The 57,671-nt window shown below is 37.9% G+C and carries 54 protein-coding genes (2 of these 54 cut by a window edge); 46 read left to right on the forward strand and 8 right to left on the reverse strand.

From position 1 onward, the window contains the following. Nucleotides 1-1,090 carry the 3' portion of an alkaline phosphatase gene (locus tag ACZ2V4_RS00280; protein WP_490514337.1) on the forward strand. The gene continues 308 nt to the left of window position 1, outside the view, so 1,090 of the gene's 1,398 nt are visible here — the last part of the coding sequence; its start codon lies beyond the left edge, outside the window; it ends in the stop codon at nt 1,088-1,090. 45 nt (nt 1,091-1,135) lie between these two features. Here the strand turns inward: ACZ2V4_RS00280 and ACZ2V4_RS00285 are convergent, their stop codons facing one another. Continuing rightward, the gene (locus ACZ2V4_RS00285; protein WP_490514338.1) at nt 1,136-1,861 is read right to left on the reverse strand and encodes a transglycosylase family protein; all 726 of its coding nucleotides are present in this window, start codon (nt 1,859-1,861) and stop codon (nt 1,136-1,138) included. 532 nt (nt 1,862-2,393) lie between these two features. On the opposite strand from ACZ2V4_RS00285, the gene ACZ2V4_RS00290 reads away from it, so the two are divergent. Continuing rightward, nucleotides 2,394-4,433: an AAA family ATPase gene (locus ACZ2V4_RS00290; RefSeq protein ID WP_490514339.1), complete on the forward strand. Its 2,040-nt coding sequence runs from the start codon at nt 2,394-2,396 to the stop codon at nt 4,431-4,433. Nucleotides 4,434-4,528: 95 nt separating this feature from the next. Here ACZ2V4_RS00290 and ACZ2V4_RS00295 read toward each other — a convergent pair whose 3' ends face one another. After that, entirely contained in the window at nt 4,529-6,211 is a 1,683-nt protein-coding gene (locus ACZ2V4_RS00295) for an Rqc2 family fibronectin-binding protein (RefSeq protein ID WP_490514340.1), read from the reverse strand. A 133-nt stretch (nt 6,212-6,344) separates the two neighbouring features. Between ACZ2V4_RS00295 and gmk the strand changes: the two genes are divergently transcribed. From gmk to ACZ2V4_RS00355, 12 genes are all read left to right on the forward strand, one after another. Continuing rightward, complete coding sequence (gene gmk / locus ACZ2V4_RS00300) at nt 6,345-6,965, forward strand: guanylate kinase (RefSeq protein ID WP_101141978.1); 621 nt, start codon at nt 6,345-6,347, stop codon at nt 6,963-6,965. Continuing rightward, the gene (gene rpoZ / locus ACZ2V4_RS00305; RefSeq protein ID WP_099483212.1) at nt 6,965-7,174 is read left to right on the forward strand and encodes a DNA-directed RNA polymerase subunit omega; all 210 of its coding nucleotides are present in this window, start codon (nt 6,965-6,967) and stop codon (nt 7,172-7,174) included. Before gmk ends, rpoZ begins: the two co-directional genes overlap by 1 nt. A 55-nt stretch (nt 7,175-7,229) precedes the next feature. Then, on the forward strand, nt 7,230-8,408 hold the full coding sequence (gene coaBC, locus ACZ2V4_RS00310; RefSeq protein ID WP_219494572.1) for a bifunctional phosphopantothenoylcysteine decarboxylase/phosphopantothenate--cysteine ligase CoaBC: 1,179 nt from the start codon (nt 7,230-7,232) through the stop codon (nt 8,406-8,408). Next, complete coding sequence (gene priA / locus ACZ2V4_RS00315; RefSeq protein WP_420494352.1) at nt 8,405-10,786, forward strand: primosomal protein N'; 2,382 nt, start codon at nt 8,405-8,407, stop codon at nt 10,784-10,786. Before coaBC ends, priA begins: the two co-directional genes overlap by 4 nt. 152 nt (nt 10,787-10,938) lie before the next feature. Continuing rightward, a complete protein-coding gene (gene def, locus ACZ2V4_RS00320) occupies nt 10,939-11,421 on the forward strand; it encodes a peptide deformylase (protein WP_419895538.1) in 483 nt (160 codons plus the stop codon). Next, complete coding sequence (gene fmt / locus ACZ2V4_RS00325) at nt 11,414-12,346, forward strand: methionyl-tRNA formyltransferase (RefSeq protein ID WP_490514341.1); 933 nt, start codon at nt 11,414-11,416, stop codon at nt 12,344-12,346. Before def ends, fmt begins: the two co-directional genes overlap by 8 nt. After that, nucleotides 12,336-13,640, forward strand: a complete 1,305-nt coding sequence (gene rsmB / locus ACZ2V4_RS00330) for a 16S rRNA (cytosine(967)-C(5))-methyltransferase RsmB (RefSeq protein ID WP_490514342.1) — start codon at nt 12,336-12,338, stop codon at nt 13,638-13,640. The genes fmt and rsmB overlap by 11 nt, the downstream gene beginning before the upstream one ends. Beyond that, nucleotides 13,640-14,731 carry a dual-specificity RNA methyltransferase RlmN gene (gene rlmN, locus ACZ2V4_RS00335; RefSeq protein WP_490514343.1) on the forward strand — a complete coding sequence of 364 codons (1,092 nt, stop codon included), beginning with the start codon at nt 13,640-13,642 and terminating at the stop codon, nt 14,729-14,731. Before rsmB ends, rlmN begins: the two co-directional genes overlap by 1 nt. A gap of 4 nt (nt 14,732-14,735) precedes the next feature. After that, a complete protein-coding gene (locus ACZ2V4_RS00340) occupies nt 14,736-15,473 on the forward strand; it encodes a Stp1/IreP family PP2C-type Ser/Thr phosphatase (RefSeq protein ID WP_283721626.1) in 738 nt (245 codons plus the stop codon). Between the two features lies 1 nt (nt 15,474). Beyond that, nucleotides 15,475-17,445, forward strand: coding sequence for a Stk1 family PASTA domain-containing Ser/Thr kinase (gene pknB, locus ACZ2V4_RS00345; RefSeq protein WP_490514344.1), 1,971 nt, complete (start codon nt 15,475-15,477; stop codon nt 17,443-17,445). A gap of 71 nt (nt 17,446-17,516) precedes the next feature. Then, nucleotides 17,517-18,386, forward strand: a complete 870-nt coding sequence (locus tag ACZ2V4_RS00350; RefSeq protein ID WP_219494584.1) for a S41 family peptidase — start codon at nt 17,517-17,519, stop codon at nt 18,384-18,386. A gap of 48 nt (nt 18,387-18,434) precedes the next feature. Then, complete coding sequence (locus ACZ2V4_RS00355) at nt 18,435-19,712, forward strand: cytochrome P450 (RefSeq protein ID WP_219494586.1); 1,278 nt, start codon at nt 18,435-18,437, stop codon at nt 19,710-19,712. 28 nt (nt 19,713-19,740) lie between these two features. Here the strand turns inward: ACZ2V4_RS00355 and ACZ2V4_RS00360 are convergent, their stop codons facing one another. After that, entirely contained in the window at nt 19,741-20,040 is a 300-nt protein-coding gene (locus ACZ2V4_RS00360) for a rhodanese-like domain-containing protein (protein WP_490514345.1), read from the reverse strand. Nucleotides 20,041-20,109: 69 nt separating this feature from the next. Between ACZ2V4_RS00360 and ACZ2V4_RS00365 the strand changes: the two genes are divergently transcribed. From ACZ2V4_RS00365 to ACZ2V4_RS00380, 4 genes are all read left to right on the forward strand, one after another. Further along, complete coding sequence (locus ACZ2V4_RS00365) at nt 20,110-20,403, forward strand: hypothetical protein (RefSeq protein WP_490514346.1); 294 nt, start codon at nt 20,110-20,112, stop codon at nt 20,401-20,403. Between the two features lie 79 nt (nt 20,404-20,482). Beyond that, nucleotides 20,483-21,358: a ribosome small subunit-dependent GTPase A gene (gene rsgA / locus ACZ2V4_RS00370; RefSeq protein ID WP_219494590.1), complete on the forward strand. Its 876-nt coding sequence runs from the start codon at nt 20,483-20,485 to the stop codon at nt 21,356-21,358. Further along, complete coding sequence (rpe, locus tag ACZ2V4_RS00375) at nt 21,358-22,008, forward strand: ribulose-phosphate 3-epimerase (RefSeq protein WP_413475324.1); 651 nt, start codon at nt 21,358-21,360, stop codon at nt 22,006-22,008. Before rsgA ends, rpe begins: the two co-directional genes overlap by 1 nt. After that, the gene (locus ACZ2V4_RS00380; RefSeq protein WP_490514347.1) at nt 22,005-22,643 is read left to right on the forward strand and encodes a thiamine diphosphokinase; all 639 of its coding nucleotides are present in this window, start codon (nt 22,005-22,007) and stop codon (nt 22,641-22,643) included. The genes rpe and ACZ2V4_RS00380 overlap by 4 nt, the downstream gene beginning before the upstream one ends. A gap of 46 nt (nt 22,644-22,689) precedes the next feature. On the opposite strand, the gene rpmB is transcribed toward ACZ2V4_RS00380, so the two are convergent. After that, nucleotides 22,690-22,878, reverse strand: coding sequence for a 50S ribosomal protein L28 (gene rpmB / locus ACZ2V4_RS00385; protein WP_219494595.1), 189 nt, complete (start codon nt 22,876-22,878; stop codon nt 22,690-22,692). A gap of 253 nt (nt 22,879-23,131) precedes the next feature. Between rpmB and ACZ2V4_RS00390 the strand changes: the two genes are divergently transcribed. From ACZ2V4_RS00390 to rplS, 21 genes are all read left to right on the forward strand, one after another. Next, nucleotides 23,132-23,506, forward strand: a complete 375-nt coding sequence (locus tag ACZ2V4_RS00390) for an Asp23/Gls24 family envelope stress response protein (RefSeq protein ID WP_099483194.1) — start codon at nt 23,132-23,134, stop codon at nt 23,504-23,506. 10 nt (nt 23,507-23,516) lie between these two features. Beyond that, nucleotides 23,517-25,166 (forward strand): DAK2 domain-containing protein, encoded by a 1,650-nt coding sequence (locus tag ACZ2V4_RS00395; protein ID WP_420494446.1) that lies wholly within the window; start codon nt 23,517-23,519, stop codon nt 25,164-25,166. 67 nt (nt 25,167-25,233) lie between these two features. Next, complete coding sequence (sdaAB, locus tag ACZ2V4_RS00400) at nt 25,234-25,899, forward strand: L-serine ammonia-lyase, iron-sulfur-dependent subunit beta (RefSeq protein WP_490514348.1); 666 nt, start codon at nt 25,234-25,236, stop codon at nt 25,897-25,899. Nucleotides 25,900-25,911: 12 nt separating this feature from the next. After that, a complete protein-coding gene (sdaAA, locus tag ACZ2V4_RS00405; protein WP_420494358.1) occupies nt 25,912-26,802 on the forward strand; it encodes an L-serine ammonia-lyase, iron-sulfur-dependent, subunit alpha in 891 nt (296 codons plus the stop codon). Then, nucleotides 26,771-28,807, forward strand: a complete 2,037-nt coding sequence (gene recG / locus ACZ2V4_RS00410) for an ATP-dependent DNA helicase RecG (RefSeq protein WP_490514349.1) — start codon at nt 26,771-26,773, stop codon at nt 28,805-28,807. The genes sdaAA and recG overlap by 32 nt, the downstream gene beginning before the upstream one ends. Nucleotides 28,808-28,819: 12 nt before the next feature. Further along, nucleotides 28,820-29,449: a class A sortase gene (locus tag ACZ2V4_RS00415; RefSeq protein WP_219494605.1), complete on the forward strand. Its 630-nt coding sequence runs from the start codon at nt 28,820-28,822 to the stop codon at nt 29,447-29,449. 163 nt (nt 29,450-29,612) lie between these two features. Continuing rightward, the gene (gene fapR, locus ACZ2V4_RS00420; RefSeq protein ID WP_099483189.1) at nt 29,613-30,176 is read left to right on the forward strand and encodes a transcription factor FapR; all 564 of its coding nucleotides are present in this window, start codon (nt 29,613-29,615) and stop codon (nt 30,174-30,176) included. Between the two features lie 2 nt (nt 30,177-30,178). Then, nucleotides 30,179-31,159: a phosphate acyltransferase PlsX gene (gene plsX, locus ACZ2V4_RS00425; RefSeq protein WP_490514350.1), complete on the forward strand. Its 981-nt coding sequence runs from the start codon at nt 30,179-30,181 to the stop codon at nt 31,157-31,159. Then, nucleotides 31,152-32,048, forward strand: coding sequence for an ACP S-malonyltransferase (fabD, locus tag ACZ2V4_RS00430; RefSeq protein WP_219494608.1), 897 nt, complete (start codon nt 31,152-31,154; stop codon nt 32,046-32,048). The genes plsX and fabD overlap by 8 nt, the downstream gene beginning before the upstream one ends. 1 nt (nt 32,049) lies before the next feature. Then, the gene (gene fabG / locus ACZ2V4_RS00435) at nt 32,050-32,784 is read left to right on the forward strand and encodes a 3-oxoacyl-[acyl-carrier-protein] reductase (protein WP_219494609.1); all 735 of its coding nucleotides are present in this window, start codon (nt 32,050-32,052) and stop codon (nt 32,782-32,784) included. Nucleotides 32,785-32,814: 30 nt separating this feature from the next. Then, the gene (locus tag ACZ2V4_RS00440; protein WP_041635894.1) at nt 32,815-33,048 is read left to right on the forward strand and encodes an acyl carrier protein; all 234 of its coding nucleotides are present in this window, start codon (nt 32,815-32,817) and stop codon (nt 33,046-33,048) included. Between the two features lie 151 nt (nt 33,049-33,199). Then, nucleotides 33,200-33,928, forward strand: coding sequence for a ribonuclease III (gene rnc, locus ACZ2V4_RS00445; protein WP_099483185.1), 729 nt, complete (start codon nt 33,200-33,202; stop codon nt 33,926-33,928). Further along, the gene (smc, locus tag ACZ2V4_RS00450) at nt 33,928-37,506 is read left to right on the forward strand and encodes a chromosome segregation protein SMC (RefSeq protein ID WP_490514351.1); all 3,579 of its coding nucleotides are present in this window, start codon (nt 33,928-33,930) and stop codon (nt 37,504-37,506) included. The genes rnc and smc overlap by 1 nt, the downstream gene beginning before the upstream one ends. After that, the gene (gene ftsY / locus ACZ2V4_RS00455) at nt 37,503-38,753 is read left to right on the forward strand and encodes a signal recognition particle-docking protein FtsY (protein WP_219494615.1); all 1,251 of its coding nucleotides are present in this window, start codon (nt 37,503-37,505) and stop codon (nt 38,751-38,753) included. Before smc ends, ftsY begins: the two co-directional genes overlap by 4 nt. Then, the gene (locus ACZ2V4_RS00460) at nt 38,746-39,090 is read left to right on the forward strand and encodes a putative DNA-binding protein (protein WP_219494617.1); all 345 of its coding nucleotides are present in this window, start codon (nt 38,746-38,748) and stop codon (nt 39,088-39,090) included. Before ftsY ends, ACZ2V4_RS00460 begins: the two co-directional genes overlap by 8 nt. Nucleotides 39,091-39,101: 11 nt before the next feature. Continuing rightward, nucleotides 39,102-40,454, forward strand: a complete 1,353-nt coding sequence (ffh, locus tag ACZ2V4_RS00465; RefSeq protein ID WP_219494619.1) for a signal recognition particle protein — start codon at nt 39,102-39,104, stop codon at nt 40,452-40,454. A gap of 142 nt (nt 40,455-40,596) precedes the next feature. Further along, nucleotides 40,597-40,872, forward strand: coding sequence for a 30S ribosomal protein S16 (rpsP, locus tag ACZ2V4_RS00470; RefSeq protein ID WP_041635895.1), 276 nt, complete (start codon nt 40,597-40,599; stop codon nt 40,870-40,872). Between the two features lie 5 nt (nt 40,873-40,877). Further along, a complete protein-coding gene (locus ACZ2V4_RS00475; protein WP_490514352.1) occupies nt 40,878-41,105 on the forward strand; it encodes a KH domain-containing protein in 228 nt (75 codons plus the stop codon). 48 nt (nt 41,106-41,153) lie between these two features. Next, nucleotides 41,154-41,651, forward strand: a complete 498-nt coding sequence (gene rimM / locus ACZ2V4_RS00480) for a ribosome maturation factor RimM (RefSeq protein ID WP_219494623.1) — start codon at nt 41,154-41,156, stop codon at nt 41,649-41,651. Then, nucleotides 41,651-42,373, forward strand: coding sequence for a tRNA (guanosine(37)-N1)-methyltransferase TrmD (gene trmD, locus ACZ2V4_RS00485; RefSeq protein WP_490514353.1), 723 nt, complete (start codon nt 41,651-41,653; stop codon nt 42,371-42,373). Before rimM ends, trmD begins: the two co-directional genes overlap by 1 nt. Before the next feature lie 122 nt (nt 42,374-42,495). Next, the gene (gene rplS, locus ACZ2V4_RS00490; RefSeq protein ID WP_012656731.1) at nt 42,496-42,843 is read left to right on the forward strand and encodes a 50S ribosomal protein L19; all 348 of its coding nucleotides are present in this window, start codon (nt 42,496-42,498) and stop codon (nt 42,841-42,843) included. Between the two features lie 16 nt (nt 42,844-42,859). Here rplS and ACZ2V4_RS00495 read toward each other — a convergent pair whose 3' ends face one another. Genes ACZ2V4_RS00495 through ACZ2V4_RS00510 form a run of 4 tightly spaced genes read right to left on the reverse strand, consistent with a single transcriptional unit; the run spans nt 42,860 to nt 49,372 of the window. Further along, nucleotides 42,860-45,460: a YfhO family protein gene (locus tag ACZ2V4_RS00495; RefSeq protein ID WP_490514354.1), complete on the reverse strand. Its 2,601-nt coding sequence runs from the start codon at nt 45,458-45,460 to the stop codon at nt 42,860-42,862. Next, nucleotides 45,444-48,038: a YfhO family protein gene (locus ACZ2V4_RS00500; protein ID WP_490514355.1), complete on the reverse strand. Its 2,595-nt coding sequence runs from the start codon at nt 48,036-48,038 to the stop codon at nt 45,444-45,446. The genes ACZ2V4_RS00495 and ACZ2V4_RS00500 overlap by 17 nt, the downstream gene beginning before the upstream one ends. Before the next feature lie 3 nt (nt 48,039-48,041). Continuing rightward, nucleotides 48,042-48,419, reverse strand: a complete 378-nt coding sequence (locus tag ACZ2V4_RS00505) for a GtrA family protein (protein WP_490514356.1) — start codon at nt 48,417-48,419, stop codon at nt 48,042-48,044. Further along, complete coding sequence (locus ACZ2V4_RS00510; RefSeq protein ID WP_490514357.1) at nt 48,416-49,372, reverse strand: glycosyltransferase family 2 protein; 957 nt, start codon at nt 49,370-49,372, stop codon at nt 48,416-48,418. Before ACZ2V4_RS00510 ends, ACZ2V4_RS00505 begins: the two co-directional genes overlap by 4 nt. 122 nt (nt 49,373-49,494) lie before the next feature. Between ACZ2V4_RS00510 and ylqF the strand changes: the two genes are divergently transcribed. From ylqF to trmFO, 7 genes are all read left to right on the forward strand, one after another. Continuing rightward, entirely contained in the window at nt 49,495-50,367 is an 873-nt protein-coding gene (ylqF, locus tag ACZ2V4_RS00515; RefSeq protein ID WP_219494634.1) for a ribosome biogenesis GTPase YlqF, read from the forward strand. Further along, a complete protein-coding gene (gene rnhB, locus ACZ2V4_RS00520) occupies nt 50,357-51,142 on the forward strand; it encodes a ribonuclease HII (RefSeq protein WP_490514358.1) in 786 nt (261 codons plus the stop codon). The genes ylqF and rnhB overlap by 11 nt, the downstream gene beginning before the upstream one ends. A gap of 108 nt (nt 51,143-51,250) precedes the next feature. After that, the gene (gene sucC / locus ACZ2V4_RS00525) at nt 51,251-52,420 is read left to right on the forward strand and encodes an ADP-forming succinate--CoA ligase subunit beta (RefSeq protein WP_219494639.1); all 1,170 of its coding nucleotides are present in this window, start codon (nt 51,251-51,253) and stop codon (nt 52,418-52,420) included. Between the two features lie 15 nt (nt 52,421-52,435). Continuing rightward, nucleotides 52,436-53,344, forward strand: a complete 909-nt coding sequence (gene sucD, locus ACZ2V4_RS00530; protein ID WP_219494641.1) for a succinate--CoA ligase subunit alpha — start codon at nt 52,436-52,438, stop codon at nt 53,342-53,344. A 130-nt stretch (nt 53,345-53,474) separates the two neighbouring features. Beyond that, nucleotides 53,475-54,362, forward strand: coding sequence for a DNA-processing protein DprA (dprA, locus tag ACZ2V4_RS00535; RefSeq protein WP_420494366.1), 888 nt, complete (start codon nt 53,475-53,477; stop codon nt 54,360-54,362). Between the two features lie 85 nt (nt 54,363-54,447). Further along, nucleotides 54,448-56,517, forward strand: a complete 2,070-nt coding sequence (gene topA / locus ACZ2V4_RS00540; RefSeq protein WP_219494822.1) for a type I DNA topoisomerase — start codon at nt 54,448-54,450, stop codon at nt 56,515-56,517. 164 nt (nt 56,518-56,681) lie between these two features. Beyond that, nucleotides 56,682-57,671, forward strand: the 5' portion of a protein-coding gene (gene trmFO, locus ACZ2V4_RS00545) for an FADH(2)-oxidizing methylenetetrahydrofolate--tRNA-(uracil(54)-C(5))-methyltransferase TrmFO (RefSeq protein WP_490514359.1). Its footprint extends 312 nt past the window's final position; only the first 990 of its 1,302 coding nucleotides appear in the window; the start codon lies at nt 56,682-56,684; its stop codon lies off the right edge, out of view.

Consider the following 57,671-nt stretch of genomic DNA (forward strand, 5'->3'; position numbering starts at 1 on the left):
TCATGAGAATATTACAGATTCAGCATCTGCAGCGACAGCGATGAGCGCCGGTACTAAAACTTATAATAATGCAATCGCTGTTGATAAACAGAAGAAAGAAGTAAAGACTATTCTTGAGCAGGCGAAGGAAGTAGGTAAAGCTACGGGTTTAGTTGCGACAAGTGAGATTACACATGCGACTCCTGCAGCATTTGGGGCACACGACATTTCTAGAAAGAATATGCCGCAAATTGCTGATGATTATTATGATGAAATGATAAATGGACAGCACAAAGTAGATATACTGCTCGGTGGCGGTAAAGAATACTTTGAACGTAAGGATAGAAATTTAGTCAAAGCATTCCAAAAAGATGGATATCGCTATGTCACAGATAAAGCTTCTTTGACAAAAGCAGCGCAATCTAAGAATCAACAAATTCTAGGTCTGTTCTCACAAGGTGGGATGCCGAAGATGATAGATCGAAATGAAAGTATGCCGTCACTTAAAGATATGACCGAAACTGCCTTGACAAAATTAAGCGGTGATAAAGATGGGTTCTTCCTGATGGTTGAAGGATCTCAGATTGACTGGGCAGGACATGCAAATGATATTACAGGTGCGATGAGCGAAATGAAGGATTTTGACTTAGCTTTCCAGACAGCGATTAACTTTGCGAAGAAAGACTGTAATACGTTAGTCATTGCAACTGCCGATCACTCTACAGGTGGAATGTCGATGGGACAAGGTGGAGAATATAACTTCCTTGTTGATCCTATCAAACAGATGAAGCATACTCCTGAATATTTGAGTGCAGAGTTGCTGAAAAAAGATGCAAATATAGATAAAATAATCACAGAAAATATTGGATTTGCATTAGAAGCTGCTGAAATGAAAGCCATAAAAGAAGCTGTTGCTAAAAAAGATGATGAAAAGATTGAGGATGCAATTGAAGCGACAGTTAACAAACGTAGCTACACAGGATGGACAACGAATGGCCATACAGGAGAAGATGTAAACGTCTATGGATATGGTCCAGGTGCACAAACTTGGAGAGGTAATATGGATAATACAGATAACGCAAAACGAATTTTTGAATATCTTAAGAAATAAAAAATGAATGTGCCAAACGGCACATTCATTTTTTATTTCTTAAGATTAAGCTGTAACCCATTGAGATGGACCAGCTGTATTGTATAACTTAACAGCGGCTGCATCTTGGACTGCTTCAGGTGCTGATGCTGGAGATACGCCTCTCCACTCAGCTGGAGCTACTGAATCCCAAGTAGATTGTAAGAATTGGTATTTACCTGCTGCGCCAGATTCTGAGTTAATTGCACGGATATTACCGCCAGATTCACGTTGAGCAATTACTTGTAAATGTGAGTTAACACTTACTGGTGAAGTTGCTGATCGTGTTTGAGCTGGCGCTTTATATGTTGATTGTGCTTGATAGTTCTGCGCTTTAGGTGCTACATACGTTTGAGCAGGTGTCTGCGCTTTAGGTGCTACATATGTTTGAGCAGGTGTCTTTGCTACAGGAGCCTGTGCATGTACAGGCTCCTGTTTGAAGTTGTTATTTGTTACTGAGCTGAATGCTTCTGAATCTGCTGATCCAGTATGGTTATATTCCCAAGTCCAGTGCGCACCATTTGAATCAAAGGTAAAATGATAGCCATCCTTAGTGAATTCATAGTGATAAGCCCCTTCGTGTACAGGGTTTTCATTTAAAGCTGATGGGTTGTTTAATGCTAAGTTTGCTAATTCGGCTTTATTGATTTGATTTGTTTCTGCTGTTTCCGTAGATGCATCTGCTTGAGAAGCTGAAACACCAGTTACTCCTAATGCTAATGCTAATGTTGAAGTCATAATTGCTTTTTTCATTATATAAAATCCTCCAGTAATTTGTTTAATTAATATTATGAATCAAAGTAAGATTCATTTGGCTAAGTGACACTACATACACTAACACAATTAATATGTCTGTGCGTTACAGCTACATAACAATTCATTACAACGTTGAAATGTTCTCGTAATATTTGTTGAAATGTACTATGTCTGTAACAGCACATATTAAAACATAATCAATTCGATAATACAAATAAAAAGGGATATAAATTTAATAATTTAAATATGAATTGGAAATTAATTTTCAAAATAAACCTTAAGTAAAAGATTTTTATTTTTATATAAATCGCAGTAGCTTCTTTCATTTTTCTTCATGTTAATATATGTAATTAATTACAATTAAAAATATAATTATTTTTATTTAACACAATAAAAATATGAATTCAATTGATCAAAGATAATCAAAATTATATTTGACTATCTTTGACTATTGGTGTATAATGTAATTACAGAAGTGATAAGAAACTTCTGCTAGCACGATTAAAATTGAATATAGGAGTGATTTAATATGAATAATGGTATTTTTGATAATAATTTTGATGCGATTTTTAATAGAATGTTTAATGAAATGAATGAAGGGCAGGTCTCACGCAAGTTTTATATTAACGGACAGGAAGTATCGAGTGATGCGATTCAGCAACATCAACATCAACATCAACCTCATACTTCAAAACAAACGAGCGATAGTTTCTTAAATAAGATAGGAAGAAATTTGACAGAAGAAGCAAGAAACAACCAATTAGATCCCGTTATAGGTAGAGAATCCGAAGTTCGTCAAGCTGCTGAAGTATTAAGTCGTCGAATTAAGAACAATCCGATACTAGTCGGTGAAGCAGGTGTAGGTAAGACTGCAGTCGTTGAAGGTCTTGCCCAGGCAATTGTAAAAGGGGATGTACCAGCTTCGATTAAAGGTAAGGAAATCATTTCAATCGATGTGTCATCGCTTGAAGCGGGGACTCAGTATCGTGGTGCATTTGAAGAGAATGTACAGAAATTACTTGAAGAAGTGAAAGCGCAGGGAAATGTAGTATTATTCATCGATGAAATTCATCAGATTATTGGCAGTGGTGCAACTGGTGGAGATTCTGGAAGCAAAGGTTTGTCCGATATATTAAAACCAGCGCTTAGTCGTGGTGAGATATCTATTATCGGTGCAACGACGCAGGACGAGTATCGCAATAATATAATGAAAGATCCGGCACTTGCTCGTCGTTTTAATGAAGTCGTTGTGAATGAACCGTCGAAAGCAGATACAATTAAAATCTTAAAAGGGATTAAGGAAAATTATGAAAATCACCACAATGTTAAGATTGGTGATGATTTGATAGAAACAATCGTTGATTTATCCATCCAATATATGCCAAACCGTATGCTACCGGATAAAGCAATTGATTTGATGGATATTACGGCAGCACATGTTTCATCCCGTAATACGGTTGTAGACAAAGTAGAGACTGAAAAAGAAATTGAAACGCTCGAAGCTGATAAGATGCAGGCAGTCGAGCAGGAAGACTTTAATCGCGCACATGAATTGCAGATGAAGATTAAAGCTTTAAAAGATAAATTATCAGCCGGTGTGGAAAGTAATCATGTATCAAAAGAAGATGTGTCTGCTACTGTAGAACGCATGACAGGTGTGCCCGTTTCTCAGATGGATGATAATGAAATTGAGCGTCTAAAACATATGCAATCCAGACTTGAAGGTAAAGTCATCGGTCAGGATGAAGCAGTTCAAGCTGTTGCAAAGGCAATCAGACGTAATCGTGCAGGATTTGATGATGGTAATCGCCCAATCGGCAGCTTCTTGTTTGTAGGTCCAACAGGTGTCGGTAAGACAGAGCTTGCTAAACAACTATCACTAGAACTATTTGGTACGACTGAATCGATGATCCGTCTGGATATGAGTGAATATATGGATCAGACAGCTGTCTCTAAAATGATCGGTACAACTGCCGGTTACGTTGGATATGATGACAACTCGAATACATTAACTGAACGAGTACGTCGTAATCCATATTCGGTCATCTTATTAGATGAAATTGAAAAAGCAAACCCTCAGGTTCTCACATTGCTGCTACAAGTATTAGATGATGGCGCTCTGACTGATGGTCAGGGTAATACGGTAAACTTTAAGAATACGATAATAATAGCAACAAGTAATGCATCGTTTGGTGAAGACCGTGAACGCACATCCATTTATGAAGAGTTAAAAGGATACTTCAGACCTGAATTCTTAAACCGCTTCAATGCGATTGTTGAATTTAAGCATTTAGCTAAAGAAGATTTGAAACAAATTGTAGAACTATTGTTACATGATGTGCAGGAGGTAGTTGCACGTAAATCAATAGATATGGAAGTGACAGAACGTGCGAAAGACTGGTTAGTCGAGCATGGCTATGATCAGGCTTTAGGTGCAAGACCATTACGTCGATTGATCGAAAGTGAAGTACGTGATTCTATTACAGATTACTATTTAGATCATATTGATGTAAAACAGGTGACCATCGACCTGAATGAAACAGAAGATGGTTTAATGGTTAAAGAATAATTATTAGGATGAGCATGAGCAGGGACCAGATTACTTAGCAATCTGGTCCCTGCTCTTTTTTTGTAAAAAATGAAAAGGAAGTACCAAATTAACAGTTAATTTGGTACTTCCTTATTTAAATAGCTGTTTCTTAAATGTTCGACATAGTCTTCTTCAGGTGTAACCATGACAGTGCTCTGATCGGTATACGTTACGAATCCGGGTTTAGCACCGCTTGGTTTATGCACATGCTTGATTTCTGTATAATCAACTGGAATTTTAGAAGAACCTTGTGCTTTTGAGAAGTAGCCGGCAAGCATTGCAGCATCTTCAACTGTGCCATCTGTTGGATTGCTATCAAGAATTACGACATGACTGCCTGGAATATCTTTTGTATGAAACCATAGATAGTTGTTACGCCCTAATTTATGCGTAATGTATTCATTTTGAAGGTTATTGCGGCCGACCACAATTTCTTGGCCGTCACGCGATAAGTAATAATCGATAGAGGACTGCTGTTTTTTGGATTGTTTTGTTTTATGTTTTTTCTTGATCAAGTTTTGCTCTGCAAGCTCTGTACGGATATCATCGATATCGTCTACAGAAATATGATCCAGCTGCATCTGAATCGTCTCTATATATGCTATTTCATCCTGAGTCGCCTTTATCTGCTCAGAAGCATGTGCTTTACGTGTTTTTAGACGGTTATATTGTTTGTAATAATACTGTGCATTCTCTGCTGGTGATTTTCTTGGGTTCAGTGGAATTGTCACAGTTTCTTCATTATAATAGTTCTTCGTTGTGAATTCATCCATGCCTTGTTTGAGCTGATACATGTTGCTCGTTATAAGTTCTCCATAAAGATTCATCTTGTCCATCTGTTTTGTCTGTTCTAGTTCATCAACAAGTTTTGCGAGCTTCTTTTCATTTTTTTGAAGTAATGAATTTAAGTGACGTGAAAGATCGTTCGTCTGATTACGGACACGTTCACGCACTGCTCGGTCTTTATAATAGATATCTAGCATCTCGCTTAAATTATGATAAGTTTCGATACTTGTACTGTGCGCTACTGGTCGGAAATAGAAATCTTCTTTGCCATCAATGGAAAACGTTGAAGCATTTGTTTGTAACGTCTGCATGAATCGATTAAATGCGATATCGATATCATTATCCATCGATAGCATCTCCTTGACTGCGAGAGGACTGAATCCTTCAAGTAGTCTTAGTACTGCTTTATGAATAGCGAGCGTGTTGTCAAGCTTGTCACTGATTGTATCTACTGTGAATGGATTTGTCTTTTTGTCTGTTGGTGGAAACTCGTAGTTGAATCCAGGCATTAAAGTACGTGCGCTGTTTGTGTTGGGTGTTAAGTGTTTGAAGCTGTCTAATATTTTATTGCTATCATCTGTTAAGATGATGTTACTATGTTTCCCCATTATTTCCAGATAGAGATGTCGCTTAATACGATCACCAATTTCATCGGTATTATTGATAGTAAAATGAACAATACGGTCATTTCCAATCTGTTCGATACGTTCGACGATACCACCTTCAATATGTTTACGCAGCACACGTAAGAACATCGGAGGTTCAAATGGATTATCGAGCTGATTATTTGTGATTTGCATACGTGCAAAGTTTGGATGTATTGAGAGCATTAATTTTTGATTTTTGCGGTTCGCTCTTATCGTTAAGATGACCGTAAATTGATCGGGTTGTGTAATCTTATTGATTCGTGCTGTTTCTAAAAATGATATTTCTTTAATCATCTGATGCGTAAATAAGCCGTCAAAAGCCATGTCTTCACCTTCTTTTTATAATGTTTATAGTGTAACATGAAATAACAATTTCACAAGGCGAATGTTTCATCTATATTTTTATTCATTTATATGATAAATTTAATTTATATCATTTTTATGAAAGGTCGTAGACATGGATATAGAAAAAGGTTTATTAATTGTATTATCTGGTCCCTCTGGAGTTGGTAAGGGAACTGTGCGTCGTGCGATATTTGAGGATCCGGATACTGATTTCGAATACTCAATTTCAATGACGACTAGAAACAAACGGGAAGGCGAAGTAGATGGTGTAGATTATTTCTTTAAGTCACGTGAAGAATTTGAAACACTGATTGAGCAAGATGCATTTATCGAATATGCTGAATATGTCGGGAACTACTACGGGACCCCTGTACAGTATGTTAAGGATACTATGGAACGTGGTAAGGATGTATTTTTAGAGATTGAAGTTGAAGGAGCAAAGCAAGTCAGAAAGAAATTTCCTGAAGCACTATTCATCTTCTTAGCGCCACCAACACTTGAACATCTAGAGGAACGACTTATCGGTCGTGGCACTGAAAGTCAGGAAGTCATCAATCATAGAATAAGTGAAGCACGTAAAGAAGTGGAGATGATGAATCTCTATGATTACGTAGTGATCAATGATGAAGTGATGGATGCAAAGGAAAAGGTTCAGATGATTGTTGAAGCTGAACATTTAAAACGTGAACGTGTAGAAGCACGATTCAGAAAAATGATACTGGAGGCAAAATAATGTTAAACCCACCATTAGATAAATTAAAAGAAAAAGTGAATTCTAAATATTTAATCGTAACCCTTGCGGCGAAACGTGCACGTGAAATGCAGGATCATCCAGATGTAAAATTGAATGACCGATACCTATCGTATAAACCTGTTGGTCAGTCTTTAGAAGAGATTGCTGCAGGTAAGATTCATATTACAAGCGAACACCCTGAGGAATAGTATAAACTGACAAATGTAATGTTTGTCAGTTTTTTTATAGGAGGAATTTAGACTTATGAAGATTGTATTAGGCGTTACTGGTGGGATTGCGGTATATAAAGCGATAGATTTAACAAGTAAGCTCGTACAGAATGGTCATGAAGTGCGTGTCATTATGACGGAGAGTGCAGAGCAGTTTGTAACGCCACTTGCATTTCAGGCGTTAAGCAGAAATCCTGTATACACAGATATCTTCGTGGAACAGAACCCAGCTGAAATTCAGCATATTGCTCTTGGAGACTGGGCAGATATTATGATCATCGCACCATTAACTGCATCAACGCTCGGTAAGATTGCACATGGTATCAGTGACAATATGCTGACTGCAACTGTACTTGCGTTTACGAAGACGATTTATTTAGCACCTGCCATGAACAGTAATATGTACAATAACCCGGCAGTAACGGACAATATTCAAACGTTACTGAAGCGTGGATTCAAATTCATAGAACCGGGAGAAGGTTTCTTGGCGTGTGGCTATATAGCAAAAGGACGCATGAGCGAACCACTTGATATCATGAAGTTTATTGGTGAAGATAATATAGAAAAAGATTTGCAAGGCAAGAAAGTATTGGTCACAGCAGGACCTACAATTGAAACGATAGATCCAGTGCGCTATTTAACGAATCGTTCATCGGGTAAGATGGGCTATAGTTTAGCTGAAGCAGCAAGCCTGCGAGGTGCAGATGTAACATTAGTATCGACAGACGTAGGAATACCTGTGCCGAATGGTGTACGTCATATTAAGACTGAAAGTGCACAAGATATGTTCAATGCAGTAAAAGACAATATGGAACAAGATCTGATTATTAAAGCAGCAGCAGTAGCAGACTATACACCAGTAGAAACACATGACCAGAAATTAAAGAAACAAGAGGGAGATCTCACGATTACATTTAAACGTACAGAGGATATACTGAAATATATTGGTGAGCATAAGACGACACAACTTGTAGTTGGCTTTGCAGCTGAGACAGAGCATGTCGAAATGTATGCACGCGGAAAATTGAACAAGAAAAATGCAGATGTTATTGTTGCAAATAATGTAGGTGATAAATCTATCGGATTTAAATCGAATGACAACGCTGTAACGATGTATTTTAAAGATGGAACGCACATCGATATTCCAAAACAATCTAAGCTTAACATTGCACATGAAATATTATCACATGTAAAAGAGAAGGGATTTAAGTGATTGCAAAAGTTATCGTAGACGTTAATAGTAAACGTGTTGATAAGTTATTTGATTATTATATTCCGGAACATCTAAAAAGCGATATCGTACCTGGCCAGAGAGTTGTTGTGCCGTTTGGTCCACGAAAAATACAGGGTTATGTTATCACAGTGACGGATAATGCAGAATACGACAAGCTAAAGCCTGTCATTGCGATTCAGGACTTTATACCGGAACTTACGCCTGAATTAATAGATTTAAGTGAGTGGATGAGCTATTCTCACGTCTCAAAGCGTATTGCAGTGCTCGATGCGATGCTGCCAAACGCAGTAAAAGGGAAGTATAAGAAGATATTCCGTTTAATAGATGATGAACGTATGCCGCAAGAACTCATGCAATATTTTAAAGATGCAACCTTAACACTGGAACGCGCGCAGCAGCTTGAAATTGTTTCGCTGCTCAAGCCATATATTGAATGTGGTGACGTCGTTGAAGATATCGAAGTCTCTCAAAAATACAAGAAAAAAACATTCGTCGGTGTGAAGCTTAATCATTCGAATGTAGATGACATCATTTCACAGCTAAAATCTGAAACGCAGATACGTGCGATCGAACTCATAAATGATGCAGGAGAACTGACATTGATCGAACTGAAAGAAGAGGGCATATCAAACGCTGTAGTCAATAACTTAGTCCAAAAAAGATTTTTAGAAAAAATCAATATTGAAACGACGCGTGATCCATATGCGCATAAAGTGTTCTTTGAAGATAAGGAAAAAGCACTGCATGATGAACAGCAGAGTGCATATAATGCTGTTATGGCAACTATTAATAAAAATCAGTCAGAAACATTCCTGTTACACGGGATTACTGGAAGCGGTAAGACAGAGGTATATCTTCAGCTCATTAAAGAAGTGCTGGACAAAGGACAGGATGCCATCGTACTGGTACCTGAAATTGCGCTGACACCTCAGATGGTAGATCGATTCAAGTCCCGCTTCGGTGATGAAGTGGCCGTACTGCACTCAGGTCTTTCTAACGGTGAACGCTATGATGAGTGGCGCAAGATAAAGATGGGGGAGGCACGCGTATCTGTCGGTGCAAGGTCCAGTATATTCGCACCATTTAAAAATATCGGCATCATCATTATCGATGAAGAGCATGAAACAACATATAAGCAGGAAGACTATCCACGATACCATGCCCGCGAAATTGCAGAATGGCGTGCCAAGTATCACCATTGTCCGCTCGTGCTCGGAAGCGCCACACCATCACTTGAAAGTTATGCACGTGCAGAAAAAGGTGTATATACGAAACTCGAAATGTTAACACGTGCAAACAAATCCGCGATGCCTGAAATGATCGTCTCGAATATGCGGGAAGAACTGATGAATGGAAACAGATCAATGTTCTCTAACGTACTGCATGATAAGATTCAGGAGAAGATTGATAAAGGAGAACAAGTCGTGCTCTTCTTAAATAGAAGAGGACATGCACAGTTTATGCTATGCCGTGACTGCGGACACGTACCGATGTGTCCGAACTGCGACATTAGCTTAACGTATCATAAATATACGGATGAACTGAAATGCCATTATTGTGGACATAAGGAACCACCTGTTAATATATGTCCGAGCTGTGAAAGTGAACATATACGCGAGATGGGCGTCGGTACGCAGAAGGTTGAAGAGATCATCTATCAGACATTCCAAGATGCGAAAGTCATCCGTATGGATAACGATACGACACGCAAGAAAGGTGCGCATGAACGGCTGCTTGAACAGTTTAAAAACGGAGAAGCGAACATTTTACTCGGCACACAGATGATTGCAAAAGGACTGGATTTCCCGAACATTACACTCGTTGGCGTACTGAACGCCGATACGATGCTCAATTTACCGGACTTCAGAGCAAGCGAGAAAACATTCCAGCTTATAACACAAGTCGCTGGACGCGCTGGACGAAGTGAAAAGACAGGCGAGGTCGTCATTCAGACATATAATCCTGAACACTACGCAATACAACACGCAGTAAATTATGACTATAAAGCATTCTTTAAAGAGGAGATGGAATACAGAAGACTCGGCAAGTATCCGCCGTACTTCTATATGATCTATCTTAATATGCAGCATCATAATTTAAAGACCGTACTGACCGAAAGTAAGCATATACATGATATATTAGTGCAGCACCTATCACCAAAAGCATATGTACTCGGACCCGCACCGAGTCCAATTGCACGAATTAATAATCAGCATCGTTTCCAGATATTGATTAAGTTTAAATCAGAACCGGAGCTGTTAAAGGCACTTAACTATCTGGATGACCGTTACCATGAACTGTTTGTGAAAGATAAGTTCTCGCTGCATATAGATATAAACCCGTATATGATGATGTAATCATTCGTCATCTCTCTTAAAATATAGTAAAATAACACCGAGCACTCTCTTTAACTTTGTTTAAGGAGAGTTTTATCATTTATATCAATACGTGGTAATACAGTGCGTTTTCATGTAAAATAGAATGATTGAAGATATAAAGGAGAAGTTACGTGATTAAACAATTAATAGAAGAACAAAACCCATTGTTACATCGTGAAGTTAAGGATGTTACGCAGTTTGATGCGAGTCTAAAGGCATTGATCAAAGATTTAGAAGATACATTATTCCATCATGATGGCGTTGGGATTGCTGCACCTCAGATTGGTGTGGATTTAAAGGTTGCATTAGTAGATATGGAATCAGATGGTATATTGCAACTTGTGAACCCGAAGATTGTTTCTTATTCAGAAGAGACGGAAAGTGATGTAGAAGGATGTCTGTCAATTCCTGGTGTATTCGGTCTTGTCGATCGTTCGATTGAAATTGTAATCGAAGCAAACGATCTAGATGGTAATAAGATTGAAATGACTGCGTATGATGATATTGCGCGTATTATTCAGCATGAAGTAGATCACTTATACGGGAAGCTGTTCACAGAAAAGATGACGAAACAGTTAACTGAGGAAGAACTGGAGGAGATGTACGGTGAGTAAGATTATATTTATGGGTACGCCTGACTTTTCAGCACCAATTTTAAAGGCATTGCATGAAGCGCATGGTGTCAGTCTCGTCATAACACAGCCGGATAAGCCTGTTGGTCGTAAGCGTGTTTTAACACCGCCTCCTGTTAAAGCTATGGCAGAAAGTTTAGGCATTGAAGTGTACCAGCCGGAATCGATGAAAAGTGATGAAGCATTCGAGAAAGTGCGTGCGCTCAGTCCAGATTTAATCGTTACTGCTGCTTTCGGTCAGATTTTACCGGAGCGCGTTCTTGAGATTCCGCGTCTCGGCTGTATTAATGTACATGCGTCGCTGTTACCGAAGTATCGTGGCGGTGCACCGATTCATAAAGCGATTATTAATGGTGAGAAGTATTCGGGTGTGACGATCATGTATATGGTGAAACGTCTTGATGCAGGCGATATGATCGACAGCGTCAAAGTGCCGATTGAAATCGATGATACAGTCGGAACACTTCACGACAAGTTAAGCGATGCAGGAACGCAGCTATTACTTGAAGTAATGCCTAGCGTACTGGATGGCACGAATAGTCGTACATCCCAGAATGATAGTGAAGCGACATTTGCCTCTAACGTCAGTCGTGAAGAAGAATTTGTTACATTTGACCGCAGTGCACTTGAAGTGCATAACCATATTCGCGGGCTAAGTCCATGGCCTGTTGCATTTGCGAACTTTGATGGTAAGGTTATGAAGCTGTGGGCTTCAGAAATTGCTGAGGGCAGTGGTGTACCTGGAGAAATTATTCAGGCAGACAAGTCTGGTATAGTTATTGCGACGAATGATAGAGCAGTGCGTATTACATCATTACAGCCTGCTGGTAAGAAACGCATGGATGCTGCAAGTTTTGTTGCAGGTGCGAAGTCACAACTTGTTGGGATGAAGTTTAATGAAGCATAATGTGAGAAGTGTCGCACTTGAAATACTGGATGCAGTTTTAACAGAAGGTGCATATAGTAATCTACTGATTAATGAAGCAATAAAGAAAGGTTATGTTGAACCTGTTGACCGTGCGCTCTTAACGGAACTTGTATATGGCACGCTGCAGCGTAAACTGACGTTAGAATTTTATGCGGCGCCGTATATTAAGACGAATATTAAAGGGTGGATGAGAAGACTTATACTTATGAGTATTTATCAGTCTGTCTATTTAGATAAAGTGCCGGATCATGCCATCATCAATGAAGCGGTGGAGATAACGAAGCGCCGAGGCTCAGTGGGTGGTGCGAATACGGTAAATGCAATTTTGAGAAACTTTCAGCGTAATCCGTTACGTGATTTAAATGAAATAAAGGATGACCTAAAGCGTTTAAGTGTTGCAACAAGTACACCACTTTGGCTGATAAAGCACTGGAATACACACTTTGGATTTGACACAACGCGTGAGATGGCGGAAGAATTTCTAAATTATCCGGATACGACAGTTCGTGTGAACACGACGAAGATTACGCCAGAAGATGCAATAAAACGTCTGACTGAAGCGGGTTACACTGTTAAACAATCAGAAATTCTACCTGAATGTTTAACGATCGATGGACCGCCTATCGTGCAGCATGAATTATTTAAACATGGTTTCTTAAGTGTTCAGGATGCTTCAAGTATGCTTGTTGCGAATGTGCTGGATCCACAACCGGATGAAACAATACTTGATGCATGTAGCGCACCAGGTGGTAAAGCTTGTCATATTGCAGAGAAGATGAACAGAACAGGACATATTGATAGTCACGACGTTCATCCACATAAGATAGATCTAATCCAGTATAATATCACACGACTATCACTGCGTAATATTCATCCGAGCGTGCACGATGCAACAGTTCCGTTTGATAAACAGTATGATCGTGTATTAGTGGATGCACCGTGCTCGGGCTTTGGTGTAATGAAACGTAAACCAGAGATAAAGTATGAGAAGACACAGAAGGATATCGATACGCTTTGGCCACTGCAGCTTGAAATATTGAAAAATGCGGCTAACGCAGTGAAACCTGGTGGTGTTCTCGTATATTCCACTTGTACGATCGAACAGATGGAAAATGAAAACGTTGTGTATTCATTTATCAAACAAAATGAAGACTTTGAAATAGAAGCGATTGAACTGCCGGTTATCGGTAAGCGAAAATTATTGCAGGTGTTGCCGCAAGACTTTAATTCTGACGGCTTCTTCATTGCAAAACTAAGAAGGAAGTGTAAATAATGGCATTATTAGAAAAGAAAAATAAAAAGTTCATGCCGAACTTTGATAAACCCTCAATTTATTCATTACAACTCGGAGAATTAAAAGAATGGCTGGCAACGCATGGTCAGCAAAGTTTTAGAGCGAAACAGATTTACGACTGGTTATACGTAAAACGTGTTGACTCATTTGAAGAGATGTCAAATTTATCGAAAGAACTGCGTAAAGTGTTAGAGGATAACTTTACGATGACAACGTTAAAAACTGTTGTTAAGCAGGAGAGTAAAGATGGGACAATTAAATTTCTATTTGAATTACAGGATGGATATACGATTGAAACAGTGTTAATGCGTCATGATTATGGCAATTCAGTGTGTGTAACAACGCAAGTAGGCTGCCGTATCGGTTGTACGTTCTGTGCATCAACTCTAGGTGGTTTGAAACGAAATCTAGAAGCTGGCGAAATTGTTGCACAAGTACTAAATGTTCAAAAAGCATTAGACGAAGTAGAGGAACGAGTAAGCCATGTCGTTATTATGGGTATTGGTGAACCATTTGAAAACTATGAAGAGATGATGGATTTCTTAAAGGTTATTAATCATGATGATGGTCTTAATATCGGTGCGCGACATATTACAGTATCTACATCAGGCATCATCCCACGTATCTATGACTTTGCTGATGAAGAACTGCAGATCAACTTTGCACTTAGTTTACATGGACCAAATAACGATATTAGAAGTCGCTTAATGCCGATTAACCGCGCTTATGATCTAGAGAAGTTAATGGAGTCAATAGAATACTATGTCAATAAAACAGGACGCCGTATTACTTTTGAATATGGATTATTCGGTGGTGTGAACGATCAGGTTCATCACGCTAAAGAATTAGCCCAGCTGATTAAACACCTAAACTGCCATGTCAATTTGATCCCTGTAAATCATGTGCCTGAACGTGACTATGTTCGTACTCCGAAAGAAGATATCTTTAAGTTTGAAAAAGAATTAAAACGCAATGGAATCAATGCTACAATTAGACGTGAACATGGCTCTGATATTGACGCAGCTTGTGGTCAGTTAAGAGCGAAAGAGAGACAAGAAGAAACGAGGTAGAGATATGCATGCACGCTTTTTTACCGATATCGGTCCAGTAAGAGCAAGAAATGAAGACGCAGGTGGCGTTTATTATAATCATACAGGCCAGATGTTAATGGTGATTTGCGATGGTATGGGCGGACATAATGCAGGAAATGTTGCCAGTGCATTGGTCAACGATATGCTTAAATCACGTTTTGAAGAAGAAAATTTCATAGAGTTTGAATATGCAGAAAGCTGGCTTAGAAATAACATCGCTGAAATTAATCGTGAGCTCTATAAACAATCTCATTTGAATGACGATAACCAGGGTATGGGGACGACACTTGTCTGCGCATTGCTTTACGATAATCATGTGGTCATCGCGAATGTCGGAGATTCAAGAGCCTATCTTATAAATGAACGAGAGCTTAGACAAGCGACCAGTGACCATACGTTTGTCAACCATCTTCTTTTGGCTGGGGGTCTGACGAAGGAAGAGGCGAAACATCATCCTCAACGTAATGTAATTACAAAAGTTATGGGGAGTGATAAACATTTGCATCCTGATGTATTTGTATATGATTTTAATAGATATAATTATATTATGTTAACTTCTGATGGATTGACAGATTATGTTGAAGAAACACAGATACATGACATATTTAAATCTATTAATCTAATCGAAGATATCGGTAATCAGCTGATTGAGACTGCTATAAACAGCGCTGCTAAAGACAATATTTCGATTGTGATCGCTTCTTTAAAAGGGGGCATGTAACATGCTCGGTACGATCGTTAGTGAACGTTATAAGCTTCTAAAGTATATTGGCGGAGGCGGCATGAGTAGCGTGTATCTTGCTCAAGACATTATCCTGAATCAGAGGGTTGCGGTTAAGATAATTAATATTCCTCACGTTGATGTTGAACGTGCTGTTCAAAGATTTCAGAGGGAAGTTCAAAACGCTACGACATTGTCTCATCCAAATATTGTTAAAGTGCTTGATGTAGATGAAGATGAGCGACACTATTATTTAGTCATGGAATACGTAGAAAGTCCAACCCTCCATGAATATATACAGCAGCATGGCCCATTATCACCTGAAGAAGCTGTATTTTTTACTAAACAGATTTTGAGAGGGATTGAACATGCTCATTCATACCGTATTGTGCATCGTGATATTAAACCGCAAAATATATTGATGACAGACAATAAAGAGCTTAAGATTTCCGATTTTGGGATCGCACGTGCACTGAGTGAGACAGCGATGACTCAGACAAATCATATTATGGGGAGCGTCCATTATCTCTCTCCAGAACAAGCAAAAGGAATCAGGACCGATGAGTCAAGCGATATCTACTCCATAGGTATCGTGCTATTTGAAATGCTTACTGGGCATCCCCCCTTTGAAGGGGAGTCCGCAGTTGGTATCGCGATTAAACATATCCAGGAGACGATTCCTTCGATTCGTGAGGAAAATAGCGCTATACCCCAAAGCCTTGAAAATGTAGTCAATAAAGCAACGATGAAAGATAAGCTCAGAAGGTATCGAACGACTCAGGAGATGTATGAAGACGTAACAACTGCGCTTGATGCTAGCAGAACTAAAGAAGATAAAGTAGCAGAGATAGACGATAAGACAAAGATGATTCCTGTTGTTAAAGACAGTAGGACTGAGACCCCATCTGTTAAGGAAAGTTCGATTCATAAGGAGCAATACGTTGAGAAACCAGCAAATAAAAAGCGGTGGCTTTTATGGCTTGTTCCATTGATCCTTATGTTTACCTTAAGTACCGTTGTATATGCGGCTCTATTCAAAGTATATAAAGTAACGGTCCCTGAACTAAATGGAAAATCTTTAACACAGGCAACTCAAATTTTAGACGATAATAATTTGAGAAAAGGCGAGGTCAGCTACACGTTTACAAATGAAGACGAAAAAAATCAAGTTGTTGATACAAAGCCACTTGCCGGTAATAAGATAGATGCACATTCGAAAGTAGATTTAAAAATCTCAAAAGGGGCTAAAACTTTCACTATTGGTGACTACGTCGGGGAAAATATTAAGGATGTAAAGAAAGAACTGGAAAAACAGCAGCTTAAGCGCATTAAACTGAAAGAAACCTTTGACATGGCTTCCTCCGGAGAGATTCTGAAACAAAGTGTAACTGCTGGTACTAAAGTTATTCCTGAGGATACAGAGATAGTTCTGACAGTTTCTAAAGGTACAGAACAAGTATATGTTCCTGATTTTACGGGGCAGTCCTACGATATTGCAAAAAAGGAACTAGAAGCGCTCGGTTTTATTGTCAATGTGGCGCAAAGTACAACTTCTGAATCGATACCAAAGGGCAGAATTATTTCTCAGGATATACGTAATATAAATTATCAATACGGCTCAATCATCAATTTCGTTATATCTAAAGGTAAGGAAAGTTCTTCCGAGGACAAGGCATCATCAGAAAAACCAAAAGAAAAGAACGATACGAGCGCTTCCAATTATGACAAATCATATTTTGGAACATTTACGATTCCATACCGAGGAGAAGGTTCTAAGCAGAAAGTTGAAATCTTTATTCAGGATAAAGATAATGACATAGATAAAGTGTATGAATCATATAAGACGACAGAGAGCACGACAAAGAATTTTAATCTCACAATAGGTAAGGATAAAGAGGGAATCATCCTCGTAAAAGTTGATGGTAAGACGTATATGAATGAACACATCAATTATAATGAACTCGGTAATTAACTGGATGCAGGTGCATCCAGTTTTTTTCTTTTGCTTTTCAATGTATAATAACTATAAAAGGGGGAGTGTCTATGAAATATCATCATATTTTTAAAGCTGTATCAGAAAAAATTAGTGAGGTATTACATATACATGATGAAGCAACGAAAGAGCTCTATACGACGATTGTGAAGCAGCTAGCTCCTGGTAACGATTTTACCTTCGCTGAAATTATGAAAGAATATCTTGCAGAATATCAGCAGAAAAGTTTTAAGTTTTATCAACATCAACGTCATAGCGGATTCGTAGTAAATAGAATAGACGAGGGACTTGAAGTGATTGAAGTGAATGAGGATACACGATTTGTAACCGGGGATATTATTACACATTTAAGCGGTGATGCTGTTGATGTATTGAGTGACCGTTACCGCAAGCAGCTCTTTCATGATACGTTCCATAAACAAGAATGGGCACCCCTAATCATGAAGCAGCACGATGCAGAGATAAGGAGAGGAAGTGAGCATTATCACTTCACATTAAATAGCTATGCGTTACCTGAACCTCAAGTTCTTATCCGAGATACATATCAGCAGATTACTATCTATGCACCGGATCAACTTGTGAATATTCAAGAAACTATCATTAAAGATACTCCAATTATACTAGACTTAAGATACACAAAGGGGATACAGCAACTATATGATATCCAGCCGGAAATCATATTGATCAGCAGACATACTGAAGGAAGTGCTGAAGCCTTTGCCTCTAACAGTGATGCATTAAAAGTAGGTGAAGAGACTTTTGGTGCATTAAGTGAGTATGAAACACTTGAATTAGGACCATATACTTTTGAATATGGTATAACCGGTGAAAGAACAGCATATCCGGATGTAGAAATTGATAATGAAGCTGCACAAGATAAGATTTTAGAATATGCAGTGAATCATGTTAGAAACATCTAATTAAGGGTAGAGTTTACTATTGATTACATAAATATGGAGGGTATAACAATGAGTAAAAGAATTCCTAAAGATAGAGGTATTGATAATTCATTCAAGATTATGAAAGAAGGCTATGAATACGTTCCCGCACGTATGAAGAAATTCAATACGAATATTTTCGAAACGCATGTTTTAGGAGGTAAAGCTGCTGTTGTTATCAGCGGTAAAGACGCAGCTGAATTATTTTATGATAACGATAAGACAGAACGTAAAGGTACATTACCTAAACGTGTTGTAAAGACGTTGTTCGGTAAAGGTGCAATACATACTACAGCGGGTAAGACGCATATTGATCGTAAGGCGTTATTTATGTCTCTTATGACCGATGAAAACTTAGCCTACTTAAGAAAGCTTACGCGTATTTACTGGTTCCAGAACATTGAGCATATGCAATATAAACAAAAAGTAAATGTCTATGAAGAAGCAACTGAACTGCTTACTAAAGTTGGACTACGCTGGGCAGGTATTGCTGATAACCCTGATAATATCAAAAAGATGGCAGATGACATGAATAAGATGATTGATTCATTCAGTGCGATTGGTTCATTATATGGCGGCTATCGTGAAGCGAAAAAAGCACGTGCACGTGTCGAGCAATTTCTGGAGGATCAAATTAGAGCTGTGCGTAAAGGAAAGATTCATCCGGAAAAAGGAACTGCCTTATATGAATTTAGTCACTGGGAAGATATGAACGGTAAACCAATGGACGCAAGACTTTGCGCGGTTGACTTGATGAATGTCATACGTCCGCTTGTCGCAATCAATAAGTTTGTGAGCTTTGGTGTGCTAGCGTTGCACGAGTTTCCTGGAGAACGTGTTCGTGTTGCATTAAACGAAGAGGATTATGCATATAAATTCGTGCAGGAAGTAAGAAGATATTATCCGTTCGTTCCATTCCTGCCAGGTAAAGCGAAAGAAAATATTACATTTGATGGTTACAAGATTAAAAAAGATACGATGATGCTCCTGGATATCTATGGTACATTACATCGAGACGATTTATTCAGTGAACCTGAAAGATTTAATCCTTACCGCTTTGAGAACTGGGACGGAAGCCCATTTGATCTGATCCCTCAAGGCGGAGGAGATTATTACACAAATCACCGCTGTGCAGGTGAATGGATGACGATCATCATTATGGAGGAAACAATGAAATTCTTTGCAAATGAAATCTCTTATGATGTACCACCTCAAGACTTTACAGTGGATACGACAAAGTTTCCTGGTAAAGTGGCTTCTGGAATGGATATTGAAAATATAAGGGTGAATATCGACCGTACAAAATAAAATGACTGAGGCGCACGCCTCAGTCATTTTATTTTGTGATTTCACCTTGCCAGTCATCCATCCCTTGGTCGACTACTGTAATGTTTAAATTCTCATTATCGAGATATTCAGCAGCCTGAAGCGCACGTCCTCCACGCTTACAGATGATGATGTATTCATCTTCATCATTAAATGAATCGATTGAAGCAGGAATTGTATCCAGTGGGATATTCTTTGCACCTTTAATATGCCCTTCATTATATTCTTCTGGTGTTCTTACATCAATAATATGTGCTTCTGTACCAATCTGTAACGCATCTTGTAACGCATCTATTGTAATATGTTTCATATTATTTTCCTCCTTTTTTGTTTATCATACACTGTTTAGGCTAAAATTAAAAATATAACAAAAGAGGTGATGAAGATAATATTATTTACGAATCCATTGGACACGGTGCAGGAATTTATTGCAGATAAAGAAGCACAGTTACATCATATGATTGATATGCTCACGACGATGATTCTATTAGGTTTTGGATCTATTCTGGTTGTTTTAGGATTTACTTTATATTTGCTTTACAAAATATACAGACAGACGAGTAAGCATTATGTCGATCGAATTAAAGCTGAGGTTGAAAAAGAGCTCATTCAAAAGTATAACCTTGAGCTTAAAGAGGAATATAAATCATACTTACAAAAAAGAGTTGACTGACCACTTCGAATTCTAGAAGTGGTTTTATATATATTCACAGCTAAGAGAATGTTATAATTTAAGTGAATATTAAGAAGAGGTGATATGTATTAAAGGTCAGATTATAAAAGCATTAAGTGGTTTCTATTATGTGAAAAGTGAGGCGAAAATATATCAGTGCCGTGCGAGAGGTAATTTTAGAAAACGCGGTATTTCTCCGTTAGTAGGTGATTTTGTAGAATTTCAAGTTGAAAATGAGACGGACGGCTATATCTTGTCTATTGATGAAAGGAACAACAGTATGGTACGTCCACCTGTAGCAAACATTGATCGCGTAATCGTGGTTCTAAGTGCAAAAGAACCTGAATTCAGCTTGAATTTACTGGACAAGTTTCTCGTTAAAGTCGAATCTTATGGCATTGAACCTGTAATTCTTGTGACAAAGAAAGACCTGATTAATAAAGAAGAGGCATTATTTATTGAACGTGCACTAAACCAGTATGAATCTATCGGATATGAAACTTATTTTGTGACCAATTTGAATGAACAGTCATATGACGCACTCGTTCAAGGAATCACTGTGCTGGCAGGCCAATCAGGTGTGGGTAAGTCTTCGTTTATCAATAGCCTCATTCCTGATGCTAATTTAAATACCGGTGTAATCAGTAACGCTTTAAATCGTGGTAAACATACGACAAGGCATGTCGAACTAATACCACTACAAAATGGTTATATTGCAGATACACCAGGGTTTAGTTCTCTTGAACTTGATAACATCGATAAGTATGAACTTAAAAATATGTTCCCGGATTTTGTTAAGCTTTCGCCTCAATGTAAGTTTAGAGAATGCCTGCATCTTAATGAACCGAAATGCGCGATAAAGACAGCGCTGGCAACAGGTGAAATACTGCAATCAAGGTATGATCATTATTTACAGATGATGTCTGAAATTGAGAATAGAAAGGTGAGATATTAATGAAAGTAGCTCCAAGCTTGTTGTCCTGTAATTTTCTTGAATTGAAAGAGGAAATAGCTGACCTCCATGCAGCAGGTGCAGATTACCTTCATTTTGATGTGATGGATGGCCAATTTGTTCCGAACATTTCTTTTGCTTTTCCAGTATTACAGCAAATTAGAAGTATAACAGATTTGACGATTGATACACATTTGATGATACAAGATCCGGAACGGTATATTCAAGCATTTGCTGATGCAGGCAGTGATATTATCACTGTGCATGTAGAATCTACGAAGCATATTCATAGAGCGTTGCAGATGATTCGAAATGCTGGCAAGAAAGCAGGAATTACACTTAATCCAGGAACGCCGGTCGAATCGATTATCCCGGTTCTTGATATGGTTGATCTTGTTCTCGTTATGACAGTTAATCCAGGTTTCGGTGGTCAGTCATTTATCAAGAGTAGTGTTGATAAGATTCGTTCCTTAAATGAATATCGAAATAAGCATGGACTTTCATATGAAATAGAAGTTGATGGCGGTGTCAATGAAGATACAGCACTTTTATGTAAAGCAGCCGGTGCTGATGTGCTTGTAGCAGGTTCTTATTTCTTTAAGCATGATGATTATAAAGTACCAGTAAAGATATTGAAAGGAGAAGTAGGATGAATCTTCATATATTATGTACGCAGCTGGAAGTAGATGAATCGATATTTGAGATGTATGGAAGTGATGACTGGATAGGTGTGGATTATGGTGCGTTGATGCTGATTGATCATAACATTCGACCAATCGCAGCATTTGGAGATTTCGATTCTATTGATGAGACAGAGAAATTACGTCTAGAGTCTGTTATCGATATCGACCTTCTTCCTGCTGAAAAGAATGAAACAGACCTTGAAGTTGCAATGCAGTATGCGAAAGACTTAGAATACAACAAAGTATTTATTCATGGTGCGACGGGCGGAAGACTCGATCATTTTCTTGGAAACCTGCAGACATTATTACATCCAGAAATATTATTGTCGGCAAGCGAATTTCATATCGTTAATGCGTATAATACGATTCAGGTACTTACTGCAGGCACACATATTATTGAACATGAACCTGATAAAAAGTATATATCCTTTATTCCGGTGAATGACGGAGTAACTTTGACACTTGAAGGATTTAAATATGATGCTGATCGCCTGGAAGTGAATCTTGGAATTACAAGAACGATTTCAAATGAATTTGTTGAGCGTCGTGCGCAAGTTACGGTAGAACAAGGGATGGTTTATTGTATACAAAGTACAGAGCAATAAAAAAAGACCTTTCACACAAAGGTCTTTTTTGTATCTATATATTCAATTAAACGCGAGTCACTTTACCTGATTTTAATGCACGAGCTGAAACCCATACACGTTTAGGCTTACCATCTACTAAGATGCGGACTTTTTGTAAGTTAGCTCCGAAGCGACGTTTGCTGTAGTTCATTGCGTGAGAACGATTGTTACCTGTTACGGCTTTACGACCTGTAACATGACATACTTTAGCCATTGTTTTTGCCTCCTTTAATAGAATATAGAGATACACTTATCTTTTACATACCATAATAATTTAACATAATTCAATATGTAATGCAATAAATTTTTGTTTATCAGTTGTAACAATAGAGTAAAAATTACAGTAGTTACTTAAGATAATATTATATATAATATTATTTTTACCTTTAAACAATAGATTTCTTGTAATTATGAATATTTATTGATTATAATAATATGACGAGTGTATAAACAAGGGAGGCAATGAAATGACATTAGAAATAACAAATGAATTTGGTTCAATCGATATCTCTAGCGATGTTATCGCAACGATTGCAGGTGGAGCGGCAGTTGAATGTTATGGTATCATCGGTATGGCAAGTAAACATCAGGTTAGAGATGGTATTGCAGATATTTTAGGGCGTGACAACTATTCTAAAGGTGTTATCGTAACAAATAATAACGGTACTTTAGATGTTGATATGTATATTATTGTTGCATATGGCACAAAAATTTCTGAAATTGCAAGTAATGTACAATCGACAGTTAAATACACTTTAGAACAAACTTTAAACTTAACGGTTAATTCAGTAAACATATACATTCAAGGTGTACGTGTCATCAAACTGGATGATGAAGAATAGGGAGGATTTCATAATGAAAACAATTGACGGCAAGCTATTTGCTGAAATGATCATCACAGGAGCAAATAACTTATCTCAAAATGCAGACTATGTAGATTCACTGAACGTCTTTCCGGTACCAGATGGTGATACTGGAACGAATATGAATCTTTCGATGAGTTCAGGTGCGAAAGAAACTGAGGAGAATATTGAAGCACATATTGGAAACGTTGGAATTGCATTCTCAAAAGGTTTATTAATGGGAGCACGTGGGAATTCGGGCGTTATTCTATCACAGCTATTCAGAGGGTTTTCTAAGTATATCGAAGCGGAGAGTGCGATAGACGCCCAAAAATTTGCTAAAGCATTTCAAGCAGGTGTAAAAACAGCTTATAAGGCAGTAATGAAACCCGTTGAAGGTACCATTCTTACAGTTGCCCGTGAAGCTGGAGAAGCTGCTATGAAGGCTAGTGAATCAACGGATGACTGTATCGTAATTATGGAAGCGCTCGTTAAAGCTGGGAACGAATCATTAAAGCGTACACCAGACCTACTTCCAGTATTAAAAGAAGTTGGGGTAGTAGATAGCGGCGGTCAGGGTTTGATGTATGTCTATGAAGGATTCCTTGCTGTTTTAAAGGGTGAAACAATTGCAGCACCTGTTAAGCGAGATATTAATGACGACTTTATTAATGATGATCATGACTTCGGTGATGTGGTTAAAACTGAAGACATCGTACCAGGATTCTGTACTGAATTTATGGTTCGATTTAAAGATGGAATGAAACCATTTAATGAAGATGATTTCAGAGAAGATATGTCTAAGTTTGGTGACTCGCTCCTTGTGATTTCTGATGAAGAAATCGTTAAAACGCATGTTCACTCAGAAACACCTGGGGAAGCATTAACATATGGTAGTCAATATGGAGAAATTATCAAGATTAAGATAGAGAATATGCGTGAACAGCATCGCGAAGTGCTACGTAAGCGTGGTATTAAGGAAACTAAAAACGAGATTGAGAAAGTAGAAAAAGCGTTGATCACAATTTCTATGGGTGAGGGTATTACTGAGTTATTCAGGTCAATTGGTGCAACGCATGTTATCAGCGGTGGACAGACGATGAATCCATCTACTGAAGATATTGTAAAGATTATTGAAGCAAGTGGATGTAAAGAAGCGGTCGTTCTACCGAATAATAAGAACATAATTATGGCTGCAGAACAAGCAGCTCAAGTTGTGGATATTCCTGTAGCAGTAGTGCCGTCTAAGACAATACCACAAGGGTTAGGTGCGATGCTTGCATACAATCCGGAAGCATCTAGTGATGACAATAAGGCATCAATGACAGAAGCGATGCAGCATGTGAAGTCAGGTTCCGTTACATATGCTGTCAGAGATACGACTATTGATGGTGTTAATATTGAGAAAGATGCATTTATGGGTATTAATGAGAGTAAGATTACGGTATCGGATAAAGATCAGAACAAAGTATGTATTGAATTATTGAAATCAATGATTGATGAAGATGCAGAAATTGTTACGATCATTAAAGGAATCGATGCTGCAGATGAAAATGTTGCTGCCATTGAAAATTTCTTAAGTGAAAATTATGAAGATATTGAAATTGAAATACAAGATGGAAAACAGCCTATATATAGCTTTATGTTTTCTGTAGAATAAGTTAATCTATATGTATTAGAACTACACTTTAAAGTGTAGTTCTTTTTAATGGATAAGGGGGAGCTTTATGAAATATAGAAGTGTATTTGATATTATCGGCCCGGTGATGGTGGGTCCATCATCTTCACATACAGCAGGTGCAGTCAGAATCGGTTTAGTTGCCAGAGATTTATTTGGAAGGATGCCGGATGCTGTTGATATCTATTTATATGGTTCATTTATGGAAACATATAAAGGACATGGAACAGATGTGGCATTAGTTGCAGGTCTGTTAGGTTTTGATACGGATAACAGTCGTATTCCAAAAAGCGTTGAACTTGCGGAAGAAGCAGGATTACAGATAAATTTTATTGAGATGACAGAAGAAAGAAGTCACCCTAATACTGCCGTTCTCAACATGAGAAGTCATGATCAGCAGCTCTCTATCGAAGGCATTTCAATTGGAGGGGGTAAGATTGAAATAGTTGCATTAAATGGTTTTCCGATCGCAATTTCGGGGAATTATCCTGCGTTACTCGTATTTCATAAAGATACGTTCGGCACGATTGCGAAAGTTACAAGTATTCTTAGCGACCACAAAATTAATGTCGGTCAGATGCAGGTCTCACGTAAGGAAAAAGGCGACCTTGCTTTAATGACATGTGAACTAGATGATGAGATAACAGATGATGTACTAGGGCAGATTAGGCGTTGTGAGGGTATTCAGACTGTAACGTTGATGACAGAATCATAGAGGGGAGAAGTTATGTTTAAAAGCGTAGAAGAACTGATAAATATTTGTGAGACAGAAAATAAAAGCATAGCAGACGTTATGATTGCACAAGAGATGGCTGTAAGTAAGCTTGATTACGAAACAGTAATGTCGAATATGGAAAGAAATTTAATCGTAATGGAACAAGCTGTAGCGCGTGGTCTGGATGGTGTTACAAGTCCTACAGGTTTAACTGGAATGGATGCGGTGAAGTTACGAAATTATATTGCAAAGGGCAATACGTTGAGTGGCGCGACCTTGCTGGATGCAGTTTCAAAAGCGGTTGCGACAAATGAAGTGAACGCTGCCATGGGATTAATTTGTGCAACACCGACTGCTGGTAGTGCTGGAGTAGTACCAGGAACATTATTTGCTATGAAAGCAAGACTGAATCCATCGCGTGAACAGATGATTAAATTCTTGTTTACGACTGGAGCATTTGGATTTGTTGTGGCTAATAATGCCTCTATCTCCGGTGCTGCAGGGGGGTGTCAGGCAGAAGTAGGCAGCGCAGCAGCTATGGCAGCAGCAGCGATCGTAGAGATGGCTGGTGGCTCGCCACAGATGAGTGCACATGCATTCAGTATTTGTCTTAAAAATATGCTGGGTCTTGTATGTGATCCTGTAGCTGGACTTGTAGAAGTACCGTGTGTAAAAAGAAATGCAGCTGGTGCATCCAACGCTATTGTATCAGCAGATATGGCGCTTGCAGGTGTGGAGAGCAGAATTCCGACAGATGAAGTAATTGAAGCGATGTATAAGATAGGTTTAACAATGCCAAGTGCACTGCGTGAGACAGGTCGTGGAGGTCTTGCAGGCACTAAGACTGGCCAGGAAATGAAGGAAAGAATCTTTGGAAAATCAGCATCTTCTAATAACAGATAGTACATTGAAGGAGTTAAGAGGTGTCGGCCCGAAATCTTTAGAGAGTCTCAATTCACTCAATATACATTCTATTGAAGACCTCATATTATATCTGCCTTATAAATATGAAGATGAAACCGTCATTAATTTACATGAAGCCGAAGAGGGTGCAAAAATAACGGTGCAGGGTGAAATTTACTCTGCGCCTGTTTTGGCTCATTTTGGGCGCGGAAAATCTAAAGTATCATTCCATATGATGGTTGACAATGTCGCGGTGAAAATAGAATTCTTTAATCAGATGTATGTGAAGCGGATTGCAGAGATAGGCAAGACGGTCAAAGTCACCGGCAAATGGAACAGATCAAAGCAAGTGATTCAAGGCAGTAAAATATCAGAAGATGAACATTCAGGTGTGCAGCTTGTCCCGCAATATAGTCTGAAAGGTTTGATTAAGCGAGCACAGTTTAGAAAAATGATTGACAGCGCGTTTCAGACCGTGAAAATTCATCCCTTTTTGCCGGATCACTTAAAAGTGAAATATAAACTCTGGGATCTGGATCAATCGCTATATGAGTTACATATTCCTTCAAACCATAAACATTTGCAGCAGGCACGTAGAAGTTTTGCTTTTTGCGAATTATTACTCTTTCAGCTTAAGATGCGTATGCTTAATCAGCTTGAACAAAGTGGGGCGCCACATAGCAAGGTCGATTATGATATTACGAAGGTTAAGGCGTTTATTGATACGCTGCCCTTCGAACTGACAGATGCACAAAAACAAGTTGTCAATGAAATATTTCGGGATATGAAGCATGAATTTCGCATGAATAGGCTACTCCAAGGTGACGTAGGATCAGGGAAGACTATCGTTGCTGCAATTTGCATGTATGCATTAATGACTGCAGGTAGACAAAGTGCATTGATGGTGCCGACAGAAATACTGGCTGAACAGCATGCAGAAAGTTTATCTGAAATCTATGGTGAATCACTAAACATTGCGCTTCTTACAAGTTCAGTCAAAGGTAAAAAGCGGAGATTAATTTTAGAAGCGTTAGAACGTGGCGATATCGATATCATTGTAGGTACACATGCGCTTATCAGTGAACCCGTGCAATTTCATGATCTCGGTTTAGTTATCACCGATGAGCAGCATAGGTTTGGAGTAAATCAACGTAAATTATTACGTGAAAAAGGCAATGATGCAAATGTACTCTTTATGACGGCTACACCGATACCACGTACATTAGCAATCTCTGTATTTGGTGAACTTGACGTTTCAACGATTAAACAGATGCCAAAAGGACGTAAACCCATTATTACAGAATGGGCGAAACATGAGGAAATTGAAATTGTCCATGATAAGACTGCACGTGAAATACGAGCAGGCCGACAAGTCTATGTGATATGTCCGCTGATTGAAGCTTCAGAACATTTAGATGTAAAAAACGCAATTGAAATCTATGAAGCTTATCAAAGGCTATTTGGCACTGATAAAGTAGGACTACTCCATGGTAAGATGAAGACAGAAGAAAAAGATGAAGTGATGAATAAATTCCAAAACCATGAATTTGATGTTATAGTATCTACAACAGTCGTTGAAGTCGGTGTGAATGTTCCGAACGCTACGTTGATTGTCATCTATGATGCAGAACGCTTTGGTTTATCTACTTTGCATCAGTTAAGAGGTCGCGTCGGTCGAAGTTCTTATCAAAGCTATTGCATATTGGTCGGCAACCCAGAAAGCGAAACAGGCATAGAAAGGTTGCAGATTATGACGCAGACAACAGATGGCTTTGTACTCAGTGAAAAGGATCTGGAAATGAGAGGACCAGGTGACTTCTTCGGCATTAAGCAAAGTGGTCTACCGGACTTTAAGGTAGCAAATATTGTTGAGGATTATCGCATGCTGGAAGTTGCGCGTGACGAAGCAAGCGAGTTAATACTAAGTGGTGCAATCGCGCAACCTGAATTACACGCATTAAAGATGCGTCTAGATGCAGACCTTGCTGAACATCAACTTGACTAAGAGGAGATTGAAATGAGAGTTATCGTAAGATTGATTGGAGTTCTATGTATCGTAGCAGCGATTACGATGTTTTTCTGGCAGGATATTCGTGCGTATTTCACGCATTCAGTCAACGAAAAGATTATACAGTCATATGAGAAGAATGATGATAAAGTAAATGTTAATGGTTTTGAAAAATGGATCACTAAAACGGAACCTGAAAAATTAAAGCTTAAAGACAATATGATCGGCTACTTAAAAGTGCCGGCTGCGGATATAAACGAGCCATTATATAAAGGACCGGCAACCCAAGAAGCAATGAAAAATGGTGTCGTACTTGTAGATAAAGGTGAAAAGATAACAGAACAGAATGTTGCGATTGCGGGTCATCGTGTAGAAGGTGCAGGGATTCGTTTCAACTATCTGGACCGTGCAAAAGTTGGCGATACCGTTGAATTATTATCGAGAAGCGGCAAGAATATTTATAAGATTACAAAGATCTATGATGTGCAACCGACTGAAGTCGGTGTACTAGATGAAAAGCCTGGAAATCCACAGGAACTTACCTTGATTACGTGTAACGATTATAACCCAGATACTTTAATGTTTGAGAAGCGAATGATTGTCAAAGCGCAGATAATTGAAAGAAATGGTCAAAAGTAGCAGGTCAAAAGGTAAAATAGATACGCTTATAAAAATGAATCGTTTTGTGAAGGTCAAAGGAATAAGGCATACAAATGTCTTTTCCTTTTTTTGTTGCAGTGTGTTTATATTTTTGTTATATTTACTAGTATTAAGACCAACTACTAATAAGGGAAATGAATACATGAAAAAGTTGTCAAAGCACTTAAGACAGGAACAGTTACAGCAATTATTGGAAAACGACCCATTCATAACGGATGAAACATTAAGTCATGAATTTAATGTAAGCATACAGACCATTCGACTTGACCGTCTGGAACTTAATATACCCGAATTAAGAGAGCGTATTAAGAATGTAGCGGTTAAATCACACGACGAAATTAGAACGTTATCTATGGATGATATTATTGGAGAAGTTATCGATATTGAACTTGATCATATGGCATTATCTATTCTGGATATTAAGAAAGAGCATGTGTTCAGTCGAAATAACATTGCGAGAGGACATTATTTATTTGCACAGGCAAATTCACTGTGTGTTGCTCTAATCAATGATGAATTTGCACTGACTGTTTCAAGCAATATACATTTCCAGAAGCCTGTAATGCTTGGTGACCGAGTTATAACAAAGGCAGTGCTTATTGAGAAGAAGGACCAAAGAGCAAAGATCGAAGTCTTCAGCACAGTCAATCAAAGTCAAGTGTTCTATGGCGAGTTTGAGATGTATTACAATAATAAAGGAGCTTAAATATGATTAAGATAGCAGTAGATATGCATGGGGGAGACAATGCACCGGACATTGTTCTAGATGGAATTGAAATGTTCCTTAAGGAATTTAATGATGTAGAGATCCATCTGTACGGTGATGAAAAAGACAATCGACTTAATCATCCGCGACTAAAGATGCATCATACAACGCAAGTCATCACGATGGAAGATGAACCTGTGCGTGCGATTCGACGAAAGAAGGATGCTTCCATGGTGCGTGCAGCAGAGAGCGTGAAACTAAAGGAAACTGATGCTGTTGTTTCTGCTGGTAATACGGGTGCATTGATGGCTGTGGGATTATTTGTCATCGGAAGAATAAAGGGAATCGAACGTCCTGCACTTGCGCTGACATTACCAACAATTAATGATGAAGGATTTATGTTACTGGATATGGGTGCAAATGCTGATGCCAAGCCAGAACACCTCGTCCAATATGCTAAAATGGCATCGATTTATACGCAGAAAAATCGTGGTATCAGTAACCCGTCTGTAGGACTCGCAAATATTGGCACAGAAGATAAAAAAGGGAATCAACTCGCACGTGATACGTTTAACCTGCTAAAAGAAGAGACATCAATCAACTTTATCGGTAATGTTGAATCTAAAGCACTGCTAAACTATGCAGCAGATATCGTTGTTACTGATGGATTTACAGGAAATATGATTCTAAAGACCTTAGAAGGTACAGCGAACAATATCTTTAAGATGCTGAAAGAAACTTTGTTAGCTTCAACAAAAACAAAAATTGCAGCAGGGCTCATAAAAAAAGATTTGATGCAACTTAAAAATAAGATGGATTACTCAGAGTATGGAGGTGCCGTATTATTTGGAGTTGATGGAATTGTTATTAAAGCGCATGGTTCGAGTGATAAGAAAGCATTCTTCAATGCGCTTAAACAAGCACGACAATCAGCAACAGAAGATGTTATATCATTGTTAAAGCAAGAGGTGACACATGAGTAAGCGGGCGCTACTGTTTCCGGGACAAGGGTCACAGTTTATTGGTATGACCGACGATTTTAACGAGCGGGGGCAAGAGACGCTTAAACAATTGAATCGTCTGTTTGATGTCGACCTCGTCAATATTATGCGCCATGATGAAGCGGTTAATGACACGAAGTATACACAACCGGCAATTGTAATGCACAGCGTTGTATTGTTAGAGCAAATTCAACAGCCGTTTGACTATTGTCTAGGCCATAGTCTAGGAGAATACAGTGCATTAGTCGCATCTGGTGTATTAACTAAAGAGGACGCTGTTCAAATCGTCTACAAACGAGGTCAGTTAATGAGCGAAGCATATCCTCAAGGTGTGGGAAAGATGGCGGCAGTTATTGGAACAGATCGATGGGTTATAGAAGAGGCTTGTGAAGCTGTTAGCAATGATGGTCATCTATTAAACGTTGCAAATATTAATGGTCCAGGACAAATTGTTGTGTCTGGTCATACGCAATGTATAGAAGCACTCATTGACAGAAAACATGAACTCGGCTTAAAGAAAATTATTCCGCTCAATGTGAGTGGTCCATTTCATTCAGAGCTTATGAAAGTAATCGAAGAAGAATTCAGGGCGTATCTTGAGCAGTTTGATTTTCAAGAAGCACAAATTCCTGTTGTGCAAAATGTAAGTGCATCATCAGAAATTGATGCGAAACGCATCAAGGAGAATTTAGTAAAACAATTATATTCTCCAGTGGAATTTACAGATTCTATTCGTTATCTGATTGATCAAGGAGTCACTGAGTTTGTTGAAATCGGACCTAAAAAGGTGCTCACTGCACTCGTAAAAAAGATAGAACGTAATATTACTGTTAGAAATATTACTACTACAAATGAAATAAGTGAGGTTTAATATGAAAGCGGCTTTAGTTACGGGAAGTTCCAGAGGTATCGGCAGAAGTATTGCTTTAGCTCTGGCAGACGAAGGATTTAATATTATCGTCAATTATTCAGGAAATGAACAAAAAGCAAAGCAGGTTGTACAAGCAATTATTGATAAAGGTCAAAAAGCTGTTGCAATTAAAGCAGATGTCAGTAATCATGAAGAAGTTAAATCGATGATAGATCAGTCCGTTGCTACTTTTGGATCGTTAGATTGTATCGTCAACAATGCAGGGATCACTAGAGATAATTTAGCGATGCGTATGAAGAGAGAAGAATTTGCAGATGTCATCGATACGAATTTAACTGGCGTATTCAATGTCATCCAGGCTGCCTCAAGACAATTACTACGCCAACGTGCAGGAACTGTCATCAATGTCAGCAGTATCGTTGCAAGTATCGGAAATGCAGGACAAGTCAATTATGTTGCAGCTAAAGCAGGCGTTGAAGGAATGACGAAAACCTTTGCTCGAGAATTTGCCAGCCGTGGTATCCGTGTTAACGCAGTAGCCCCTGGATTTATTGAAAGTGATATGACCGACGTGCTGGATGAGACGCTTGTTCAAACGATGAAAAGTCAGATACCGTTAGGTGAGATGGGCCGACCTGAAGATGTTGCGTATATGGTAGCATTTCTAGCGAGTGATAAAGCACAGTATATTACAGGACAGACATTTCATGTTAACGGTGGTATGTATATGCAGTAATCACTATAATTATTTTAAGGAGGTGAAATTATGGAAAACTTCGACAAAGTAAAAGATATTATCGTAGATCGTCTTGGTGTAGATGCAGATAAAGTAACTGCAGAAGCTTCATTCAAAGACGATTTAGGTGCCGATTCTTTAGATATCGCTGAATTAGTTATGGAATTAGAAGATCAGTTTGGAACTGAGATTCCTGATGAAGATGCTGAAAAAATCAACACGGTTGGTGATGCAGTGAAATATATCGAATCATTAGAAAAATAATATAAGGCTATAAATACATAATCCGAACACACCATTTGCAGCTGTGTTCGGATTTAAGTTATTAATGATGATTATTTTAAAGTTTATTAAGCAATCACTTTTTTTTACAGCGTATATAACGTAAAATAAAAACATAGATAAGGAGGACGAAATGAATAAAAGACAGCTAATAATCGATAAATTTAAAGTAAAGTTAAACAAGGTGCTCACACACCTGGATATTATACCAAATGATGTTGAACTGTATGTACAGGCATTCTCACACTCGAGTTTCATTAATGATTTCAAGCTTGATAAAAATAAGGACAATGAACGCCTGGAATTTCTAGGAGATGCGGTGTTAGAATTGATGGTTTCACAATATTTATACCAGCAACATAGTGATCTGCCAGAAGGTAGGCTGACAAAGTTGCGCGCTGCAATTGTATGTGAACCTTCACTTGTGACATTTGCGAAGATGTTGAAGTTTGATCAGTTGATTTTGCTGGGCAAAGGCGAGGAAAAGACAGGTGGCAGAACACGTCCTTCTTTAATTGCAGATGTATTTGAGGCCTTCGTCGGGGCGTTATATCTTGACCAAGGACATGATGTAACAAAAAGATTCTTTAACAGCTATATTTTTCCTGCTATAACTGAAGATCTGCTGCATGGCCTTATTGACTATAAGACTTATTTACAGGAATATATTCATAAAACTAAAAACTTACAAGTTACCTATCGCCTCGTTAAAGAGGAAGGACCGGCACATTTCAAAGCGTTTACGTCTGAAGTTTATGTTGAAGATAAAGTGATTGGTACAGGCACAGGAAGAACGAAGAAAGAATCAGAGCAACAGGCAGCCCAAACTGCTCTAATGCTTCTGACAGCAGGAGAGTCATAATGATTTATTTACAGTCGGTAGAAGCAACTGGTTTCAAGTCGTTTGCAGATAAGACAACCGTGCTGTTTGATGAAGGTGTTACAGCGATTGTTGGACCAAACGGTTCGGGGAAAAGTAATATTACAGATGCTATCAAGTGGGTGCTTGGCGAACAATCAGCAAAATCCCTTCGCGGTGCAAAGATGGAAGATATCATCTTCTCAGGTGCACAGGATAGGAATGCAACTAACTTTGCACAAGTAACACTTACGATCAATAATATTGAGCGCAGCCTTGCTGTTGATTCTGATAAAGTACTGATTACTCGTAAACTCTTTCGCTCTGGTGAAAGTGAATATTTCTTGAATCATCAGAAAGTAAGACTTAAAGATATCACGGAGTTATTTCTAGATAGTGGTCTTGGTCGTGATGCTTTCAGTATTATTTCTCAGGGAAAGGTCGATCAGGTACTGAATGCTAAGCCGAGCGAACGTCGACAATTGATTGAAGAAGCGGCCGGTGTATTGAAGTATAAGAAACGTAAAGTGGAAACTGAACAGAAGCTTGAAGACACGATGAATAACCTCAGCCGTGTGCATGATATTATTTTTGATCTAAAGGATCGCGTAGAGCCCCTTAAAATTGAAGCGAGTATTGCTGAAGAATATATCGCATTATCTGAAGAAATGAAGGATGCAGATATTCAAGTGACGGTACATGATATCAAGGAGAGTAGTGCAGAATATGAACGTCTGCAGCAGGAGATTCAAAGTTTTGACGAACAGCTTAAATATAGGAAGGATAAGAGTGCACGTATTTCTAATAAGCTGGATGCACATAAATCGGAAAGAAATGAACAGCAGAAGCTTCTTGAAACGTATAAGTCTGATTTGTTACACATTACTGAGCGTATTGAACGTAATATCGGTCTGCTGAATGTGAATAAAGAGCGTCTCATTCACCAGGATGCGAACTTTGAGGAGAAACATCAGCTGCAAAAAACATTTGCCCAGACGCTGGAACATACAAAAAAAGAGTTATCAGCAACAGAAGCGAAAATACAAACTTTAAAACAGGAAAAATTATCAAAAAAACAAAAACTATCCCAGACAGAGCACGACCAATCTGCATTAGTCGATGATATCGAAGCGTTGATTGAAGAGACAAGAAGTGAATACTATGAACAGTTTACGATGAAGACGAAACTTGAAAATGATATACAGCATATGAATTCAAGGATCGAACAGTTTAATCGTAAGGAAGAAGCGCAAGTTGATGAATCGACAATGACACAGTATGAAGATTTGCTCTCAGAGCAGCAGTCGTTGAACGAACAGATTAATAGTATGGAACAGATGGTTGATAACAAACGACTATCCTATACAGAGCGTCAGCAACATATCACTAAGCAAAAACAGCTTTACTTTAGGGAAAGTGAAAACTTAAAACAAGCTGACCGTTTTATCTCCACACTAGAATCTAAAGTGAACCGATTAAAAATAATGCAGGAAGAATATCAAGGGTATTATCAAGGTGTCAGGTTACTGCTAAAAAATAAAGAGAAGCTCCATGGTATTCATCATACGGTACTTGATACCATAGCAGTAGAACCTCGCTATAATGATGCGCTGGATAGTGCTTTAGGTGGGGTCTTACAGCATATTATCGTAGAAGATGCACAAGCTGCACGTAAAGCGATAGAATTCTTGAAGTCAAAGCAAGCAGGACGTGCTACATTTTTACCGTTAAATGTCATCAAACCTAGAAACATCACGAGTGATATCTTAACTGGATTGACCCAATTCGAAGGGTATATCGGCACTTTAAATACGCTTATTACAGCAGATCATAAATACAAAAATATTATAGATAATATTGCAGGACATATTATCATCGCAACGACACTTGCTGAAGCCAACAAGATTGCAAAGTTTGTATCATACAGACATAAAGTTGTAACACTGGATGGACAAGTCGTTAATCCAGGAGGTTCAATGACAGGTGGAAGTAAACAAAAACCGACGCAAGCCTTGTCATCTCGAAATGAATTACAGCAATTGTCTAAGCAATTAAACGACTATGAATCACAAACTTTACAGCTAAGAGAAAAGGTAAGTCAGTTGAATGAATCAATTTCAGAGGCTGAATTCCAGCTTGAACAGGATAAACAGAGTGGAATTCAGCTGCGTGATGAATTACATCAGCTAAAGTTAACGCGTGAAGAAATTCATATAAAGCTAGAGCGTCTGCAGTCAAAGCTTGAGACTAGAACACAATATGATAAAGAGCGACAAGAAATCAATCAGCTGGAGAAAGATAAAGCGCTTATCTATGACAACATTCAGACAATCGAATCACGACTATCGGAACTAACAGACAAAATAAAGTTATATCAGAATAATGCACAGAATAAAAAATCTTTACTTGAAAATATGCAGCATGAAATGCACAGTATTAATAAATCGATAAATAAGCTAGAAGCAGATATTCATTATCATCAAAAGGTAAAAAGAGATCTGTTAGACAAAATAGAGACAACAGAAGGCGAACTTAAACATTTAAGTCAACTTGAGCATGCGATTGACCGAGAAAAGCTTCAAAAAGAAATCATTCAACTTGAAAAATATATTGGTGAAGACAAAGAAAAGAAAAGTTTCCTGCATCGACAAATTGAAAATATACAGCAGACTCTCGGTGAATATATCGAACAAGAAGCCGAACTTGAAATGCAGAACAAAGAACTTGTGCGTCAAATAAGTGGCATTGAAAATGGCATCGGTGAACTCAAAGTACAGCATTCGAGATTAGATGTAAAGCTTGAAAACTATCTCGAACATCTAAACTTTACTTATGAAATGACCTATGAGGCTGCAGAGGACTATATATTTGAACATCGCTTGACGGTCGATGATGCAAAGCAGTTAAACGAACTAAGAAGTCGTGTCAAACTGACAAAGATTGCCGTCGATGAACTAGGACCTGTGAATATGAATGCGATTGAACAATATGCAGCAGTGAGTGAGCGTTATGAATTCTTAATATCACAAGAAGCAGATCTACTTGAAGCCAAAGATAATCTAGAAATGATCATAAGAGATATGGATCATACAGTTGCTGAGCGCTTTAAGACTACATTTGAAGTGATATCAAATGCTTTTGAGCACATCTTCAAACAATTGTTCGGTGGTGGAGAAGGACGATTGATTCTGACTGAAGAAGATTATTTAACAAGCGGAATAGATATCTATGTTCAGCCACCAGGAAAGAAAAGACAGCACTTGTCATTGTTATCGGGCGGTGAACGTGCGATGACTGCGATAGTTCTGCTCTTTGCAATTTTAAATAGAAAGAAAGCACCATTTGTGATCCTGGATGAAGTGGAAGCAGCGCTTGATGAAGCAAATGTCAGTCGATTTGCGCACTATTTAACAACTTTAAAGGAAGATACCCAGTTTATTGTGATTACTCATCGTAAAGGGACGATGGAAGAAAGTGATAGACTTTATGGTGTTACGATGCAGAACTCAGGGATATCCAAACTAGTAAGTGTTAATCTTAAAGAAATTGACGATAAAAAATTTAAGGAGTTGACGAAATGAGTTTCTTTAAAAAATTAAAAAATAAATTTGTCGGAAATAATGAAGAAACAACGGATCCATTGAAAACATTAGCACCAGACGATACACTAGATCCGCAGCAGGAGGATCCAACTCATGATGTGCAGACAAGCGAAAGTGTAAGTCGCGCTGAAGTTATTGAACAGCCCAAGAAAACGGAAAAGAAATCTGACTGGGACTTCGACTTTGATGATGATGATTTAATTTCCATCGAAGAGTTTGAGGAGCTTGAAGCACAGCAGATTGGTGCGAAATTCCGTGAAGGTCTAGAGAAATCTCGTGAAAACTTCCAGAATAAACTTAACGATTTACTTGCGATGTACCGTACTGTTGATGAAGATTTCTTCGAAGCTTTAGAAGAAATGCTGATACAGGCAGATGTTGGATTTAATACGGTCATGGATTTAGTGGAATCTCTTCGTATGGAGGCGAAACGCCGCAATATTACAGAGACCGCTGACTTAAGAGAAGTTATCGTAGAGAAGATTGTAGAGATCTATGAACAAGAAGACGATAAACTACAGGAAATGAACATCCAGGAAGATGGACTGACTGTAATACTTATGGTTGGTGTTAACGGCGTCGGAAAAACAACGACAATAGGTAAACTTGCGCATCGCTACAAAGGACAAGGAAAAAAAGTGATGCTTGCTGCAGGAGATACCTTCCGTGCTGGCGCCATAGAACAGCTTCAAGTATGGGGTGACCGTGTCGGTGTTGAAGTAATTAAGCAAAGTGAGGGCTCAGACCCTGCAGCTGTTATGTACGATGCAATCGGGGCTGCGAAAAATCGTGGCGCGGATATTTTAATCTGTGACACAGCAGGGCGTCTTCAAAATAAAGCAAATTTAATGACAGAATTAGAGAAAGTTAAAAAAGTATTATCTCGTGCTGTACCAGGTGCTCCGCATGAAGTGCTGCTTGCATTGGATGCGACAACAGGACAAAATGCGCTCGTACAGGCAAAAGCATTTAAAGAAGTGACAGATGTATCGGGAATTGTTCTGACGAAGCTAGATGGTACCGCAAAAGGTGGTATCGTACTTGCAATTCGAAACGAACTGCACATCCCTGTTAAATTTGTCGGACTCGGTGAAAAGTTAGATGACTTACAGCCGTTCGATGCAGAAAGTTATGTATACGGATTATTTGCTGATATGATTGAAGCTTCTACTGAAGAAGAGAATAAGGCGGCAGAAGTAATGAAGGATAATTCAGACGATGAATGATCTGCTAAAGACGATGCGCATGAACTATCTGTTTGACTTTTATCAGTCATTATTAACAGATAAACAGAGAAACTATCTCGAAAAGTATTATATGGATGATGAATCACTGTCTGAGATTGCTGAAACGTTTGATGTATCAAGACAAGCAGTTTATGATAATATTAGACGGACTGGTGATTTATTAGAAGAATATGAAAGTAAGCTTGGTCTATATCATAAATTTGAACAGCGTCAGGCCATATACGAAGAGATGCTTCAATTAACTAAATTACAGAATAATGCACAACGTAATCAGCAGTTAGAAGCATATATAGAACAATTACAAAGAATAGAATAGGGGGTCATTGTATGGCTTTTGAAGGATTATCAGATCGACTCCAGGCTACAATGCAGAAGATTAAAGGTAAGGGTAAAGTTACAGAAGCGGATATAAAAGTGATGATGCGCGAAGTACGCTTAGCATTACTTGAAGCCGATGTTAACTTTAAAGTGGTAAAAGAATTTGTTAAGACAGTATCCGATCGTGCGATTGGTTCAGAAGTGATGCAGTCATTAACGCCTGGACAGCAGATTATTAAAATTGTACAGGAAGAACTAACGACTTTAATGGGTTCTGAGAATACTCAGATTAATATGAGCAAGAAACCACCGACTGTTGTGATGATGGTAGGCTTACAAGGGGCAGGTAAAACGACGACTGCAGGTAAGCTGGCACTTTTAATGCGCAAGAAATATAACAAGAAACCATTGCTCGTTGCATGTGATATCTATAGACCTGCTGCAATACAGCAGCTACAGACAGTAGGGAAGCAGATTGATGTACCGGTATTTACTTTAGGGGATCAAGTATCCCCTAAAGAAATTACAGAACGTGCACTGCAACACGCAAAAGAAGAACATCTGGACTTTGTGATTATCGATACAGCAGGACGCCTGCATATTGATGAAGCATTGATGAATGAGCTTGTTGAAGTTAAAGAAATCAGTCAACCTGACGAAATTATGCTTGTCGTAGATTCTATGACAGGTCAAGATGCAGTGAATGTCGCTGAGAGTTTCGATAATCAGCTGGATGTTACGGGTGTTACTTTAACGAAACTTGATGGAGATACTCGTGGTGGGGCAGCGCTCTCGATTCGAAGTGTCACACAAAAACCAATTAAGTTTGTCGGTATGAGTGAGAAACTTGATGGACTAGAACCTTTTCATCCAGAACGCATGGCATCTCGTATTCTAGGTATGGGTGATGTGTTAAGTTTAATCGAAAAAGCACAGTCTCAAGTAGATGAATCTAAAGCGAAAGAACTTGAACAGAAGATGAAGACCTCATCATTCACTTTTGATGATTTTCTGGAGCAGCTCGAACAGGTTAAAGCTCTAGGGCCTCTTGATGAACTGCTTAAGATGATTCCTGGTGCGAACAAGATGAAAGGTCTGAATAATGTTAATATGAACGCTAAGCAAATCGATCATGTGCAGGCAATTATACGTTCAATGACGAAAGAAGAACGTAACAATCCGGCGATTATCAATGTATCACGTAAGAAGAGAATCGCAAAAGGGTCAGGCAGAAGTTTATCTGAAGTGAATAAACTGATTAAGCAGTTTGACGAGATGAAGAAGATGATGAAGCAGTTTACAGGAATGAAAAAAGGTAAAAAAGGGCGTAATCCATTCCAGGGCATGAATTTACCGTTTTAATATTTACTAAAAGACAGAAAAAACTTGATTTTTTCTGTCTTTTATATTAAATTTATTTTTGTAAAGAAAAAACACTTTACAGGAAGTAAGTTTCCTGTTAATATTAGTACTTGAGAAAAGATTAGAAATGGAGAGATTTATAATGGCAGTAAAAATTCGTTTAACTCGTATGGGTTCTAAAAGAAACCCATTCTACCGTATTGTAGTAGCAGATGCACGCGCACCACGTGATGGTCGTATCATCGAAGCAATTGGAACTTATAATCCAGTTGCTAAACCTGAAGCAGAAATCAAAGTTGATGAAGCTTTAGCTTTAAAATGGTTAGCTGATGGCGCAAAACCAACTGATACAGTTCGTAATATCTTATCAACGCAAGGTATTATGGAGAAATTCCATAACCAAAAAATCGCGAAGTAATCGCTATGGAAAAATTAATACAAACCATTGTTACACCGCTTGTGAGTCATCCTAAAGATATTAAGATCACGAAGGAAGAACATGCATCCAGCATTACGTATCATCTATCAGTCAATCAGGACGATAAAGGTAAAGTAATCGGTAAACAAGGTCGTATTGCTAAAGCAATGCGAACAGTTACGAGTGGTGCAGCGCTTGCGTCTGTTAAGAAAGTGTTTGTAGAGATTGATTAAGGGTACCTTTTTTGGTACTCTTTTTTTATGAAATGGAGGTTTTGTGAAATGGAAATGAATGTAGGGAAAATCGTCAATACACACGGTGTGAAAGGCGAAGTAAAGATTTTAACGGCATCTGATTTTGCATCAGAACGTTTTAAGCCGGGTAAAGTGCTAATGATTCCATTTAAAGATGAGCGAGTTACGCTCACAATCAAATCGTATCGCACCCATAAAAACTTCCATATGGTAGCATTTGAAGGTTTAAACAATATAAATGATGTAGAGAAGTATAAGGGTCTGGATGTCTATCAGGATATTGAGAATGAAGATATTATATTGGACGAAAATGAATACTTCTATTCAGATATTATTGGGTGCACTGTGTTTGATGGCGAACGCGAAATCGGTATTGTGAATGATATCTTTGAAACAGGAGCAAACGACGTATGGGTTGTTCAAGGCGATAAAGAATATTTAATTCCATACATTGAAGATGTTGTTAAGTCAATCGATATTGATAATAAAACAATCATCATTGAAGCGATTGAAGGGTTATTATAATGAAGATTGATTATTTAACATTATTTCCTGAAATGTTTGACGTGCTGAATCACTCTATTATGAAACGTGCTCAGGAAAAAGGAATTGTGGAGCTGAACACGGTTAATTTCAGAGATTATTCAGGTAATAAACATAACCAAGTGGATGATTATCCATATGGTGGGGGGCAAGGCATGGTTCTAAAGCCAGAACCGATATTCAATGCAATGAATGCCATTGATAAAACGAGCAAGACACGTGTTATCCTTATGTGTCCGCAAGGAAAACCTTTCACGCAGCAAGTGGCTGAATCGTTAGCACAAGAAGAACATCTTGTATTTATTTGTGGTCATTATGAAGGATATGATGAACGTATACGCGAGCATCTTGTAACTGATGAACTCTCTATCGGTGATTATGTATTAACCGGCGGAGAACTTGCAGCAATTACAATGACAGATGCAATCGTGAGACTGATTCCTGAATCAATAAAAGAAGAGAGTCATAGGGATGATTCATTCTCAACAGGATTACTTGAACATCCACAATATACGAGACCAGCTGACTATAATGGAATGAAAGTACCGGATGTACTGCTTAGCGGTAACCATAAGCATATCGACTCATGGCGCCATGAAATGCGCTTGAAGCGTACTTTTGAACGCCGACCAGATTTATTAGAACACTACCCACTGACTCAGTCAGATAAAGAATATTTAGAACACCTTAAACGTGATAATTAGGTGTCAATATATATTGCTTTACACAGTGAAGTATGATATTATTTTAAAAGTGTGAATCACACATAAATCACTATGATCCGCTGAGCGAAGACTTAAGAACATAGGCAGAAGGAGAAGGTAAAATGAATAACAAATTAATCGAAGCAGTAACAAAAGAACAATTACGTACAGACATTCCTGCATTCCGTCCTGGTGACACTTTAAAAGTTCACGTACGTATCGTTGAGGGAACTCGCGAACGTATCCAGGTATTCGAAGGTGTAGTAATCAAACGTCGTGGTGGTGGAATTTCTGAAACTTTCACAGTTCGTAAAATTTCATACGGTGTTGGTGTTGAGCGTACATTCCCTGTACATACACCTAAAATCGAGAAAATTGAAGTATTACGTCGTGGTAAAGTACGTCGTGCTAAATTGTACTACTTACGTAGCTTACGTGGTAAAGCTGCACGTATTAAAGAAATTCGCTAATATTAGACAAACAGAGCTAGAGACTTATGTCTCTAGCTCTGTTTTTTAAATAACGAATATATAAGAAGGTAAGAAGCATGCCCATAACAGAAATTACCTGCATTAAATGGAAATATGGTGGTGTATATTTAATCGTTATATGTTTTGCATCAGCATCAACCTTAACGGCTGTCATCAAGTAGTTCCCTTCAGAAATCTGAGCTTTTTTACCATCAACTTTAGCACTCATACCTTCTAAAAATGGAACGGGTATAACCACATAGCCTGCTTTATGCTTTGCAAGTGTAATTTCCATCTTGTCTTTATTCTTCTTAAACAAATGTGTATTTGTATTCTTTGATGCTTCTTTTAGTTGTTGGTAATCCTCACCATATATTCCAAGAAGTTTATAGTGATAAGTACCTGTCTTTAATTTTAGATCGATAACATCTGTTGCTTTGACTTTTAACGTGATTACAGGATTAAATCGGCGATAATCATCATTCAAAGGTTTTCTTGACTGATAAATTTCGTTGATCCAGACATAATGATAATCTGTAGCTGTCTTTGATTCAATGCTCAAAGTTACATAAAGATCCTTATACTTATTGATTTTCTTGCTATCAAGTTTATAAGTGATGCCGCCGTTTTCCTGATTCACAATAAGTTTATTGCCCTGAAGTGTCGCATTACGCAATTGCGGCTCGGCATCTTGCATTAAGTTCTTCTGTGGTTTAATCTTGCTGTCGCCCTTGCCTTCAAGTACAACACCATTTAGCATCGCGTGTTCTCTATCTATAGGCTGTTTCAGTTCGTTTGCATTATATACTTTATCGGTCACACGAACGAATGGAAGTCTATGAGTATTATTATAGACATAGTACTTTTGCGACAAGTCATTCTCAGCATAGAGGTTACCACGCTCATACCCATAGGGGATAGTCATCGATTCATTGATTCTGATAATCTGATTGACATTAAATAAACTATTTAAGTTTGCGCGTTCACCAAGACGATAGTAAATAGAGTTACTATCCGTATCCATCGTAATATTTAGATCCTTATCATAAAACTGATAGATATCTTTTTTGAAGATACTTGAATATAATTTTATCCCATTGAACTGCAGTAACATCGGTGTATTATGTGTGATTGATGTCTGCCAGTCTATACGGTCACCAGGCTTTAGCACCGCCTTGATTTCATCGATAATTCTGTTTTGAATCGGCGATTGATAAGTTTTACTTGTAATATATTCGATATTTCGCTCCTTTTCAGGATGCAACGTATCAATCTGTTCGGTCATATATTCATATACAAAGAAATTGGTCATGATAAAGATAACGGCATGTATGAGTATATACAGGTATCTTTTTTTATTATAGATATAATATCCGATTAGAACACAGATTATCGGAATATAAATCAGCCAGATCAGAAACTTCTCGTGACCAATTACAGAAACAGGATAGATGAATAGTGCAGGTATTAAAGAAATTAGAAATGACTTCATTTTAAGTTCGCTTAATTTATCAAGATAGATCGCAGCTAGAATGGAAGTCGTAAATACAAGTAGATAGACCCATCTCCTCTGATCAATTGAGAATCCGTTAAAGAAACTATCAAAATATGGGCTTAAAGAACCGATCATAAAGATAATAGAAAGTATCGCATAAAGTCTATAATCATAATGCTTATACAATACAAACGTCGCTAAAGCGATAACAGCCACTGCTGAAATAACGACATAATAGCCATCGTAAAATAAATTATAGAAACCGACCATATCAATGATAGGATTGAGCTTAATTGGGGGTAGTGTTCTGTCATTCATTAAATAGCTTGTAGCACCAGTGAAAAATCCGACACTGCTGATCATCAGTGCAAGGATGCCGCTTATGCTACCTGTAATCAGCTTTTCCTTTAAGTTCAGTAGATCATCATCTTTACTAAAGATCGATCTATATAAAAAATATACAGATGCGAAAATAAATTCATAGTAGCTAAAATAAAAGTTAGCATGCAGTGTCAGCGCAACTGCAATTATAAAAAGAAGCGGCTTTCTTTCTCTGAACAGTCGTTCGAGACCAAAGATTGTCATTGGGAGCCACAACATTACATCACTAAAGAAGCTCCATGTAAATGTAAAGAAGTAGTACACTGTTGACCAGCCATAAATAAAGCTGCCGGTAAATGCGGCATAGCGGTTTATATTCATATATCTTAAAAATTTATAAGTCACAAAAAATATAAGTGATAGTTTGATGATTGAGATGAAGATTTGATTTTTTGCCCAGAATACTGGGTCAGTCACATCATAGGATAAAAAAATATCTCCAATATAGATACAGATAAAATTTAAATATGTTATCGGCGATGTAGAATAATAATAAGAAAGACTTTTAAGAAAGTCTCCACCGATGCCAAAGTCCATATCATAGAAGAAATGAAGATGAGAAAACTTATTATACAGATACATCTGAAATGGCAGCATCTGTGCAATACCATCACCCTTGCCGGTGAACAATGTCCCGCGGTCAAACATACGATAAAGGACAACACTATGTGCGATACATGCACATAGTATTGAAGCAAGCAATAGAGATATATTGGGATAACGCTTAAATCTTTGTCTCATCTTTAGTTAACCTCGTAAATTTAATGTAGAGTACAGCCAGGATGATACCCATCAATGACAATAGTATCATGAGATAAAAGTATGGAGGTGTGTAATTTAGAACAACTTCCTTTGTGTCTTTGGTTACTGGGATTGTAGTCATAATATAATTGCCGCGCTTTACCTCTGCTTTCTTTCCATCCACGTAAGCTTTCATGCCATCACGATAAACGATAGGAACAACCATCGTGCCATCTTTAGAAGATTTTAGGTTGATGGTCATTTTATTACCTTCATCTTTGAAATTATAGTCAATTTCTTTCTTCATGCTCTTCAACTGTTTATAATCTTCACCATAAATACCATTGATTTTCAGTTTATAAGTACCAGGTGTCAGACCGATTAGAATCTTTCCGTTCTCAGGTGATTTTACACGATACAGCAAATCATCATAATGTGTACGATACTTACTTGTCTGGAAAAGACGGTTGTTGGCATATTTGTTCACATTAATCTGATGATTTGTGATAGGTGAAATGATTTCAACGTGCATATCGACATAGAAATCCTTGTATTGTTGTTGTAGGTTTTGAGGGATTTCGATGATTAATCCACCACTTGGAGGATTGACTTTAAGCTTCTCATTTTGGGTAAGCCAATTTGATCCGCTTGTATTGATGTGTACCTTATCGATTAAATTTTTATTTTTCTTGAAAGGATAGCTTGTAGGTTCGTCTTCTGAAATGATACCTTCCATCATCGCATGTTCTCGATCGATAATTTCAGTGAGATCCCTAGTATTGACAAATTTATTTGTAATCCTGACAAAAGGAATGGTCTGTGTGTTCTCATAAACTTTATATTTTCCGTCATTCTGAACGAGTTTAAAGTTTTCGGGTACGTCAGTCTGATATGCTTTACGAACGAGATACTTGACGTTGAACAATGACTCAAGGTTGCTTCTTGACTGGAAGGTGGAGTATCGACTGACTGACTCCTCCTTCAGATTAATCTTCATGTCTTTAAAATAGAAATCGACTAAAGCACCATCGAATATACTTGAATACAGACTTACACCTTTAAACCCTTGATACATCGGTGTGTTATCTTGTTCAAGCACCCTCCAGTCGATACGTTCGTCAGCTTTCGTCTTTTGTTTTAGCTGATCGATAATGTGCTGTTGCAAAGGTGAATCATAAACACTTGATACAATATAGCTCATCTTCGCACGATCATTGATACCCGGATTATAATTATCCAGTTTATTATGCACTCGAATGACGTCCCAGTTGAAGATAAGAATTAAGATAATCATAGAAATATAGAGCGCACGCTGCTGTTTTTTATCCTTTACGATTAATACTAATAGTCCGACGATAATGATGATCGGAACAATATATACCCAGCTCACCGCTTTATGAATCACAAGATGACTCGCAAAGACCATCGATATCCCGGGAATAACGGAGATGAGATAGTGTTTAACCGTGATTGTTCTAAAGTGCATAATATACATTCCGATCAGACCACTTGTGAAGAAGGATATTAAATAATGCCAGCGTTTTTGTGGAGCACTGAATCCATTGAATACAGCATCTATAAAGGGTGTAAGACTGAAACACATAAAGATAATCGACATGATACTAAAGAATCTGTAAAAATAATTGTCATATAATTTAAAAGTAAAGATGGCCTGAACCGCTAAGAATAATACAATGACTAAGTAATTGTCATAGAAGATATTTGCATTTTGATCAAAAGAATCAAATAAAGAAATACCCGCTTTATATGGTGCACGTTCATTTTGTAGAAAGCTCTTAACGCCATAGAAGAAGAACACACTGCTGATCAGTAATCCAATGATCGACATGATAACAAAATGAGGCCACTGTGTTTTACGGGGCACGACATCATATTTTGATCTGAATATATTTCTTGCAATAAAATAGATAAGTCCTGCAAGCAGGTGATAATATGCGAAATAGAAATTATTAATAAATATAAGTGCTGCTGCAATGATAAATATAGAGCGTTTCTTATTCTGAATGAAATATTCAATTCCAAGCAACATAAGTGGTAAAAAAATAAAGACATCGCTAAAAAATGACCAGTACAATGTAAATCTGAAATATATAGCGGACATGACAAATAAAAAAGCAGCAAGCATTGCTGATGATCCTGCTAAACGAATCTTTCTAAAGTATAAGTAACTGAAAATAATAGCGATAGCAGATTTAACGATAGAAACATAAAAAGCGTTTTTGGCCCAAAAAGAAATACTGTCTGTTTTAAAGTTGAAAAATACATCTAGAAACCAGACGCATATGATGTTTATAAAGTAAATAATATTTGTTGAATAGTAATATGATAAATCCGTAAAATAATCGCCACCAAGACCGAAATCCATACTGTAGAAGAACTCACCATTAATAAATTTCTTATAAAGGTAAAGCTGCATTGGCAGCATTTGTTCTAATCCATCATTTGGACCTGTAAAAATTGTACCATCCTGCAAAAAACGGTAAATATAATAACTATGCCCAAAGATAGCAAGTATCAAGGCAATTACCGGAATAAATATTTTTCTGTTGTTTTTCATCATTTACTCCTTTGTTAAGATATAAGTTGTAACGAAATAAGTAATAGGTATCGTAAAGACTAATGCAGGGAAAGGGGCATAAACTTTATCGATATGCAGTGATTCCACGAATATATAGAGTAGCAGCGTCTGTACACCCATATTCACAATTTGCGTCAGTGGAAATTGAATAAATTTTTTAAAGGTGGGTTTCACTTTATACACAAAATAACAGTTTAAAAAATAAGAAATAATAAATGACACGAGAAATCCCGTTAGATGACTCGTTAAATAACCTAAATGTAAAATCTTTAATAATAGCAAATAGACAAGGTAATAATTGAATGTATTAATGAAACCTACAACAATAAACTTGATCAGTCGACTGTAACGTTTTATCATATGCGTGTTCTCACTTTCTCCTGCAGCTCGTTTTTACTAATATTAGTTTCGCTAATAATGTAGTGGGGTCGACCCTTTGTCTCATAATAAATCCGACCGATATATTCGCCGATAATGCCAAGGCCAAACAGTTGAACGGAACCGAGAAACAATACCGATGCAATGATTGTGAAATATCCAGGTGACTCTACGCCGTGGCGCATAATTTGTATGAAAGTGATCAATATATAGAGTAAGCATAACGTCATAGTGAGTGCGCCAAAATGGAAACAAAGACGCAAAGGTTTATTGTTATAGCTGATAATGCCGTCAATTGCATAATCAATCAGTCTTTTTGGAGAGAATGAAGACTGTCCTTCAAAACGTTCAATATTTTTAAAGTTTAATGTCTTTTTACTGAAACCTACCCATTCAAATATCCCTTTAGAAAATCGGTTATATTCTTTTAAGGAAAGGATGCTATCAATCACACGTCTTGAGATCAGACGAAAATCACCTTCACCATCTGTTAGCTGAATATCAACTGCATTGTTGATAAGCTTGTAAAATAACTGAGTTGGGAATTTCCTGATGACATGCTCTCCTGAACGGTCTCTGCGCATGACCACTTGGTCATATCCTTCTTCATAATAATGAATCATCTCCGGTATGCGTTCAGGAGGGTGCTGGAAATCAGCATCTAAAATAACAGCACAGTCTCCACGAGCTGCATTGAGTCCGGCGATCATGGCAGACTCTTTACCGAAATTACGAGAAAAGGAAATGTACCTTATTTGTGGGAAAAGGGTTGCCTGCTCTTTTATGATTGATAAAGAATGGTCTTTACTGCCATCATTGACGAGTATGAGTTCATAGTTGTAGTTGTTATTATGCATCACAGCATCAATCTGTTCAGTAAGTAGCTGAATATTCTTCTCTTCATTATAAATTGGCGCGATGAGTGAAATTAGCATAAAGACTCCTTAAGTAATGTGTTAAAATATTAATTATAAATCATAAAGATATTTTAACATACAATGAAGTAAATCGTATTTTGTATGATGATTAAATTAAATAACTGGAAAGAAGTGAAATTATGGCAATACAATGGTTCCCAGGACACATGGCAAAGGCAAGGAGAGAAGTTACAGAGCAGCTTAAGCTCGTCGATGTAGTATTTGAGCTTGTTGATGCACGCATCCCTTACTCTTCACGAAACCCTATGATTGATGAAGTAATCAAGGATAAACCACGCGTCGTATTATTAAACAAGATGGATATGGCAAATTTAAATGAAACAAAAAAGTGGATGTCCTATTTTGAGGAACAGGGCTTTTATCCTGTGCTCATTGATAGCAAAAATGGTAAAAATCTATCCCAAGTAACGAAAGCGGCAGAAATCGTTACTAAAGAAAAGTTTGACCGCATGAAGCAAAAAGGGTTACGTCCACGTGCAATTCGTGCAATGATTGTCGGCATTCCAAATGTGGGTAAATCAACTTTAATTAATCGCCTTGCAAAGAAGTCAATCGCAAAGACGGGGAATATGCCAGGGGTTACAAAGAAACAGCAGTGGATTAAGGTTGGAAAGACATTGGAACTATTAGATACACCCGGGATTTTATGGCCGAAGTTTGAGGATCAGACTGTGGGCAAAAAATTAAGCTTAACAGGTGCAATTAAAGATAGCATTGTTCATTTAGATGAAGTCGCTATATATGGGATTTCGTTTTTGCAGGAAAGAGACCTGAACACATTTAACAAGCACTATAATATTGATGTCACAGCAGATACGCCGTATATTGAAGTATTTGATGCGATCGGCAGAAGCCGTGGCCTAAAGTTAAAGGGTAATGAAATAGATTATGAATCGGTTGTAGAATTAATTATAAGAGATATACGTAACGAAAAAATAGGAAAATATACATTCGATCATATTTCAATGTCAGAGGTTGATGATGAAGAGTAATGACTATACCATCGCTTTACTTAAAGAAAAAGTAAGAGAGATGAATCAAACAGAACTTATTGATTTTTTTGAAGAAGAGTCGAGAAGTGGTGCGTTAAAAGTAAAGCAGGCGAGAGAAAAACAAATCGCGCAGGAAACTCAAGCAATAGATGAATATGAACAAATGCTCGAATATGAACGTCGCTATAACGGAAAAGTCGTTTGTGGTATTGATGAAGTCGGGCGTGGTCCATTAGCGGGCCCAGTTATCGCATGTGCTGTCATCTTAAACGATGGCCATCACTATATTGGTCTAAACGATTCGAAGCAGTTATCAAAGCATAAGAGGGCATCGCTTTATGACGCATTAACACAGTCGGTTGCATATGCGATAGGAGAAGCAAGTGTGGAGGAAATTGATAAATTCAATATATACGAAGCAACGAAACTTGCGATGCACAGAGCGATAGATAAGTTACCTGTAAAGCCTGAAGTACTACTGATAGATGCGATGAAACTGAATACAGGTTTAATTGAGGAATCAATCATTAAAGGAGACGCTAAAAGTATTTCTATCGCTGCAGCAAGTGTTATTGCGAAAGTTTATCGCGATCACCTGATGGAAGAGATTCATAAAGATATTCCTTACTATGTTTTTAATCAAAATGCTGGATATGGCACTAAAAGACATTTAGAAGGTTTGATGCAGTATGGGATAACAGAGCATCATCGCAAATCATTTGAGCCGATTAAATCAATGATAAAAACAGAAGAAAACGCAAAGACAATTACGTAACTATCGTAATTGTCTGTTTTTTTTAAGCGTTTGCGGTTTACAATAGCGCTTTCATTTTTTATAATTGGAACGTAAGCTAAATTAATGTGCACTATAGGAGGATGGACAATGAATATCCATGAGTATCAAGGGAAAGAGATTTTTCGCTCTATGGGTGTAGCAGTTCCGAACGGTTCTGTTGCTTATACACCTGAAGAAGCAGTTGAAGTAGCTAAAGGTCTAAAAGAAGGGGTCTACGTCGTTAAAGCTCAAATTCACGCTGGTGGCCGTGGTAAAGCTGGCGGTGTTAAGATTGCAAAATCTTTAGAAGAAGTTGAAAGCTACGCGAAAGAATTACTTGGAAAAGTATTAGTTACGCATCAAACTGGTCCTGAAGGTAAGGAAGTTAAACGTCTTCTAGTTGAAGAAGGATGCGATATAAAAAAGGAATATTATTTAGGTTTCGTACTAGACCGTGCTACAGACAGTGTAGTATTAATGGGTTCTGAAGAAGGTGGGACTGAAATTGAAGAGGTAGCTGAAGCGACACCTGAAAAAATCTTTAAAGAAGTTATCGATCCAGTTGTTGGATTAATGCCTTATCAAGCACGTCGTCTAGCATTTAACATTAATATTCCGAAAGAATCTGTAAATAAAGCAGTAAAAATTATGCTGGGTCTATATGATGTATTTATGAAGAAAGATGCTTCAATCATTGAAATTAACCCACTTGTAACAACAGGTGAAGGGGAAGTTTTAGCGCTTGACGCTAAAATTAACTTTGATGCAAACGCATTATTCCGTCAAAAAGACGTTATGGAACTACGTGATTTAGATGAAGAGGATCCAAAGGAAATCGAAGCATCTAAATATGATTTATCATATATCGCTTTAGATGGGAATATCGGTTGTATGGTAAACGGTGCCGGTCTTGCGATGGCAACGATGGATACAATTAATCATTTCGGCGGAAATCCGGCGAACTTCCTTGATGTAGGGGGCGGCGCAACGAAAGAGAAAGTTACTGAAGCATTCAAAATCATTTTAGGTGATGAGAAGGTTGAGGGGATTTTCGTTAATATCTTCGGTGGTATCATGAAGTGTGATGTAATCGCAGAAGGTGTTGTTGCAGCGGCTAAAGAATTAGAATTAACAATCCCATTAGTGGTACGTTTAGAAGGTACAAATGTGGATCAAGGTAAAGAAATTCTAGGTAATTCAGGATTAGCAATTACACCAGCAAGCACGATGGCTGAAGGTGCACAAAAAATCGTTGAATTAGTAAAAGAAGCTAAATAGGAAGCGGGGATAATCGTGGGAGTATTTATTGATAAAGATACAAAAGTAATCGTACAAGGAATTACAGGATCAACAGCATTATTTCATACGAAACAAATGATTGAATATGGTACAAAGATCGTTGCCGGTGTTACACCAGGTAAAGGTGGTATGGAAGTTGAAGGCGTACCGGTATTTAATACCGTTGAAGAAGCAGTAAAAGCAACAGGTGCTACCGTATCTGTTATATATGTACCAGCACCATTTGCTGCAGATGCAATTGTTGAATGTGTAGATGCTGAATTAGATTTAGCAATCTGTATTACAGAACATATTCCAGTATTAGATATGGTTAAAGTGAAACGTTATATGCAAGGTAAGAAAACACGCTTAGTTGGACCGAACTGTCCTGGTGTTATTACTGCTGATGAGTGTAAAATTGGGATTATGCCAGGATACATTCATAAAAAAGGTCACGTTGGCGTTGTAAGCCGTTCTGGAACATTGACTTATGAAGCAGTGCATCAGCTAACACAAGCAGGTATTGGTCAAACAACAGCTGTAGGTATCGGTGGAGATCCTGTAAACGGTACGAACTTCATCGATGCACTAGAAGCGTTTAACAATGACCCTGAAACTTTAGCTGTTGTGATGATCGGTGAAATCGGTGGGACAGCTGAAGAAGAAGCTGCTGAATGGGTAAAAGCGAACATGACGAAACCTGTTGTAGGCTTTATCGGTGGTCAGACTGCACCTCCAGGTAAACGTATGGGACATGCTGGTGCGATTATTTCTGGCGGTAAAGGTACGGCTGAAGAAAAGATTAAAACAATGAATGCTTGCGGCATTAAAACTGCAGCGACACCTTCTGAAATTGGTTCTACATTAATCGAACGTATTAAAGAAGAAGCAGGCTTATACGAAAAATGTTTAACAGTTAAATAAAAAAGAATCCGGACGACCTATATATGAGTTATAGGTCGTCCGGTATTTTTTTATTAATATTTACAAATATTAATACTTAAATGAAATGAAATTAAAGAACACCTATTAGAATAGTAATGAGGTGATAGATATGAAACGACATCATAAACTTTTAAAACTCATTTATGCAGGTTTCACGACTCAGGAGTTACACAAGATATATAATGTTTACCATTCATTTGATTTAAATTTTCTTCAGCTCAAGCCTATATTACGACAAATTTTTAACTGCCATGAGCGCACGCTGGATAATAAGTTATCAAAATTTCAGAATCTCAAAATCAAAACGCTGTTAGAAGAGCTTGCAAACAAGGAGGTCGCCCCAATCTATTTTGATTCAGAAGCGTACCCACAACTACTGCTTGAAATTTATGATTATCCTTTTGTTTTATTCGCAAAAGGCAATATTAATCTTCTTAACTATACGAATGCCTTAGCGATTGTAGGGAGCAGAGATGCAACGAATTATACAGCAGATGCCCTGGACCAGATTGTACCGGTACTGATAAAAAATAATATATACATCGTCAGTGGCTTGGCAAAAGGTGCAGATAATTATGCGCATCTGGCATGTAACTTTTATGGAGGTCATACGATTGGAGTCCTCGCGTATGGTCATGATTTCATCTATCCTGCAGAGACTACTTTAATAAGAAGGCTGATGGAAAAACATCACATCGTGATAAGTGAATATCCACCGGCTACACCGATACAAAAGTTTAGATTTCCAGAACGTAATAGAATTATTAGCGGTCTTGCTCAAGGCATCCTGATCACTGAAGCAAAAGAGAGGAGTGGGAGTTTAATAACGCTGGATCAAGGTTTAGAACAGAATAGGAACATCTATTGTCTGCCAGGACCTATCATTCATGAACTTTCAGCAGGATGTAATAAAAGGATCAAAGAAGGTGCAAAGCTTGTTCAATGTGCACAGGATATTATAGAAGATTATTTTTTTCCTGATATTTCAAAAAATTAAAACTATATTTATGAGTTTTATTTGACAATCACTTACTTATACGTATATTATTTATCATTGAAAACAAATTAAGTAAGAGGGGGATATACAATTGGCAGAAAATCTCGTCATTGTTGAGTCGCCTGCAAAAGCTAAAACCATTGAAAAATATTTAGGGAAGAAATTTAAAGTGGTCGCATCTATGGGGCATGTACGTGATTTACCGCGTAGCCAGATGGGCGTTGATACTGAAAATGATTTTGAACCAAGATATATAACGATTAGAGGAAAAGGGCCTATCGTACAAGATTTAAAAAGACATGCAAAGCGCGCGAAACATGTTTATCTTGCGAGTGACCCGGACCGTGAAGGTGAAGCGATTGCCTGGCATTTGGCACATATACTGAATATAGATGAAAAAGCAGAATCCAGAGTTGTATTTAATGAAATTACAAAGGATGCTGTCAAAGAGAGTTTTAAGCATCCAAGACAAATTGAACAAAATCTTGTTGATGCTCAGCAAGCACGACGTATACTTGACCGTCTCGTAGGTTATAATATTTCTCCGGTATTATGGAAAAAAGTTAAAAAAGGACTTTCGGCTGGCCGTGTTCAATCTGTGGCACTTAAGCTTATTATTGATCGAGAAGAAGAAATCAATGCGTTTAAACCAGAGGAATACTGGACGATTGATGGATTATTTGAATATGATAAAAAACAGTTCAAGGCAAAGTTCTTACATGAGAATAATAAACCTAAGAAATTAAAGCAGGAAGACGACGTTAAAGCAATTGTCAAACAACTGAAATCAGATACATTTAAAGTGACAGATGTCACAAAAAAAGAAAAACTCAGAAATCCTGCACAACCCTTTACTACAAGTTCGCTGCAACAAGAAGCTGCACGTAAGCTTAACTTCAAAGCACGTAAAACAATGATGCTTGCACAACAATTATATGAAGGAATCGACCTTAAGAAACAAGGTACAGTCGGGCTGATTACATATATGCGTACGGATTCTACTCGTATTTCAGATACTGCAAAGAATGAGGCTGCAAGCTATATTGAAGAACATTACGGTAAAGAATTCTTGTCTAAACGCAGAAGTAAGAGTGGAGGTGCCCAAGATGCACATGAAGCAGTACGCCCAACATCAGTGATGCGTACGCCTTCTGAGATGAAAGCGTATCTTTCTAGAGATCAGCTACGCCTATACAAATTGATCTGGGAGCGTTTTATGGCAAGTCAAATGGCTGCAGCAGTCATTGATACGGTCAGTGTAGACCTTGTTCAGGATAATATTAAATTTAGAGCAAATGGTCAGACAATTAAGTTTAAAGGATTTATGAGCGTGTACATCGAAGGTCAGGATGAAGAGACTGAAGACGGAGAGAATAAATTGCCGGTGCTGGAAGTGGGTAACACAGTTAAGGCTGTTAATATCGATGAAAATCAGCATTTCACACAACCACCTCCACGCTACACTGAAGCACGTCTTGTTAAAACGATGGAAGAAAAAGGTATTGGCAGACCTTCAACTTATGCACCAACCATAGATACGATTCAAAAGCGTAATTATGTAAAAGTTGACCAGAAGAAATTTTATCCGACGGAGCTTGGCATCATTGTCAACGAGTCTGTTAAAGAATACTTTCCTGAAATTATTGATATTGATTTCACGGTGAATATGGAGACATTATTGGATAAAATTGCAAGTGGAGATATGGAATGGAAGAAAGTTGTTTCAACATTTTATGGTGATTTTAAAACACATGTTGAACGTGCAGAAGCAGAAATGGAAAAGATTGAAATTAAAGACGAGCCAGCAGGAGAAGATTGTGAGAAATGCGGTTCTCCGATGGTATATAAAATGGGACGTTACGGTAAATTTATGGCCTGTTCAAATTTCCCTGACTGCAGAAATACAAAAGCAATCGTCAAAACTATTGGTGTACCATGTCCAAAGTGTAAAGATGGCGAAGTTGTTGAACGTAAATCTAAGAAAAATAGAATTTTTTATGGCTGCAGTAATTTTCCGGAATGTGATTATATTTCTTGGGATAAACCTATTGCAAGAAATTGTCCGAAGTGTGACACGCAGCTTGTGGAACGCAAAAAAGGGAAGCAGACACAAGTTGTATGCACGAATTGTGATTATGATGAGAAGCCTCAATAACACATCCATAAATAATCATGTTAATCTGAGAACAGATTTGAAATATAATCTGTTCTCTATTATTTTTTCGATTTTTGTGAAAAATGAATCTGTTTTTAATAATAATAGTTTATTTCATTACAAAATTGTAATACAATCATGAAGGATATTCAGGAGGAGATACTATGACAACTGTAAATATAATTGGCGCTGGGCTTGCGGGTAGTGAAGCGGCATACCAATTAGCAAAACGAGGTATTAAAGTTAAACTATATGAAATGAGGCCGGTAAAGCAGACCCCAGCTCATCATACAGACAAATTTGCTGAACTTGTCTGCTCGAATTCATTACGAGGCAATGCATTGACGAATGCTGTCGGTGTTCTTAAAGAAGAGATGCGTAGACTCGATTCGTTAATCATCAAAGCTGCTGATAACGCAAGCGTACCCGCCGGCGGAGCACTAGCTGTAGATAGACATGAATTCAGTGGATATGTGACAGATACATTAAAGCAACATGCAAATATTGAAGTTATCAATGAAGAAATTACGGAGATACCAGATGGACCGACGATAATTGCGACTGGCCCATTAACTACTGAAAGCTTATCAAAACAAATTCAGGCGCTAACAGGACAAGATCATCTCTACTTCTATGATGCGGCTGCACCTATCATTGAAAAGGATTCAATCGATATGGATAAAGTGTATTTGAAGTCGCGTTATGATAAAGGTGAGGCTGCATATTTGAACTGTCCGATGACAGAAGAAGAGTTCAATACATTCTATGATGCTTTACTTGAAGCAGAAGTAGTGCCATTAAAGGAATTTGAAAAAGAAATCTACTTTGAGGGCTGTATGCCGTTTGAAGAGATGGCGAAGCGAGGGCGTAAAACACTATTGTTTGGACCAATGAAGCCTGTTGGTCTAGAAGATCCTAAGACTGGGGAACGTCCATATGCAGTTGTCCAGTTACGTCAGGATGATGCAGCAGGAACACTTTATAATATTGTAGGTTTTCAGACACATTTGAAGTGGGGCGCACAAAAAGAAATATTAAAGCTGATTCCTGGTCTTGAAAATGTGGAAGTTGTCAGATATGGTGTTATGCACCGCAACACGTTTATCAATTCGCCGACAAATCTACAGCAGACGTATCAATTTAAAGGCAATGAC

This window comes from Macrococcus sp. CoH-51_TC_04 (genome assembly GCF_058188655.1).

Excerpts from the sequence above, each read along its gene's own strand:
- rpe (WP_413475324.1), top strand. The coding sequence starts at position 21,358 with ATGAAAGTAGCTCCAAGCTTGTTGTCCTGTAATTTTCTTGAATTGAAA.
- ACZ2V4_RS00340 (WP_283721626.1), top strand. The coding sequence starts at position 14,736 with ATGCATGCACGCTTTTTTACCGATATCGGTCCAGTAAGAGCAAGAAAT.
- ACZ2V4_RS00295 (WP_490514340.1), bottom strand. The coding sequence starts at position 6,211 with ATGGCTTTTGACGGCTTATTTACGCATCAGATGATTAAAGAAATATCA.
- plsX (WP_490514350.1), top strand. The coding sequence starts at position 30,179 with ATGATTAAGATAGCAGTAGATATGCATGGGGGAGACAATGCACCGGAC.
- ACZ2V4_RS00285 (WP_490514338.1), bottom strand. The coding sequence starts at position 1,861 with ATGAAAAAAGCAATTATGACTTCAACATTAGCATTAGCATTAGGAGTA.
- fapR (WP_099483189.1), top strand. The coding sequence starts at position 29,613 with ATGAAAAAGTTGTCAAAGCACTTAAGACAGGAACAGTTACAGCAATTA.
- smc (WP_490514351.1), top strand. The coding sequence starts at position 33,928 with ATGATTTATTTACAGTCGGTAGAAGCAACTGGTTTCAAGTCGTTTGCA.
- ACZ2V4_RS00390 (WP_099483194.1), top strand. The coding sequence starts at position 23,132 with ATGACATTAGAAATAACAAATGAATTTGGTTCAATCGATATCTCTAGC.
- rlmN (WP_490514343.1), top strand. The coding sequence starts at position 13,640 with ATGGCATTATTAGAAAAGAAAAATAAAAAGTTCATGCCGAACTTTGAT.
- ACZ2V4_RS00460 (WP_219494617.1), top strand. The coding sequence starts at position 38,746 with ATGAATGATCTGCTAAAGACGATGCGCATGAACTATCTGTTTGACTTT.
- ACZ2V4_RS00380 (WP_490514347.1), top strand. The coding sequence starts at position 22,005 with ATGAATCTTCATATATTATGTACGCAGCTGGAAGTAGATGAATCGATA.
- ACZ2V4_RS00360 (WP_490514345.1), bottom strand. The coding sequence starts at position 20,040 with ATGAAACATATTACAATAGATGCGTTACAAGATGCGTTACAGATTGGT.
- ACZ2V4_RS00495 (WP_490514354.1), bottom strand. The coding sequence starts at position 45,460 with ATGAGACAAAGATTTAAGCGTTATCCCAATATATCTCTATTGCTTGCT.
- pknB (WP_490514344.1), top strand. The coding sequence starts at position 15,475 with ATGCTCGGTACGATCGTTAGTGAACGTTATAAGCTTCTAAAGTATATT.
- trmD (WP_490514353.1), top strand. The coding sequence starts at position 41,651 with ATGAAGATTGATTATTTAACATTATTTCCTGAAATGTTTGACGTGCTG.
- sdaAB (WP_490514348.1), top strand. The coding sequence starts at position 25,234 with ATGAAATATAGAAGTGTATTTGATATTATCGGCCCGGTGATGGTGGGT.
- rsmB (WP_490514342.1), top strand. The coding sequence starts at position 12,336 with ATGAAGCATAATGTGAGAAGTGTCGCACTTGAAATACTGGATGCAGTT.
- ACZ2V4_RS00355 (WP_219494586.1), top strand. The coding sequence starts at position 18,435 with ATGAGTAAAAGAATTCCTAAAGATAGAGGTATTGATAATTCATTCAAG.
- ACZ2V4_RS00505 (WP_490514356.1), bottom strand. The coding sequence starts at position 48,419 with ATGATAAAACGTTACAGTCGACTGATCAAGTTTATTGTTGTAGGTTTC.
- ACZ2V4_RS00440 (WP_041635894.1), top strand. The coding sequence starts at position 32,815 with ATGGAAAACTTCGACAAAGTAAAAGATATTATCGTAGATCGTCTTGGT.
- sdaAA (WP_420494358.1), top strand. The coding sequence starts at position 25,912 with ATGTTTAAAAGCGTAGAAGAACTGATAAATATTTGTGAGACAGAAAAT.
- ffh (WP_219494619.1), top strand. The coding sequence starts at position 39,102 with ATGGCTTTTGAAGGATTATCAGATCGACTCCAGGCTACAATGCAGAAG.
- ACZ2V4_RS00365 (WP_490514346.1), top strand. The coding sequence starts at position 20,110 with ATGAAGATAATATTATTTACGAATCCATTGGACACGGTGCAGGAATTT.
- rnc (WP_099483185.1), top strand. The coding sequence starts at position 33,200 with ATGAATAAAAGACAGCTAATAATCGATAAATTTAAAGTAAAGTTAAAC.
- fabG (WP_219494609.1), top strand. The coding sequence starts at position 32,050 with ATGAAAGCGGCTTTAGTTACGGGAAGTTCCAGAGGTATCGGCAGAAGT.
- ACZ2V4_RS00350 (WP_219494584.1), top strand. The coding sequence starts at position 17,517 with ATGAAATATCATCATATTTTTAAAGCTGTATCAGAAAAAATTAGTGAG.
- ftsY (WP_219494615.1), top strand. The coding sequence starts at position 37,503 with ATGAGTTTCTTTAAAAAATTAAAAAATAAATTTGTCGGAAATAATGAA.
- rimM (WP_219494623.1), top strand. The coding sequence starts at position 41,154 with ATGGAAATGAATGTAGGGAAAATCGTCAATACACACGGTGTGAAAGGC.
- rpsP (WP_041635895.1), top strand. The coding sequence starts at position 40,597 with ATGGCAGTAAAAATTCGTTTAACTCGTATGGGTTCTAAAAGAAACCCA.
- sucC (WP_219494639.1), top strand. The coding sequence starts at position 51,251 with ATGAATATCCATGAGTATCAAGGGAAAGAGATTTTTCGCTCTATGGGT.
- ACZ2V4_RS00510 (WP_490514357.1), bottom strand. The coding sequence starts at position 49,372 with ATGCTAATTTCACTCATCGCGCCAATTTATAATGAAGAGAAGAATATT.
- rpoZ (WP_099483212.1), top strand. The coding sequence starts at position 6,965 with ATGTTAAACCCACCATTAGATAAATTAAAAGAAAAAGTGAATTCTAAA.
- ACZ2V4_RS00290 (WP_490514339.1), top strand. The coding sequence starts at position 2,394 with ATGAATAATGGTATTTTTGATAATAATTTTGATGCGATTTTTAATAGA.
- rplS (WP_012656731.1), top strand. The coding sequence starts at position 42,496 with ATGAATAACAAATTAATCGAAGCAGTAACAAAAGAACAATTACGTACA.
- ACZ2V4_RS00415 (WP_219494605.1), top strand. The coding sequence starts at position 28,820 with ATGAGAGTTATCGTAAGATTGATTGGAGTTCTATGTATCGTAGCAGCG.
- ACZ2V4_RS00500 (WP_490514355.1), bottom strand. The coding sequence starts at position 48,038 with ATGAAAAACAACAGAAAAATATTTATTCCGGTAATTGCCTTGATACTT.
- gmk (WP_101141978.1), top strand. The coding sequence starts at position 6,345 with ATGGATATAGAAAAAGGTTTATTAATTGTATTATCTGGTCCCTCTGGA.
- rpmB (WP_219494595.1), bottom strand. The coding sequence starts at position 22,878 with ATGGCTAAAGTATGTCATGTTACAGGTCGTAAAGCCGTAACAGGTAAC.
- ylqF (WP_219494634.1), top strand. The coding sequence starts at position 49,495 with ATGGCAATACAATGGTTCCCAGGACACATGGCAAAGGCAAGGAGAGAA.
- fabD (WP_219494608.1), top strand. The coding sequence starts at position 31,152 with ATGAGTAAGCGGGCGCTACTGTTTCCGGGACAAGGGTCACAGTTTATT.
- dprA (WP_420494366.1), top strand. The coding sequence starts at position 53,475 with ATGAAACGACATCATAAACTTTTAAAACTCATTTATGCAGGTTTCACG.
- rnhB (WP_490514358.1), top strand. The coding sequence starts at position 50,357 with ATGAAGAGTAATGACTATACCATCGCTTTACTTAAAGAAAAAGTAAGA.
- ACZ2V4_RS00475 (WP_490514352.1), top strand. The coding sequence starts at position 40,878 with ATGGAAAAATTAATACAAACCATTGTTACACCGCTTGTGAGTCATCCT.
- coaBC (WP_219494572.1), top strand. The coding sequence starts at position 7,230 with ATGAAGATTGTATTAGGCGTTACTGGTGGGATTGCGGTATATAAAGCG.